This is a genomic window from Pseudomonas sp. EB271-G4-1 (genome assembly GCF_058791355.1).
In genome coordinates this window covers 1-55,715 of sequence record NZ_JBYTEO010000013.1, presented here as the reverse complement: position 1 = coordinate 55,715, position 55,715 = coordinate 1, and the positions used below count along the sequence as shown (strand labels likewise).

The following is a 55,715-nucleotide window of genomic DNA, read 5'->3' as shown; positions in this document are numbered from 1 at the left end:
GGGAGACCTTCATGAAACTGCTGGATCTGTTATTCGAACGCTCCTCGCGCCGTGTTGCCGACACGACTTCGCGCCGCAAACTGCTGGCTCGCATGGGCTCGCTGATCGTCGCCGGTGCCGCCCTTCCCGTGCTGCTGCCGCTGGATCGCACCAGCAAGGCGCTGGCCGCCACTGACCCGAAAGCCGGTGACCCGGGTGATCCAAACAGCTGTGACTACTGGCGCTACTGCTCCATCGACGGCTTTCTGTGCAGCTGCTGCGGCGGTTCGGTGACTTCCTGCCCACCGGGCACCGAGGCCTCGCAAGTGACCTGGATCGGCACCTGCCGCAACCCGGCCGACGGCAAGGACTACATCATTTCGTACAACGACTGCTGCGGTAAACAAAGCTGCGCCCAGTGCGCCTGCACCCGTAACGACAGTGAAGAACCGGCCTACCGCCCGTTCAACAACAACGATGTGAACTGGTGCCTGGCCGCCAAGTCGCACATCTATCACTGCACCGTTTCGATCATCCGTGGCGTGGCGGTCTGACACGCACCACCGCCGGTTGCCCACGCGATCGGCGTTTTTTTTTAAAAGATCGCAGCCTGCGGCAGCTCCTGGATTGACCGCGTGCTCCTGCAGGAGCTGCCGCAGGCTGCGATCTTTTCAAGGCACAACAAATAAGGGGTTCGAAATGCGTCGTTTGCTAATCCTCGGCCTGGCCTGCGCCCTGACCACCCCGCTCGCCCAGGCCCGGGCCATCCCCGACCCTACGCAGCGCCACGCGCCGGGCAACGAGGAACTGCAAAAGCCCATCGCCGAAGCTGGCTACAGCGTGGGCGTTAACTATCAGTTGCAATGTGCCGGTTGCCATCTGGGCAACGGCATGGGCTCAGCGGCCAATGACACCCCGAGAATGACGGGATTTGTCGGCAACTTCCTGAAAGTCCCGGGCGGCCGTGAATTCCTGGTGCGCGTGCCAGGCATGTCGCAATCGGCGTTGAACAACGCGCAGTTGGCCGACCTGCTCAACTGGCTGATGCGCGAGGACGGCATGGCCGGTAAAAGCCGACCCGCCGATTACCAGCCCTACAGTGCCGACGAAGTGGCGGCGCTGCGTGCCAAAACCATGCTCAACCTGCCAGGCACCCGCGCCGAACTGATCGACAAAATGCGCGCCCAAGGCATCGCCATCGAAGACGGCATGAGCAACTGATAACGCTGCTTGTTCGCAGCCGACGTCCCAGGTCCTCCCGCCCATCCAGGCAGACAATCCAGTTTCTACCGATGGTCGTCCAGTCACTCCAAAAGCAGGCCGCCCGGTGCCTGCGTGCATGCCGCAGACTAAACTTCGTCCATTGCGTGAATGAATCCACACTGCTGCTAAAGTGATAGCACGGGATGCCGCGTTCTCCCCAGCTTTGCGAATTTCGGTGGAAGGAGGATTTCTCGACTATAAGTAGCTTGCCGTTGAGGCTAAAGCTCTGAAACGAAGGTGGTTTTGACCTGGATCGCGTTCGGGTTGGGCGCGAGGGGGCAGCAAAAATGGGATCTGATCATGATTTTTGAGCCGAGCAGTAGCCGTTCCGTACTCCAGCGAAGAAGCAGTACCAGTATCTTTATCCAGGCAGGCCTCGATAGCCTCGCTGTCACCGGTGTCGCGTGGTACCTGATTGTTTATCACATAGGTTTCATCACCCAGGCTTATGTGATCATGGTCCTGTTGCTACTGGGGGCGCTTGCCGTCGTCTACGACCACTACGCAATTTATCGAAGCAATGTCGTGTTTGCCGTCAAGGCCTTCAAACTGTTCAAGGCGTGGACCGCCGCTTTTTGTTTTCTCGTCGCCATGGCCTTTCTTACGAAACAAAGCGAACAGTACTCACGCTTGCTGGTCGGTGAGTTGTTCGTCATCGGTTATTTCGCCCAGCTGCTTTTGCACCTCGCGACCCGTGAATTGCAAAAGAAGTTCCTGGCGCACCCCACCCAACGGGACAACGCACTGATCATCGGCTCGGGAGAGCTGGCGGACTTCCTGCACCAGAAAATCAGCAACAATCCCTGGTTGGGTGAACGGGTAGTCGGCTCCGTGTTGATCGGGGCGGCCGATGACCGGGGCAAGGATGGTTCGGAAAACCCCAACCGCCTGGCGATACTCGGTCATATTTGCGATCTTGACGACCTGGTCGTCCAGCATTCGATCCGCACCGTTTACTTCGTCACGCCACTGGACGGCTCCCAGGTGATCAAGGATGTTTATCTGAAGCTGTTCGACAAGCACATCTCGGTCAACTGGGTGCCAGACATCTTTTCCCTGCGCTTGATCAACCACAGCGTTCGGGAAATCGCCGGCATTCCGGTGCTGACCTTGTCCGAGACGCCACTGATGGGCATGCGCCTGCTGCTCAAGAACCTTGAAGACCGCGTGCTGGCGTTTCTGCTGTTGCTGATTGCGGCGCCAGTGCTGGCCATCGTGGCCATTGCCATCAAGCTCGACAGCCCGGGGCCGGTGTTCTTTCGCCAGCAACGGATGGGCTGGAGTGGCGGACCGTTTCGCATCTGGAAGTTCAGGAGCATGGTGGTTCATCAGCCTGAAGACGGTGTAGTCAAGCAAGCACAAAAGAATGATCCGCGCATGACCCGGGTCGGCGCCTTCATTCGACGCACCAGCCTGGATGAGCTGCCGCAGTTGTTCAATGTGCTGATGGGTGAAATGTCCCTGGTCGGGCCGCGTCCGCATGCCATCCAGCACGACGCGCAGTATTCACCCGACATTGCCGACTACTTTGCCCGCCACAACATCAAGCCAGGCATTACTGGCCTGGCTCAAGTGCGTGGCTATCGCGGTGAAACCAAAGACATCGAACAGATGATTCGCCGGGTGGATTCGGACATCGAATACATCAACAACTGGTCGCTGTGGCTCGACTTCGTCATCCTTGCCCGGACAGTGACAGCCTTCTCCGGCAAACATGCCTACTAGTCGTATCTTGATTGCATGAGCCGCCCGGTAACGCTGACGACCAGCGTTACCGGGTTAAGCACGAGGCCGCAAAAGCGTCAGGCCGGGAACAGGTCGAGGGTGCGCTCAACCTCATCGGGATCGATCCGGAAACCTTCGCCGTCCGGGGTGCCCACCACAAAACCGAAGTTTTGCTGATCACGATCCGTCAGGTACTTGAAGAAGCAGACGAAACGATCAGGGGGTTGCAGGACCAGCAGCGAACCACCGGGCGCAAGGACATTGACGCCGTGTATGAGTTGACTGCCTTCGATGCCGATCACGGTCCTGGCGCCGGCACAAGCCGCGACGATGGTCGCCACATCGGATTTCGAGGGGTCGATGATGCGAAAACCGCGGCGCTCGCGCAGGCGTTCAGCCAATTCCAGTTCATTGCGCAGCAACCGCAACTCACCCTTGTTGCCCCGCAGCACGAACACCCCTGGGTGCGAATTGACGTTGACATGGGACAACAACTTGTCCGTCATTGCGCGAAAGCGCATGTGCTTGTGGCGGTTCTGGCTGATGTCGTCAAAAATCACCAGTTCACGAAAAAATGCGTTGCGCATACGCAGCGGATTCATGCCCAGCCACTTTTCATAACCGGGGGCGTGAAGTATCCCGTGCCGGGTTACGCTGACTTCGGTTTCAGCGAGTTCCGTGGTCACCGGAACGCCGAGCTGGCTCGCCATGGGATAGGTGATGCAATCATCCACCATCCACGATCCAAACCACTTATTGCCGCCCACAGTGCAATACATCGCTGCGCGATCGATTTCGTGTTCTATGCGAATCTTCGGCAACCAACCGGCCCTGGGCGATAACCAGGATTTGGCATCACCTTTGTAAAGCGCGCCGTCGATCAGCCAGGCGTCCTTGAGCAGAAAGGCGCGAGTGGGGCCGTGCTGCACGAGCCCGTTGCCCTCCATGGTGCGACGGGGATGCTCGAAGGGATAAAACTGCCATCCCGTCACGCGTTCAAGCTGGTTGGGCAGGTAAAAAGCAGGGGGTGCAATCGATTCATCAGGGGGAGCCACATCCCAGGTTTTTACCGCGACACTTTGCAGGTCCAGCGGCGCTTTCCTGGCAACTTTCTCCTTGAACATGTGTTTATACGCAGCAAAACTCCATTTCGCCCCAGCGCCGCTCACCAACATATTCGATTGCGACATAAGGATTACCACTCTAATGCGTTTAAATACAATTAGCGCTTGTCGTCCTTGTGCGCACTATCAAACTCCAGTCAATTGCAAATAATACTTTCCATGACAGGTGGTACCTTCAGATGACCGTATCGAGCGCGTAAAGTCTCGAGCAGTTGTTCCGGTGGCGCCTTGGCGCAATGAAGATAGACCTTGCTCAGCCCGCCAAATCCCATTTCGCGATAGCGCTCGGCAATATCCTCATCACTTTGCCCGTCCGGCAAACCCAGATGCAGGGTGAGTTTTTTACCCTCTACGGCAAACAAGGGTGTTTCCCAAAGAAATTGCGCGACGCCCACCTTGGGCAGCCGGACAAACAGATAGCCGTGGTTATTCAGGGTATCGACATCGCCGCCACGCCTTCTTTTCCATTCCAGCAAGCCGTCGTCCGGGCGCGCCAGGCAAGTGCCGATATCGTAATAATCAAAGCCGTTTTCCAGCGCCCATTCCAGCGCCATGAAGGTGGTGATCGAATTGATTTCCCTAAGCTTTTTCGCATTCGAATAGACTGTTTCGGGGTAGCCAAAACGGATCGTGCTCCAGTAGCGCTTGCCCGCGCGGGTAATCACGCAGCCAAGGTGACAGGCGACCACCTCGTCTTCCAGCAGCACCAGGTCCAGGCGGCCGGCGGTTTTGGCCACCCTTCGCACCTCCTGCTGCTCAATTTGCGAAGCAGACGTGCCATGCCTTGCGCTGGCATAGGGTTGCAGCATGCCTTGGTCGGCGCTTTCGATTTCATCGTCGTTCAACGCCTGTTTAAGGCGATAGCGCAAACGGTTCTTGCGAAGATTGCGCCGCAGCTCAGAGTTATATCTTGCGGTGATGTCCTCGATCGAGCGGCCCAGAGGAACTACGGCGCTGAGATATTGGGGCACACAGAGTGCGCCCGGCGTCGGTATTTCACTGACGAACACCGTTATGCCTGGTTTATTCGCCCTAAGTTGCTGATTGGCAACCTGAGGTTCAGCACCCATGAGAACTTTCACAAATTCACGCTGTGCCTTACGCCCCATATAGAGAATGTCGTAAGGACTCTCTTCGCGCAGCTTGAACCTGACAAATTCCCAGCGCCAAAAACAGGCTCGGCCGGCAATATCGCGCAGCCAGGCATGGGCTTTCCGCAGTTCAAAGCGTACCGACGGCGTAATCAACTGACGCAACAGTCCCTTTACATATTCTTTCATTTGGTATTAACACTAAATGATTAAGGAAGATTATTCGAAAGTTCGAATCAAGGAATAACGAACTGAAAATCAGGCTTTAACACGATGATGGCCGGCGTCAAACTTTCGTCGCCATTCGCACCAAAGGCGAAACAAATTATTACCGCGTCAGCAAGTCGTCGCTTACATGAGCAGTAAAGATGCTACGCCGGAGTTTTGCAAGATATTACGCTGCCGAGCCTGTTCTTACGGCACGCACCTCACCCCCGGGTCGGTACCGGGCAGGCAAGCGTTCTCAATATGAACAGAGGGTTACCGACCACATAACGACTGAACAGCCGCTTGGGTTCACTGAGCAGCCTGAATACCCACTCGCAACCCAGGCCTCGCACCCATTGCGGAGCGCGACTCACCTTGCCGCCGAGAAAGTCCAGGATCGCCCCGCCACACACGATCAGGCAGGGCACGCCGCTGGCCGCCAGCCGGGCGGCAACGATTTCCTGCTTGGGCATGCCCATGCCCAACACCACCAGTTCCGGCTGATGTTGCCGGGCAAGTTCGAGGTAGGTCTGCACATCGTCGAAACCATGGTGGACAGACACGACATTGACTGCCAATGCCGTTTGGCAATGCTTTGCCGCATGGGCCAGGAAAGGCTCTTGCGTGCCCCATAACGCAACGCGCCGTCCTTTATAGGCCGACAGTAACTTGGGGATGAAGTCCGTGCCGTTCATGTTCAACCCCGGCTCCCTGCCCATTCGGCGAAACAGGATCGACATGCCGGAGCCATCGCGCAGCAATACGTCGGCGGCCGACAGTGCCTGGTAGTAGGCATCGTCCCTGGCAACCAGGTTCATCGCATGGGCGTTGACGAACCCGAGCACCGTTGCCCGCTGCGGCCAGGCCAATGCCTCGATCAAGCGCTGCTCTTGATCGCTATCGCCGATGACCTTGAGTGACTGGATGATCGTTTGCCAGTTGTGCTGCCAGGCCAATGCGCGCATCAGGAGTCATCTCGCTTGGAGCGCACCCATTCAACCTGGCGTTTAACCAGGAAGCCCAGGTACAGGGGGATTTTCTTCAGTGCGTAGAACGGTGCGTACAGCAACGCGGAAAACGCGATGATGGCGCGACCGAACTGACTCCACGCCAGCAAGATGGTCATCATCAACATGACCACCCCCACCGATGCGATCAATGCCGGCAGCCATGCACCGAACAGCAGCAACACCAACCAGGACAGGACAAACGCCGCGCCCAACAACAACGTCAGCAACGCCAGTGGCGGCACCAATAGATCCAGGGTCATGGCCAGCAGGTTGAAGTTGCGTCGGGCAAGCGACTCCACCAGTAATTTTGGCGCGTCGCCCAGGATCACGCCCAGGTGACCATGCTCCCAACGCGTACGCTGGGTCGTGAGGCCTTCGTCACTGCGCGGGAAATAGCTGGTCACCAGGGCATCAGGGCAAAACATCGGTGGCTTGCCGCTGCGACAGAAATCCAGGCCCATTTTCAGGTCTTCGACGATGTGACCACTGGCAAGCGTGATCAAGGGCAGGTCCCGCCAGACGAACGCCATGCCCGTGCCCATCAACTGACAGGGCAACCCCAGCCGAGCCCAGCCTTGCGGTCGCACCCGATTTTTGACGCACCAGGCAAACTCGGCGATCTGCACTTTCAGCCCCGAACCCGCTGGCGCACGCATCAGGTCAAGCGCCTGGGTCGGCCGCCCCGAGTCGATGCACTGTATGGCCAGGCGTTCGATGAAGCCCTCGTTCACCTGGCAATCGGCATCGACAATGATCAGCACGTCCGGCGCATCACCAGCCAGGTGACGCGCGCCAAAATCCAGTGCATAGCCCTTGCCACGCTGCTGGGCATTGCTGCGTTCCACTACCTCCGCGCCGGCCGCACGCGCCATCACGGCGGTGTCGTCCGAGCAGTTGTCGGCGACCACCAACAGACGATCGCCCTCCTGCAGTTGCGGGCGCAGGCAATTCAAGGTGGCCTGGATAATCGAGGACTCATTGTGGGCCGGCACCAGCACCGCGACCCGAGGTCGCGGGCGTTGTGCGAGTGCTTGCGCACGCACCGGCAAGCCAGCCAGCAGCACCTGCACGAACAGCACCAGTACCGGCAGGAGGATGATCGCCAGCGGTACGCCGAGTAGCCAATTGAGGAATGTGATCATGCTTGCGCCTTGAACAGGTGAGCCAACTTGGTCGCTTCGGTATCGATATCATGGCGCTCCAGCACACGCTGATAAGCCGCTTCGCCCATGCGCTGCAACTGCTCGACCGGCTGCGCCAGGCAGTCCGCCAGCGCCACCGCCAACTCTTCCACCGCGCCCGCGGGAAACAGCCAGCCGTTCTCGCCCTGGCGCACCAGCTCGGGAATGCCCGCTACATAAGTGGTCAGCACCGGCCGGCGCAACGCCATGGCTTCCATGATGACCACCGGCAAGCCTTCGGCGAAGCTGGGCAGTACCAGGGCCCGCGCGGCGAGAATTTCCATGCGCACCTGTTCGCTGCTGATCCAGCCGGTGATTCGCACACGCGATTGCAGGCCGTGCCGGGCAATCAATTCTTCGATCTGCGGGCGCATTTCGCCGTCGCCAGCCAGGACCAGTTCGAATGCCACGCCTTGTTCGGCCAAGCGGCGAGCGGCCTCCAGCAACAGCAATTGGCCCTTCTGCTCACACAGGCGCCCCACGCAAACCAACCGCGGCGCAGACGGCACCGCCACTGCGGGCACATCGTGAAAGGCCCGCTCCAGGCCACAATGCACAACCTTGACCCGAGCCCAATGCGCCGGGTCGACCCAGCGATACAACTGGCTGCGCCCATAGGCACTGATGGCCGCGACAAACGCCGAGCGCCGGACTTTCTCGCCCAGGTGAATGAACTGCGGTTTGTCGAACTCTTCCGGACCATGCACGGTAAAACTGTACGTCGGCCCGCCAAGTGCGTTGGCCAGCATCACCACTTCGGTCGAGTTGGTGCCGAAGTGGGCATGCACGTGCCGGGCACCGAACGCCTGCATCCAGGACAGCACGCGGCAAGCTTCGAGCAAATAGACCAGATGGTACGGCCAGGAACGATCGGCGCGCCGCCCCATGCGCAGCGCCAACCACAGCGTCGAAAAGAACCGCCGCGGTTGGGTACGCAGCACCTGCAGCGCAGGTCGCAGCAGCGCTTTGACGCCGTCCGCCAGCACGTATTGGGTCTTGCTGCGTTCAGACTCGTCCTCGGTGTCCACCAATTCGGCATCCCAGCCTCGCAACGCGATGCGTTGGACCTCAAAGCCCTGGCGCTCCAGCGCCAGGATCTCGCGACGAATGAAGCTATGGCTGACCTTCGGGTATTGATTGATGAAATAAGCGATACGCATGGGCACCCGGCTTGAATGTCGTCGAAGTTGTTACTGCAGGTACCCCCACAGTAGTCCAGTAACCGGTCACGTCAATTCACTGCGTAGCTGCCTTTCAGCACCTGGTCGATCCTGGTGAAGGTATCGTCCAGCAGCTCATAGCGCCGGCGATACATGGCGCGTTTTTTTGAAGCAATGGTTTCCAGCGGCTTTCTGGACGAAGCCATGGGGATTTCAAAAAAGTCTTCGCGCGCAGACGGTGTCGCCCCGTGCTCAAGCCAGATCGAATCATAATTGGCGGCCAGCTCCTGGGCTTTGTGCGCACCAAAATACGGGTGGCGATGATGACGATAGACATCCCCTACCGCGTAGATTTTTCCGACGCCGATATGGCTGGCGATGTACTTGATCACTTCAATCAGAAAGCTCCTGGGTCGCAGGCCTTCGAAGTCCTTGGTGACATCCCGGTAGATGGCCAGCGATCTTTCGCTCTCGATGCCTTTATGGATGCCCTGCACGGCACCGATGAAGATGCACAGCTCACCCTCCGTGCAGCACAAGGTGAAGGCGATCGAGGCAATGCGCAGATCGCCCTGGAACAGATTCAGCACCAACTCGCCTTCACGCATGAACCAGAACGGGCGGTCCAGTACCAACGTGCAACCATCGGACCACGCCGTCAGGTCGCTCAGGACCAGGCTGTCGTCGCGCCCGAACAGCAGTAATTGCGGGCAGCTTTTCGTGACCACCTCGTAATGCGAGGCCATCACGCCCAGTTTGTCCTGGGAGTTCCAGCTTTTGCTGATGTAGGGCCAGTGGATAACGCCCAGGCAATCGCCGCCGAGTCTCTCGATGCCGGTATCGCCCAGCGCGTTGGACATGCGCCCGAAAAACAGATTCAACTCGGTCCAGTTCTTGCCCACCAATAGCACAAACTTGAGTTTGTTCTTCAATGCCCTCAGGGAATAGCCAGCGTGCACGGAGAAGACGCTTTTGACGATCATCCAATAGTCCATCGAAGTCTCACTTGTATTCGATCAATGCGGATTTGCCGGCACCGAACCTGTTCAAAAGAAACTTGACCTGCCCGAACATCTCGGGAAATTTGCCCAGCACGAGGAAGAACGCCAGTAGCCAGTTTTGCCGCGCAGGGCCAGCGCCCCGCCGGGCCAGGCGCGCGACCTGCAGCGGATAGATCAACAGCAGCAACAACCCGGGCCAGCCCAGCAGCAGCGTGGCAATGACCGTCGCCAGCGGCACGCCCAAGCCCCAGAACCAGGCGCGGCGCGACTCGCGGCGCCAATGGCGCTCCGGTGCGCCACCGTGTAGAAACGCGCCCTCGGCGAAGGCATAGCCGCCGCGTAAGGTGCGCCGCCACCATTGGCCGAAGCGGGTCATGCTCGCATCGTGCAAAGTCATTTCCGCAGGCAAGCGCCAGACCTTCCACCCCTTGGCTCGCAGCCGCACGCAGAGCTCCGGTTCTTCCCCGGCAATCAGGTCCGGGCGATACCCGCCCGCAGTGGCGAAGGCGTCCGCGCGCATCAGTGCATCGCCACCGCAGGCGCTGGTCGCACCGGTTGGCGTATCCCATTCGAGGTCGCACATCAGGTTATAAATGGAGCGCTGCGGAAAACGTTCGCGGCGCCGCCCGCAAACCACCGCCACCTCAGGCCGGGCCTCAAGAAAGGCCTGTGCATGGGGTAGCCAGCTGGCAACCACCTCGCAATCACCGTCGACGAACTGCACATGACGCATCGATGGCAACAGCCGTTGCAGCCGGGCGAAACCTTCATTGCGTGCACGTGCGGCCGTGAAGGCAATGCTCATGTCCAGTTCAACCACCTCGACACCAAGCCTTCGGGCCATCTGTACTGAACCGTCGGTGGAGCCCGAGTCGACATAGACGATCTGCTGCGCCGCACCGACCAGCGAAGCCAGGCAACGCTCGAGTCGCTGGCCTTCATTGCGACCGATGACAACGACCCCAACCCCCGTCGTCACCGTGTTCATGAGAATTGCTCGGCATCGGCAAGCTTGCGCTGCTTGATGGTCGCCGGCACGCCGACCGCCACCGAGTTGTCAGGCACATCGGTCAACACCACGGCATTGGCGCCGATCACCACATTGTTGCCGATGCGGATATTGCCCAGCACCTTGGCGCCGGTACCGATATCGACGTTGTTGCCCATCACCGGGGCGATCGGCTCCTTCACGTTCTTGAGCCCGACGACTACGCCGTTGCGGATACGGCAGTCATCGCCGAACTGCGCATAACCACTGATCACGATGCCGCCGAAATGATCGATGACGAAGTTGCGCCCGACCACCACCTCGCACGGCAGCTCGATGCCCGTTACGATCTGCACCAGCTTGAACAGCACTTTGTAGATAAAGGACAGCAATTTGCGCAGCAGCGCCGGGCGCACGCCGTAGCGCCAGCGCCCGAAGCGATACACCAGCATCACCCAGAAACCCTGGGCGCCCCAATCACCCTCGTATGCTCGCAAGTCCGCACGTATGTTTTCGAACATGGACTGACCTACCGTGTGGGTTGGCTACCGAGTTTGGTTTTACGCAACAGTGCCCAGGTCACACGTGTGTGTTGCCAACACGCCTTGATGGCGGCCCGACCGCGACCTTTCAACAAAGCCTTGAGCCCCAGGATCAGGTCGCACAGGCATACCAGCAGCATGTGCAAGGCCAACCCCGGCAAACCGTGATGCTTGCGGAAGTACAACAGCTCGCTTTCGATTTGCAGGGTCTGCAGCTGTCGGCCGTCCATGTTCAGTTTGTCGACCGACTTGGCACTCTCGCCACCGATATGCACCACCGACGTGTGGGGGTAGTAGACTACCTTCCAGCCCGCCTCCTTGACGCGCCGGCAGTGATCCACTTCCTCGTAGTAGAGGAAATAGCGCGGATCGAACAGGCCGACCTTGTCGATCACTTCACGGCGGATCAGGTAATAGCAACCGGGTACCCAGTCACACTCGCGCACCGAGGCATGATCCCAGTCCAGGTCGTCGACCAGTTTCACCCACGGGAAGAAGCGTTCAAGGCCGGCCGTCACGAGGAAGACATTCAGCGGCGTCGGAAAATAACGGCAGGACGGTTGCATCTCGCCGTCCCGACCGACCAGGCGTACACCGAGGATCCCACAATCGGGATGAGCCTCCATGTACTCCAGGGTCTTGGCCAGGGTGTCGTCGGACACAAACGCGTCGGTGTTGAGCAGCAACGCGTACTTGCCCTGCAGGTGTTCAACCAGCTGATTATTGGCCCGGCCAAAGCCGACATTGTCTTTATTGGCCAGCAACACGGCCTCTGGACAAATATCGCCCAGGCAATCCAGCGAGTTGTCCGCCGAAGCGTTGTCCACCACCAGGTAGCGTGCGTGGTCGGTACTCTTGGACTGGCGCAGCGCATTGAACATGGGCTGCAACAGACCCGCCGTGTTGTAGTTGACGACGAGCACATCCAGCGGCGCGCTACTCATTGGCTTTCTCGCCAAAGAAGTACTGCGCCCTCATGGCCTTGAGCTTGGGCTCGTAATCCGGGTCGAAGTGCGTGCCGCGCTGGCGGATGAGTTCCATCCAGGGATAGGCTTCGCAACGCTCTTCGATTTTCTTGATCAGGTCTTCAACGGTGCAGAGCACCTTCGCCGGGTTCCCGCCCACCACGACACCGGGCGGAACATCCCGGGTGACCACGGCACCGGCGGCAACGATTGAATTCGGACCGATTTTGCGGCCCGGCATGACGATGGCCTGGTAACCGATGAAACAGTTGTCGAATATATCGACCGCACCGACGGAGTCGAGCTGTTTACCCGCGCTGATTTCGAACACGCCAATCAGCCCGTCATGCCCGAATATCGTGCAATCGGACAAGCCGACGTTGTTGCCGATGCGTAATAGCGAAGGGTCGGGGATGTTGCAGCCGGGATTGATCCATACTCCCTTTCCGACCGAATGAATGCCTCCCCAGCGCGCCAGGTAGTTTGCCCATTCGAAGCCTGTGGGATGGCAAAATTTCTTGAATAAACCCTTCCCCCGACCCGTTTTATTGACGTAGTAACGTATTGCACGCTTTGCTAGCCCAATCATCCTGTCAGCCTCACAAATGTCAGCGTTTCACATCGGTACCAAGACCAGATGCACCATGGTTGTTGTTCTAGTGGCACCCTGCTTTGGTGGCTCTCCCTAAGACTGTTTCACTCAAGAATACCTGCCTGCCGCAGGGCCCATTTGATGGTTGAGGTAATCCGCCAACCGCAGCGTCAGCTGCAACAGCGGCATGGTTGGATTGCTCGCGCCGGCCGTTGCAAACACACTGCTGCCAGCGACGTACAGGTTATTGGTGCCGAACACTTTGCTGTTCTCATCGACCACCCCGAATTCAGGGGAGCTGGCCATCCGCGTAGTGCCCATGTGATGGGCATGCGGCACGACTTTGAGCGGCAGGGAAACGTCATACACCGCTTCCTCCAACTTGACATAGCCAAGCCCTTCTTCGGCAAAACACTTTGCCACCTCCAGGCCGATGCTTTTTATGGTCTCCCTGTCTTCAGGGGCGAGCTCCCAATGGACGTTGACCATTCTCATCCCCAGGTCATCGTGTTCTTGCGTCAACGAGACGCGACTGTTGCGGTTGGGAAACTGCTCGATCATCGTTCCGAGCTCCCCGTCACCGGGACAGTTGAACTTGGCAATGAACTCGATCTTGTGCGCCATGCCTGCCTTGCAGGCCAGGTTCTCGAAAAAACCCTTGATTGCCGCCAAGCGTCCATAGGTTTCCACCGCCGACACCAAGGACGCGGTGACATTGCCTTTACCGGAATGATGCTCGACCACAAACGCATCCTTGGTGAAGAACTGCCTGGCCTCCCGGCTTTCACCTTCGTTGAGGATGAAGGTACCGAGGGCGATGTTCAGGTGTTCCATGAAGCATCGACCGACCAGGCCATCCTCGGTGATAACGCCGGCAGCGGCCAATGACTTGCTGTTGAGCAACTGCCTGGCATTTTCGATCGCACCGGTGGCCAGGATGAATTGCTTGGCCGAGACACGCTCTTGCTGGCGTTCGTAATCGGACACCACGACGGCGGTGATGCGGCCGGTGTTGCTGTCGAAATCGAGGTCGACGCAATTGCAATTGATGAAGACATCCAGGCCCTCGGTCTCCTCGAGTTCCTTGGCATACTTTTGTGCAAATCGGGTCGGTGGACTGAGCAGGAAACGGTCGGCTTCGAATTCATCGCTTTTAAAGGCCGCGTTGACGGTCTTGAATCCCGAGTCCAGCGGCAAGTCCAGAATGGCCATGGCCGCTGGCAGATTGCGCTCCATCTCGGAAAACGCGATGGGCCAACCGGGCAAGTTCACCGGTGGGGACAGGGCAAAGTCGGAAGGCTCGAAGGGGCGGCAACGACCTGCCCAATGATTGGAGGTGCCACCCAGATAGCGCAGGCGGGTTTCTTCAGCGAAGACATCCAGCCCCGTCGAAGGACACTTGTAGAGGTTCTGCGAATACGCGGCATACTCGCGCCCCCCGCCCTCCAGAAGCACTACACGCCAGCCATTGCCAGCCAAACGCAAGGCCAGCGTAATGCCGGCCGGGCCTGCACCAACGATGCAGAAATCATAGTGATCGCGCAGGTCTTTCTGCGTTTGGTAGTCTTTGATCATATTTGCAGTTACCGGAAATGCGCGGCAGGTAATACCCACCCGTTGATCACGACAAACTCCGATTTTCCTGCAGTAGACCGAGCCCCAACCCCGGTAAATTTCATCGCCAGCCCCCCCAGGCTTAACAGGGCAAATGCCCGAATGAGTCCCCTGCGACTGATGACAGAGGTATTCAACACGCGTTCACTCATCACTCACGACTCCACTGGATCGAGATTTGCGTCCGAGATTCAAAGGGTGCTTCAACGTCAAGAAAAACCGGTCAAGCGCTTAAATCGAAAAGCCACTTGAAAACGACCAGCACCAGCTCCCCGCACAACGCCCCTACCACCAGCATAGGCAACACAATCAGCTCGCGCTTGATATCGAGAATACCCACGCGACGATTGACATACACAACCAACACCAAGGTCGGCAACGTATGCAGCGCGACGCCCCAGATCGCCCAATCGACCCCACCGAAAGCCAGTAACAACGGGACCAGCACCCATAACGACACCACACGGATGATGTTATCGATGGCCTGGTACTTGGTAAGCCCCAGGGCGATCCAGATTTGATTGGCCACGATGTAGCGCATCACGAAAAACGACGTCGAGAGCACGGCCATCATGTGGCCGGCCTGGGCGTAACGGTCGTCGTACAACACTTTGATGATGAGTGGACTGGTGACCCAGAGGAACCCGCAAAGAAATAGCAACGCAACGTCGACCATCATCTTGAAGCGGTAATACAAACTGCGCAGGCGCTCGAAGTCGTTGGTTCTCGCGGCTTCGCCGAAGGCTGGCAGGGCCACGGCCCCGACCACTTTCAATACGCCGGTCTGCAAAGCGCCAAGAATCAGCACGGCAATCGAATACACGCCCATTTCGAAGACTGTCATGCTGCCGCCGAAAATGATCCGGTCACCCTGCATGGACAGTACGCCCACGGCCGAAGACAACAGGATCCAGCGACCGAAGACCATCAGTTCGTGGAGTGCGGCGCGTTCCCAGCGCAGACTGTTGGACGGCCCCTCGAACCAGAAATGCCCAAGCAACGTGCTGACCAGGGCCGTGACCAGGCCGGCCGCCACCAGCGACCAGATGGAATGGGTGAAGTAACCGATGACCAGCATCACCAACAGGCCTACGACCTGGGAGACGAACTCGGCGATCACCACTTTCTTTTGCTGGAAAGCGCGGACGGCCAGGTCGACTTTCGTCGACTGGAACCCGTAGATGATCGCGGTAACACCGGTCCAGGCCAACACCATCGGCAACTCAGGGGCGGCGTAGGTGGAGTTGTGCGACCAGAAATCGATGACTTGCGAATACCAGGCAGCGGCTGCCAGCAACAGCGTAAAGGCGAACAGCACGAAGCCGCGCACGATCTGCACGGTCCAGAGGGTATTGAGGAATACCGGGTCGTCGCCGCGTGGACTCTGGAGGATGTTCTGGCGCAACCCCACATCGGAGAGCAGGTGCAGGACGAACAAAACGGTGGTAGCAATGGCGATGATGCCGAACATTTCCGGCATCAGCAGACGGGTCATCACCAGGTTGCCGCCCAGGCGTATCACTTGTGAAGTGACCAGCGCCCCCAGGTTCCATGCCCCAGCAGATATCGCTCGACGACGAAGGCTGAACGTTGGCGATATGTTAACTGACGGCATAACATCAATCCCCGTATTGAACGACTCGAAAGGTACTATAGTCGCTATTAGGCAAACCACTAGCCATTAGCCATCGCTCTCTCATCAAATAAGTCGGTAGCCCATGCCTGAGCACTTTCGCGCGTTAGTCGTCATCCTGGTCCTTGCCGGTATCGTCTTCGCTTTTGCACGGCGACCGGCGGCCGATCTGATCCCACTGAGTGATTTCACCCGCCGGCGCAACCTTTGGTTCGGATTGACGCTGCTAGCCTTTTTTTCCCATAGCTTCTGGGTGTACGCGGGCGTTACCGCAATCATTCTGGCGGTGACGCGACAGCGTGAGCGCAATCCCCTCGCATTGTTTTTCATGCTGTTGTTTCTCATTCCACCCGCCAATGCGCAGGTCCCCGGCTTCGGCCTGGTCAACTATCTTTTTGACCTGAACCATGTACGACTACTGGCACTGTGCGTGTTGCTCCCGGCTTTTCTGGCGTTGCGCAAGCGGCCGGACACACTGCCCTTCGGGCGCACACTGCCGGACAAACTGCTGCTGGCCTACCTGCTGCTGACGTCTGCGCTTTTCCTGCGCCAGACCACGCCCACCGACACCTTGCGTCAATCGCTCTATCTGTTCGTCGATGTTTTTTTGCCTTACTACGTTGCCAGTCGATCCATGAAGAATGTCAGCGACTTCAAGGATGCGCTGTTGGCCTTTTTACTCGCCGCCATGCTGCTGTCGCTGATCGGTCTCTTCGAATATACCCGCCGATGGCTGCTGTACAACGGGCTGACCTACGCCATGGGCGTGCAATGGGAAATCGCCACCTATCTCAGCCGTGGCGGCTCGCTGCGCGCCAGCGTCACCACTGGCCAGGCCATTGCGCTGGGCTATGTCATCGCCGTGGCCATCGGCTTTTACCTGTTCCTGCAGGAGGGTGTGCGCAGCAAACTGCAGCGACGACTCGGTGCCCTGCTGCTCGCTGGAGGACTGTTTGCGCCGCTGTCGCGCGGCCCGTGGATCGGTGCCGCCGTCATGATCGTCATGTTCATCGGCACCGGCCGTTATGCGGTCAGGCGCCTGGTGCTGCTCGGGGGCGCCGCCTTGCTCGCCCTGCCCCTGTTGGCCATCTTGCCCGGCGGACAGAAAATCCTTGATCTGCTGCCCTTCATCGGCTCTGTAGAAGTCGAGAACATCACCTACCGCCAGCGCTTGATCGATAACTCGTTGATCGTCATCCAGCGCAATCCATGGCTGGGTTCCTTCGATTACCGCAGCACCCCTGAAATGCAGTCAATGATCCAGGGCCAGGGCATCATCGACATCGTCAACACCTATATCGGCATCGCCCTGCAAATGGGCTTTATCGGGCTGACGCTGTTCGTGGCTTTTTTCGCCACCATTGCGCTTGGTATTCGCAAGGCGATGCGTTCGTTCCCCAAGCAGGAGGATGAGTCGCGGCGACTTGGACGTGCCTTGCTGGCGACACTGGCCGGAATACTGGTGACCATCATCACCGTCAGCAGCATTACGGTCATCCCCGTGGTGTATTGGTCGGTAGCCGGGCTGGGCGTGTCCTATGCTCAGATGGCGCGCAGGCTCAAGCGCGCAGAGACAGCAAGCAGCAAGAGTACCCTCCTACAGACCTGGTAACGCTCATGACGTGTTTTTTTTACCGCATGCCTTTGCTGTCAGTCTTTCTCCTGACCGTTGCCATTTGGCCATTGAGTACCCGGGCGGCGGAGTGGGTCGCCAGCGTGGATGAACGCAGCGGCCTGCCCCAGGTCACGCGTGGTGGCAGCCCTGCCATGGCCTCTCAATTCGTCTTTTGGGGTGGCAACTGGGACTGGGCGGATTTCACCCCCTCGCTCAAGGTGATCTCGCCCTTTGTCTACGCCATGGAGGGCAAGAGCCAGAAGCTCGATTTCGATGCGACCGGGCAGATACGCAAGCAAGACGAGCAGACGTTGAGCATCAACCTTGTGCTGGATGCCCGCAGCCTCAAGACGAACGTGATGGGCGGGGGTATCGTCTTCAACTTCGACCCGGCCCTTGCCGAAGCAATGGGTGAGCCGGTGTTGCTGCCTGGCAACCGTGGCTGGACCTGGGGCAATGCCCAGGGGCGGCGCATCGAGATGCGCTTCGAACCCGCGCTGGCGAGGGTGTATTTCGAACCGGGTGATCGATCCCAGGTGCGGGCGTTTCTCTACAAGGACCGGATCAAGCCCGGTCGCGAAAACTTCAAAGCCACGTTCAGCGTATCTGGCGATGTGGTGCTGGGGCCGACCGCCGCCGAGCGCCTTGGAATTGCGGATCCGAAAAGCTGGCCGAGCGATCGACTGGACTGGAAAACCGCACCGGTCGACCTGTCCTTTCTCAATGCCCCGGAAAAACCTGCAGGCAAGCGTGGTTTCGTCAAGGCTGTGGGCGAGCAACTGCTGTTTGCCGACAACACCCCGGCGCGCTTCTGGGGCACCAACCTGTCGGCCTATACGTTATTTCAAACACCCGACGATGCGATCAAGCTGCAGGCCAAGCGTCTCTCGGCCCTGGGTTTCAATCTGGTGCGACTGCACCACCATGATTCGTGGTGGGTCCTTCCCAACATCTTCGGTGACGGCAGGAAAGTGCATGATACCCAGCGCCTGAGCGAAGAATCGCTGAAGAAGCTCGACTTGTGGATCAAGAGCCTCAAGGATGAGGGCATCTATGTATGGCTCGACATGCACGTTCAACGAGCCCTCTGGGCTAACGACAACATCTTTGCCTTCGATGAATTGCCGAAGAACGAGTATGGCATCGCCGACCTCAAGGGCTATGCGTACGTAAACGAGACGATCCAGCGGGCCATGAAACGCTTTGCCAAGGATTATCTGAGCCACGTGAACAGCTACACGGGCCTGGCCTACAAGGATGACCCGGCGGTTGCCGCCGTGCTGATCACCAACGAAAACGACATCACCCAACACTATGGCAACGCCCTGTTGCCCGACAAGTCCGTGCCCAAGCACAACGAACTGTACATGAAGGCTGCCAAAGCCTTCGCCAAACAGCACAACCTGCCTGAAGACCAGACCTGGCGATCCTGGGAGCCTGGCCCCGCCAAGCTGTTCCTCAACGACCTGGAACGGCGCTTCAACGTAGACATGATCGAGTCGTTGCGCGAGACCGGCGTGAAAGTGCCGATTGCCACGACCAGCAGTTGGGGCGGCAATGGCCTGAGCGCCCTGCCCGCCCTGACCGCCGGTGACGTGGTCGACGTGCATATCTACGGTGGCCCGGGGACCCTTGAGAAAAACCCGCTGACCAGCGCCAGCCTGGTGGACTGGATTGGCGCCGGCCAGGTCGTCGGCAAACCCCTGACCGTCACCGAATGGAACAACGAACCCTTCCCGATAGCCGACCGCCACTCGCTGCCTCTGTACATGGCCGGCACGGCCAGCCATCAGGGCTGGGATGCGCTGATGCAATATGCCTATAGCCAGGAACCACTCACCGAGCAATCGGAGTCAGCCGGCAACTGGCACGCCTACAACGACCCGGCCATGTTGGCCACCCTGCCCGCCGCCGCCCTGCTTTATCGTCGCGGCGACGTTCACGAAGCCAAGACCACCTATGTCTTCGCGCCGACACCAGAAACCCTGTTCAACCAACGCATTACACCCGACAGCTCGGCCCTGCTGCGCACCGCCATGGAGAAAGGCAAGCTGCAAATCGCCATGCCACAGACGCCGCAACTGCCCTGGTTGCAACCGGGCATCATCGCCAGGAACGCACAGGTGTTCCACGACCCGGCACAGTCTCTATTGGACGCCACGGCCAGCGAATCCACCACGGACACCGGTGAACTCAAGCGCAACTGGAAACAAGGCCTCTACACCATCGATACGCCTCGCACCCAGGCGGCCACCGGCTGGATCGGCGGCAATTCGATCCAGTTGGGCAATATCCAGGTGCAACTCAAGACCGCCTACGCCAGCGTCGTGGTGCAAAGCCTGGACGGCGTGCCCGTCGGCAAGTCCGCAGACCTGCTGATTTCCCTGGGCACCCGGGCTGTCCCCAAGGACAACGACAAGACGCCTTTCCATGTCGAGCCTCTGGAGGGCACGCTGTCCATCCAGGCCCCCCCGGGCTTGACGCTGTTCACCCAGGGCGGCCCCCTTGGGCAACTGGGGAAACTGCCTGCCACCTACCTGGATGGCCGCTACACCATCAAATTTGACGGCCTGCAGGCGTCCAATTGGTTATTCCTGAAAAAAGCATCGCAAGCGAGTGAAAATCTGAAGTGACGGCAAAGACCTTTTAAAGGACGGGTCAGCCGCCTTGCGCTGACACCGCAACAATATCAAGGAGAGGCGGCATGAAATTCCTGGTGATTGGCGGCGCAGGCTACATCGGTTCACACATGGTCAAGCAGTTGCTTGGCGCGGGGCACGAACTGGTGGTGGCGGACAACTTTTCCACGGGCTATCGCAGCGCGTTGCTGGGCGGAACACTGGTCGAGCTCGACATCGCCGACGCCCAGGCGCTGGACGCCTTGTTCGCCAGCCACCACTTCGATGCCGTGTTCCACTTCGCCTCCTTCATACAGGTGGGCGAATCCGTCACCGAACCGGCCAAGTACTACCAGAACAACCTGGCGGCCACCCTGACGCTGCTCAAGGCCATGGTTCGCGCCGGGGTCAAACGCTTCATTTTCTCCTCGACCGCCGCCGTTTATGGCGACCCGCAATACGTGCCCATCGATGAAGCGCACCCCAAGGCCGCGATCAACCCCTATGGTCGCACCAAGTGGATGGTGGAGCAGATGCTGGAAGATTTCGACCGCGCCTACGGGCTCAAGTCGGTCTGCCTGCGCTACTTCAACGCCGCCGGCGCGGACCCTGACGGGCAGTTGGGTGAACGCCATGAACCGGAAACCCATCTGCTGCCGCTGATCCTGCAGGCCGCTTCCGGACGGCGCAAAACCATCACCGTCTATGGCTTTGACTACGACACGCCGGACGGCACCTGTATCCGCGACTACATCCACGTTTGTGACCTGGTGGCCGCGCACGCCCTGGCCGTGGACTATTTATTCAAGGGTGGCAGCAGCACGGCGTTCAACCTGGGCAATGGCCAGGGCTTCTCGGTGCAACAAGTGATCGACACCGCGCGCCGCGTGACCGGCCGGGACATCTACATCGGCGAAGCTTCACGCCGCGCTGGCGACCCGCCACGGTTGGTGGCGGATGCGTCCAGGGCCAAGACACTGCTGGGCTGGCGACCGCAATACGCCCGGTTGGAACAGATCGTGGCGCATGCCTGGGAGTGGGAGAGGAAGTATCCCTGGCATTGAAGGCACTACTGTAGGAGCGAGCGGGCAGCGATCCGACTTCCCGGCGAAGAACGATAATGCGGACTACCAGATACACCGTAGCGCCTGGTGCGCGGGCAAGTCGGATCGCTGCCCGCTCGCTCCTACAGTAGATCAAGCACATCCGCGAGCGACAGGTCGGCTGTTAGGCCGCCTTCGCTGGCAAACCAGCTCCTACAGAAAAGCAGAATGGCGTACACCCGCTTTTCACCACTCATCAGGCCGAGCGTTAGCTCGCCTTCAGCTCTTGATCTTGATCTGCCGGCCCCTTCGGCAGGCTGAGTGGAGGTGTTCATCCGGGGGGCGGGCGCGTAGCGCCGTGCGGCGAAGCCGCACACATCGAGAGGAGGTCGAAGCGAAGCCGACCGGAGGCGATGCCCCTGGATGGACACCGGAGCGAAGGAACCCCGAGCCTTAGCGAGGGGCCGGACGCTGGGGCAAGACTTTTTGGTTCCTTTTGTGGCGTTTGACAAAAGGGACTCGCCGTAAGGGCGAAACCATAAGTGGCCGTTACCGCAGGAATGGATATGTACACCTGTAAGACAAACACCAGCGATCAAAAAGTCAGTCGGTATAACTCAGTCCCGAGGCCCTACCCTGCTGAACCCGCCCACGCGTAGCCAGGCAGTAATAGAGCGGACACGTCACCACCAACCCCACCAACCAGGATAAATCCGCACCCTCGACCAGATTGGCATAAGGCCCCACATACAACGACGTGTTGGCAAACGGCAACTGCACAATGATCCCGATGAAATACGCCACGATCGCATGCAGATTGAAGCGCCCATACATCCCGCCATCCGCACGGAAAATCGAGGCAATGTCATACCGCCCACGCTTGATCACATAGAAGTCGATCAGATTGATCGAAGCCCATGGCACCAGCACCAACAGCAATGCCAGGATCAGCCCGATGAACTGCGAGATGAAATCCGCCGAAGCGCCCAATGCCACCACACAGCAACCCGCCAGCACACCGCTCGACAACATCACGCGCACCTTGATGCTCGGCGTCCACTGACTGGCGAACGTCTGGATCGAGGTGATGATCGACAGCACCGCGCCATACAGATTCAAGGCGTTGTGGCTGATGATATTGAGCAGGAACAGCACCATCAGGATCGGTCCCAGCCAACCGGTGGATTGCTTCACCGCGGCCATCGCTTCAGTACCTTCCGGCGTCGCCAACACAGCCACCGCACCGAAGGTGAAGGACAGGATCGTGCCCAGGGTTGCCCCCAGGTAGGTGGCCCAGAACGGCTTGGCAATCCCGATATCCGCCGGCAGGTAACGCGAATAGTCCGACACGTAAGGCGAAAAGCTTATCTGCCAGATGATCCCCAGGGACACGGTGGCCAGCCAGCCGGACAGGTTAAAACCACCCCGGGTGAAAAAGTCCGCCGGCAGGTCATGGGCGAAGATGTAGAGGAACCCGGCGAGCAAGGCGCTGCCCATGACCCAGGTGCCGATGCGGTTGAGCGAATGGATGAAGCGGTAACCGATCACGCCGATCGCCGTGGCGCTGAGCGCTCCGATCAGGATGCTCGCCGGCACCGGTACCGAGGGCGCGATGCCGACAATCGACTTGCCCGCCAGGACGATGTTGGAGATGAAGAAGCCGACGTAGATCAGTGCGGCGAAGAACACGATCAGCAACGCGCCATAGCGGCCGAACTGGCCACGGCTCTGGACCATTTGTGGAATGCCCATGCGCGGCCCCTGCGCCGAGGCCAAGGCAATCACCAGCCCGCCCACCATGTGCCCGAGGGCAATCGCCAGCAGCCCCCAAAACAGGTCGAGATGGAACACCTGGACCACCATGGCACCGGTAACGATGGGCAGCGGCGCGATGTTGGTGCTGAACCACAGGGTGAAGAGATCGCGGGCCTTCCCATGGCGCTCTGCGAGTGGAACGTAATCGACCGTGTGATTTTCAATCAACGGGTCTTGCCGGGACATCTGGGACATATGCATGAACTCGAGTTTGTCTGTTCTTATCTTTGTATGAAGCCAAACCGGGGGGACTCTCTGGCCGCCCCTCAGATGCGCACCATATTATGGTATTCCAACATTTGCACAAGACTGATTCGGTCTTTAAGCGCCCATCTGATCCGGCATCCTCCGGCCAATCTGCACCTATTGCCTAGCTGAAAGCCCCGCAAACACTGACTTAAAGACCAAAGGCATACGTTTATCGGACGACCAAAAAAGCCCTTGCAAAAGTTGTATTACGGTATACCATCAGACCTACAAACTCATAAAAACCACGTTCCACTCCCGAGGACAGTCCAATGATCGATGCCGCCATCTACAAACAAGTCATGGGCTCGTTCCCGTCCGGCGTCTGCGTGATCACCACACTCGATGACGATGGGCAGGTCGTCGGCCTGACCGCCAGCGCCTTCAGCTCGCTGTCGATGGACCCGGCCCTGGTGCTGTTCTGCCCTAACTACAGCTCGGACTCCTACCCGGTCCTGATCAGGAACAAACGTTTCGCCATTCATGTGCTATCCGGCGGCCAGCAGAGCGAAGCCTATGCCTTCGCACGCAAGGGCAAGGACAAGGCGCAAGGCATCGAGTGGACGTTGAGCGAACTCGGCAACCCGATCCTGGCCAACGCCACGGCGGTTATCGAATGCGAACTGTGGCGCGAGTATGAAGGGGGCGACCACGCGATCATGGTCGGCGCAGTGAAGAACCTGATCGTGCCCCAACACAATGCCAGGCCACTGGTGTATTGCCACGGCAAGATGGGTGCCTTGCCCGTTCTGGCCTGACACAGCAAAAGATCGCAGCCTTCGGCAGCTCCTACAGGGAGTATGTGAGCTTTTGTAGGAGCTGCCGAAGGCTGCGATCTTTTGATCTGATAGATTTTGCAGTATAACCGTATTATGGTATACCAATAATCAACAGCCCCGCAGTCGACGGGTCGACCACAAGAGATTCGAGGTAGCGTCATGAAATTTTCCCTGTTCGTACACATGGAACGTTGGGACGAAAGCGTCAGCCACCGCCAGTTGTTCGAAGACCTGACCGAATTGACGCTGATGGCCGAAGCCGGTGGTTTCAGCACCGTATGGATCGGTGAACACCACGCCATGGAATACACCATTTCGCCAAGCCCGATGCCACTGCTGGCGTACCTGGCTGGCAAGACCACCACCATTCATCTTGGCGCCGGCACCATCATCGCGCCGTTCTGGCACCCCATCCGGGTCGCCGGCGAATGCGCACTGCTCGATGTCATCAGCAACGGTCGCATGGAAGTGGGCCTGGCCCGTGGTGCTTACCAGGTTGAATTCGACCGTATGGCCGGCGGCATGCCAGCTTCCTCTGGTGGCCAGGCATTGCGCGAAATGGTCCCGGTGGTTCGAGCCCTGTGGCAAGGCGACTACGCCCATGACGGCGACATCTGGAAGTTCCCGACTTCCACCAGCGTGCCCAAGCCGATCCAGAAACCGAACCCGCCGATGTGGATCGCCGCCCGTGACCCGGACTCGCACAACTTCGCCGTCGCCAACGGCTGCAACGTGATGGTCACGCCGCTGATGAAAGGCGACGAAGAAGTCCTGGACCTGAAGAACAAATTCCAGACCGCCCTGGACAACAACCCGGACGTGCCGCGCCCACAATTGATGGTGCTGCGCCATACCCACGTGCATTCGGTCGACAATCCCGAAGGCTGGAAGGTCGGGGCCAAGGCGATCGCCAAGTTCTACCGCACATTCGATGCCTGGTTCGGCAACAAGGAAACCCCGGTCAACGGCTTCCTGGCACCGAGTCCGGAAGAGAAATTCGCCGGCCGTCCAGAGTTCGAACTGGAGAGCTTGCACAAGACCGCGATGATCGGCACCCCGGAAGAAATCATCCCGCGCATCAAGTACTACCAGGAGCTGGGCGTCGACGAGTTCAGCTTCTGGTGCGACAACAGCCTGCCGCATGCCGAGAAGAAGAAATCCCTGGAACTGTTTATCAAGCACGTAGTGCCAGCGTTCCGCTGAGCCCACCCCCTGTGGGAGCGAGCCTGCTCGCGAAGCGATCTGACAGTCGACATTGATGTTGGATGTGAAACCCTCTTCGCGAGCAGGCTCGCTCCCACAAGGATTGTTGAATGATGTCCAGGTTCGATTTCCATGCTCAATAATGGTCATCTCCGGTCACTCCCCCTTCCCTCCGGCGCCGCGCAGGCTTACCTGCGCGGCGAATGGACCGCTTCGCATATCCATTTGAAGCGCCTGCCCGCCAGTGTTTCCGCCAAGCAGAACGGCTTCTGGCAACCCGTTTACTGAGCCTGCCCAAATAGAAAGTCACGCACGCCATACCGCTTCATTGCGCGGTATGCACCGTGCATTGTGCTTCGGCTCATGATCAGGTTTGCCCCATGAACAATAACAACGCTCTGTTGATCATCGACATGCAACAGGAGGACGGTTTCGTCCTCGAACACTTCGACAAGGTGGTGGCCAATACGGCCTATCTTCTCGATACCGCCCGCCAGCAGCGGGTCCCGATCCTCTACACCCGCCACATCAATCAAGCCGATGGCAACGACTTGCCACGCGGCGAACCCCGTGCGTGCGATGGCGGTCCGAGCGGCTACCGCGCTGGCACCCGCCAGGTAGAGATCATCGAGCGCCTGGCCCCGCGGCCTGATGAAGCCATTATCGACAAAGGCCGCTACAGCGCCTTCCACCGTACCGACCTGGATGCCCGGCTCAAGGCGCTGGACGTCGACACCCTGATCATCAGCGGCGTGCTCACCGATGTCTGCGTGCTGACCACGGTGTTCGATGCGTTCGCCCTGGGTTATCACACTCGCCTGGTCAGCGACGCCTGCACCACGACCACCTTGGCCGGGCACTACTCGGCCCTGTTGATCATGGTCAACTGGGTCTACTCCCTGGAAATCCTCACCAGCAGTGAATGCCGGCGCGCCCTGCAAAACCTCGACTACTTGAGCCTCAATCCCGAGCACCCGGACCTGTTCGCCCACCAGCCCCATGAGCTGCCAGGCACCATCGCCCGGCTGCAAAACCACCTCGTGCGGACTCAGGAGTAATCGCCATGCAAGTCGAAAAAAGAAGCATCGATTTCATTCCCGAAGCCGAACGCCATGGCCGGCCAGGGTCGCTGTTCTTCATCTGGTTCGGCGCCAACATGAACATCACCACCATCGCCTCCGGGGTACTGCCGGTAGTGATGGGGCTCAACCTGTTCTGGAGCGCCCTGGCAATCGTCGTCGGCTCGCTGCTGGGGGCGATTTTCATGGCCTCCCATTCCGCCCAGGGGCCAAAGCTGGGCATCCCGCAGATGATCCAGAGCCGTGCGCAGTTCGGCGTACTCGGGGCGGTGTTGCCGCTGCTGTTCGTGATGCTGATCTACCTGGGGTTCTTCGTCAGCAACACCCTGCTTGCGGCGCAGGCGCTTGAGTCGGCCAGCCCGTTGCCGGCAAGCGGCAACATCTACCTGATCGGCGCCTTGTGTTTCGTGGTTGCGCTGTATGGCTATCGATTGATTCACCGTTTGCAGAAGCTGCTGTCGATCCTCTCGCTGCTAGTGTTCGCCGCCGCCACGTTGCTCGCCTTGCAACTGACGATCCCGGCCGAACAATGGCTGCCGACGGGCTTCTCGCTGTCGAAGTTCCTGGTGGCGGTGAGCATTGCCGTGACCTGGCAGCTGTCCTACGCGCCTTACGTCGCCGACTATTCTCGCTACCTGCCAAGCCGCGCGAGCGCCGCACAGGTGTTCTGGTACAGCTACGCCGGCACGGTCAGCGGCGGTGCCTGGATGATGATTCTCGGGGCGATCCTGAGCGTCGGGATCGGCGACTTCTCCAGTAATGTCGGAGGCCATGTTGCCGGGCTGTTTGGCAGCGGCGCGATCCTGCTATTCGCCTTCATCGTCTATGGCCAGGTGTCGATCAACGTGTTCAACCTGTACGGGGCGTTCATGTCGACCATCACGGTGATCGAACCCTTCGCGCGCTTGAAGGTGACGCCACGGGTACGCGGCCTGTTCATGCTGGTGATCAGCGTCATAGCGACCGGACTGTGCACCATCAGTCAGGACGACTTCATCACCTTCTTCCTCAACTTCATTTTCTTCATGAGCTACTTCCTGATTCCTTGGACGGCGATCAATCTGGTGGACTTCTATTGCCTGCGCAAGGGTGAGTACCGGATCGATGACATCTTCGACCTCAACGGGATTTATGGACGGGTCAACTGGATCGCCTGCGGCAGTTTCGTCCTGGCGATTGCCTTGGAGATTCCGTTCATGAATACCACCCTTTACGTCGGTCCGGTCGCCACAGCCCTCGACGGTGTCGACCTGGCCTGGCTGGTGGGCTTGCTGGTGCCGGCCTTGAGTTATTACTGGCTGATGAAACTCGGCAAGCGGGCCGAGCGAATCGGCGAACTGTCCTGACCCATCCCTGAAGACCACGACGCCGGATGCCATGCCCGGCGTCGTGCCCTGGCCCCGGACATTGGTCAGCACACTGAATCCTGCGGTGTACGGGTGGTGCATGGCTGCCATCAACTGGTAGCCTGAGCATCCTTGCCTGCACGTCCCTGATCAATCATCGGGGCGCGACGACACCTTGATGATCGCTATACCTTCACTCAATCCAGACAACGGTGACCTACCTTGACCAGCACCAACCCCGCACTGGCCCGCGATATCGACGGCAAAGCAATCTCTGCCAAGGTTCTCGACGAGGTTCGAGAAGAGGTTCAGGTCCTGGCCCGCCAACAGATCTACCCCGCCCTGGCCGTATTGCTTGTCGGTGAAGACCCGGCCAGCGAGGTGTATGTGCGCAACAAACTGCTGCGGGCCAAGGAAGTCGGCATCCGTTCACTGGAGTACCGCCTGCCGGAAATCGCCAGCCAGAACGACGTGCTGCAACTGATCGCGCAGTTGAACGCCGACGTCACGGTGAACGGCATCCTGGTGCAATTACCCCTGCCGGCCCACATCGATGAAGCGGCGGTGATTCATGCCATTGACCCGATCAAGGACGTGGATGGTTTTCATCGGGAAAACGTCGGTGGACTGGTTCAAGGGATCGAAGTATTGACACCCTGCACACCCAGCGGCTGCATGCGGCTGCTGCAGGAAACCTGCGGTGACTTGAGTGGCCTGCATGCAGTCGTCATCGGCCGTTCGAACATTGTCGGCAAACCCATGGCGACGCTGTTGTTGCAGGCCGATTGCTCGGTCAGCGTGGTGCACTCGCGCAGCGTCGATGCGCCGACATTGTGCCGGATGGCGGACATCGTGGTGGTCGCGGTGGGTCGCCCACAGATGATTGACGCCAGCTGGCTCAAGCCCGGGGCGGTGGTGATTGATGTGGGGATTAATCGCATCACCACCGCATCGGGCACTCGACTGGTCGGCGATGTCGATTACGCCAGTGCGCGCACTGTCGCCAGCGCAATCACGCCGGTGCCGGGTGGTGTCGGGCCGATGACCATTGCTTATCTGCTGAAAAACACCCTGGTTGCCAGCCAGTTGCAGCGTGGGGTCCGTACTCGCCACTCGATGCCACTGTAGGAGCGAGCCTGCTCGCGATGGTCTCAAGGGCGCCGCGTGTACCCAGACAACACGCGTTATCGTTAACGACCATCGCGAGCAGGCTCGCTCCTACAGGAAGAGGTAGATCACTGTCGATCAGTGGTTGTAGGCCCGCTCATTGTGCTCGCCCAGATCCAGGCCCAACTCCTCCACCGACTCATCGGCTCGCAGGCCGACCACGACATTCACCACTTTAAGAATGATCCAGCTGATGACGAAGCAATACACCGTCGTCAGCGCTACACCCTTGATCTGCGCCAGCACCTGCCCGCCCATGCTCACGCCTTCCACCAGCCCGCCCAGGGACGGCACGCAAAACACACCGGTCAACACTGCGCCGATCATCCCGCCGATGCCGTGAAGGCCGAACACGTCGAGGCTGTCGTCATAACCGAAGCGGCGCTTGAGCACGGTGACGCTCAAGTAGCAAAACACCCCGCATAACAAACCGATGGCCAGGGCGCCGCCCACGCCCACATAGGCACACGCCGGCGTAATCCCCACCAGACCGGCCAGGGCACCACTGGCCAGGCCCAGTGCACTCGGCTTGCCGACCTTGAACCACTCGGTGAACATCCAGCCAAGAATCCCGGCGCACGCTCCCAGCTGGGTATTGAGCATGACGATGCCGGACGTACCACTGAGGCCGCCACCGGAACCGATGTTAAAGCCAAACCAGCCGACCCAGAGCATCGCTGCACCGGCCATGGTCAGGCTCAGGTTGTGCGCAGGCATCGGGGTATTTTCATAGCCCTTGCGCTTACCCAGGATCAGGCAGGCGGCCAGCGCGGCGACACCGGCATTGATGTGCACCGCGGTGCCACCGGCAAAATCGAGGACTCCCCAGTTATGCATCAAGGCCCCCGCACCACCCCAGACCATGTGCGCCACCGGGGCGTACACCAGGGTGAACCACAGCGCCATGAACAACAGCGCCGCGGAGAATTTCATGCGTTCGGCGAAGGCACCGGCAATCAGCGCCGGGGTGATGATGGCAAAGGTCATCTGGAAGGTCACGAACACCCCTTCCGGAATCTCCCCGACCAGGCTTTGCGGAGTCATTCCGGAAAGGAAGGCACGGCTCATGCCGCCGACAAAACTGTTGAAGGACACCTCGCCCTCGACCATGCCCGTGGTGTCGACCACCATGCTGTAGCCATAAATCACCCACAACACGCCCACCAGCCCTGCGATGCCGAAACACTGGGTGAACAACGACAACATGTTTTTCGCCCGCACCAGGCCGCCATAGAACAGGGCGAGACCGGGCAAGCACATGAACAGCACCAATACCGCCGCCATCACCATCCAGGCCGTGCTGCCGGTGTTCAACGTGGGCGCATCGGCAGCTTGCGCCAAGGGCACCAGCGCACCACTCGCCAATAAGCCAACAAGGGATTTGCCGAGAAGACGATTGACCATGTTCAAAGCTCCTGCAATGGAAATGGGAAGTGTCGGCAGCGAGCAAGTGTTGGCGCGTGAGCCTCTTGGCGGGCCCCCTAATCTGATCGTTCCCACGCTCCTGCGTGGGAACGATCCAAATCAACCTCAGAAACCGGAACCCGGGATCCAGCTTGTCCCCGCCAGCGGCACCCGCGCCATGGCCGCCGACTCCACCGTCAACGCCACCAGATCCTCCGGGTCCAGGTTATGCAGGTGCGACTTGCCGCACGCCCGGGCCATGGTCTGGGCTTCCAGCACCAGCACCCGCAGGTAATTGGCCAGGCGGCGACCACCTTCCACCGGGTCCAGGCGCTTGGACAGCTCCGGGTCCTGAGTGGTGATCCCTGCCGGGTCACGGCCGTTCTGCCAGTCGTCATAAAAGCCTGCGGCTGAACCAATCTTGTGCAGTTCTTCATCCAGCCGCGGGTGGTTGTCGCCCAGCGCAATCAGGGCCGCCGTGCCAATGGCCACCGCGTCCGCGCCCAGCGCCATGGCCTTGGCCACGTCGGCACCGTTGCGAATCCCTCCCGAAACGATCAGTTGGACCTTGCGATGCATGCCCATCTCTTGCAAAGCCTGTACCGCTTGCGGGATGGCCGGCAAAATCGGAATCCCAACGTGCTCGATGAACACTTCCTGGGTCGCCGCCGTGCCGCCCTGCATGCCGTCGAGCACGATCACGTCGGCCCCGGCCTTCACCGCCAGCTTGACGTCGTAGTACGGGCGACTGGCGCCGATCTTGACGTAGATCGGCTTCTCCCAATCGGTGATTTCGCGGATCTCGGCGATCTTGATCGCCAGGTCATCCGGGCCGGTCCAGTCCGGATGACGGCAGGCGCTGCGCTGGTCGACACCGATCGGCAAGGTGCGCATGCCGGCCACGCGCTCGGTGACTTTCATGCCCAGCAACATGCCGCCGCCACCGGGTTTGGCACCCTGCCCCAGGACGATTTCGATGGCGTCCGCCTTGCGCAGGTCATCCGGGTTCATGCCGTAGCGCGATGGCAGGTACTGATAGACCAGATGCTGCGACTGCCCGCGCTCCTCCGGGGTCATGCCGCCATCACCGGTAGTGGTGCTGGTACCAGCGATGGTCGCACCACGGCCCAGGGCTTCCTTGGCATTGGCCGACAGCGCACCGAAGCTCATGCCGGCGATGGTCACCGGGATCTTCAGGTGGATCGGTTTCTTGGCGAAGCGGTTGCCGAGGATCACATCGGTGCCGCACTTTTCCCGATAGCCTTCCAGCGGGTAGCGCGACACGCTGGCGCCGAGCAGGAGCAAGTCATCGAAGTGCGGGACCTTGCGCTTGGTACCACCGCCGCGAATGTCATAGATGCCGGTCTCGGCGGCGCGCTGGATTTCCTGGATGGTCAGGCGGTCGAAAGTCGCGGACTCGCGCAGCACTGGAGGGGTTTTCTCATTCATATCTGTTTTCCTCGCGTGGATCAGTACGCGGACGCGTTATCGACTTTGAAGTTGTACAACTGACGGGCCGAGCCATAGCGCTTGAAGTCGGCTGCCTTGTGCTCGAAACCGGCGCGCTTGAGCAGCACTTGCAGTTCTTCCAGGTGTTCGGCACGCATCTCTTTCTCGATGCAGTCCGACCCCAGCGACGCGACCTTGCCCTTCACGTAAATGTGCGTTTCATACAGCGAATCGCCCAGCGCATCACCGGCATCGCCGCAGACGACCAAACGCCCGGCCTGTCCCATGAAACAGCTCATGTGGCCAATGCTGCCGCCGACCACGATGTCGATGCCTTTCATGGAAATCCCGCAGCGGGCCCCGGCATCGCCTTCGATCACCAGCAACCCGCCATGGGCGGTGGCGCCGGCGGCCTGCGACGCGCTGCCCTTGATCCGCACCACGCCTGACATCATGTTTTCCGCGACACCCACACCGGCGTTGCCGTGCACGGTGATGCTCGCTTGCTGGTTCATGCCCGCGCAGTAATAACCGGCGTGTCCCTGGATATCGATGGACACGGCCTGGTTCACCCCGACGGCGAGGTTGTGCTTACCGTTGGCATGGGTCACCACCCACTCAAGGTCTTCTACGTTGTGCACCTGGTCATGCAACGCCTGATTGAGGTCGCGCACGCTGGCAATGGAAAGATCGATGGTTTTCATGTGTGCGCTCCTTAAGCTGACTCGCGTTCCCAGATGTACAAGGTGGCCGGTGCCGGCTCCCAGATCCTGGCGTTCTCAATGCCCGGAAGGCTCGACAACGCCTGGTATTCCGAGGCCATGGCGACGTAGTCGTCGGTCTCGGCGAGGATCGCCGGCTTGCAGGCAATCGGGTCGCGGATCACCGCAAAGCCGTTGCGAGTACCAATGGCGAAGGTGAAGAAACCGTCGAGGTCCTCCAGTGCATGGTCCAGTGCCTCTTTCAACGAATCGCCCTGCTGCAGGCGCCAGGTCAGATAACCGGCGGCCACTTCGGTGTCGTTGTCGGTTTCGAACTGGATGCCTTCACGCTTGAGTTCCTGGCGCAGGCGGAAGTGGTTGGACAGCGAGCCGTTGTGCACCAGGCACAGGTCGGCACCGGTGGAAAACGGGTGGCTGCCTTCCAGGGTCACCGCGCTTTCGGTGGCCATGCGGGTGTGGCCGATGATGTGGCTACCCTGCATGCCGGCCAGGCCAAAGCGCTGGGAAATCTCTTGGGGCAAGCCCATGCCCTTGAGGATCTCGATGCTCTGCCCGGCGCTCATGATGCGCACGCCCGGCGCCAGTTCGGCGAGGGCCAGACGCACCGGAGTTTCTTCTGCGTGGATTTTCAATACCGCGGCGCTGGCGTTCTGGAACCAGTCCAGCGAGCAGCCGAGACGACCTTCCAGATCGCCCATCAGGGCCGGCCAATCGAAGCTTTCGTGGGTTGCCTGCAGGGTCAGCTTGACCCAGCCAGCCGCCACTTCATCGCCATAAATGGCGAAGCCGGCGCTGTCCGGGCCACGGTCGGTCATAGCCTGCAACATCGGCTCGAACAGTTGGCCCAGCCGGGATTCCAGCTGCGGGTTTTTCAGGTAAAGACCTACGATTCCACACATGACAACAGTCCTCACTACGTTCGGCAGCCGCAAGTTTCAAGCTGCGAGATGGTTCGTTTTTGCGCGTCTGCTAGCGCTTAGAAAAATTCGGTGTAGCGCGCGACTTCCCAGTCACTCACATGGCGGCTGTACTCCACCCACTCCATGCGCTTGAGCTTGATGAACTCGCCCACGATCTGCGGGCCCAGCACTTCGGCGAACAACGGGTCGGCCTCCAGCGCATCGCAGGCTTCCTTGAGCGATTGCGGCAAGGTCTTGATGCCGCGCGCGGCGATCTGCGCAAGGCTCAGGCTGTAGAGGTTTTCGTTGCAGACGTGGTCGATTTCCAATTGGCGGTCGATGCCGTCCAGGCCCGCCGCGATGATCGCGGCGCTGACCAGATAGGGGTTGCAGCCGGCATCCGGCAAGCGAAATTCCAGGCGGCCGTAAGGCACCCGGACCATTGCCGAACGGTTATTGGCGCCGAAGGCAATGAACGCCGGCGCCCAGGTAGCGCCGGACAACGAATTGCCCACCACCAGACGCTTGTAGGAGTTGACCGTGGGCGCGGCGAAGGCACACAGCGCCGGGCCATGGGCAAGTAGACCGGCAGCGAAGTGATAGGCCATTTTCGACAGGCCCATGCCGCTCGGGTCGCTGGCGTCGTGGAACAGATTCCTGTTCTCGGCGCTGCTGATCGACAGGTGAAAGTGCATGCCGTTGCCGGCGCGCTTCGGGTCGGGCTTGGGCATGAATGAACAGATCATGCCCAGGTCATTGGCGATCTCGCCGGCGGCCATGCGAAAGAAGGTGAAGCGATCCGCCGAGGTCATGGCATCGCTGTAGGTGTAGTTGATCTCGAACTGGCCGTTGGCGTCTTCGTGATCGATTTGATAGACCTCGAAATCCACTGCCTGCAAGGCCTCGGTCAAGCGTTCAAGGAACACTCGGGAGCGCGACAGGCCCTTGTAGTCGTAGCAAGGCTTGTCCAGGTTGTCGCTCAGGTCGACCAGCTGCAACTTGCCCTGTTCGTCGCGGCGCATCAGGTTGAACTCCGGCTCCAGACCGGTGTTGAGGGTCCAGCCCTTGTCCTCCAGCCGCCGGATCTGCTGCTGCAATACATAACGGCTGTCATAGGGATGCGGTTTGCCATCGACATGCCCGACGCACACTACCCGGCCATACCCCGGCTGCCAGGGCACGGGCGTCAGTGTGGCCAGGTCGCCGCGGGCCATGAAGTCCGGACCGTGGGGCTCCATGCCCATGCCACTGATCGCGAACCCGGCAAAACCGGCGCCCTCTTCGGCCACCGTCTTGAGCCCACAGATCGGCACCGACTTGGTCTTGGCCGCACCATGGATATCGACAAACTGCGCAAGCACGTACTTGATGCCGTGCTTGTCGATGATGCGCTGGGTTTCTGCTGGCAACATTGCTCGTCACTCCTCGCGAAAGGCAAATCTCTAGTGGGTTGGCCCTGACTTTCCATTTATTCCTGAAAAGAAAGTTTGTTTCCCAATAGGAATGCAAGGCCCTTGCCAGATTCGCGACGGGTGCGTGATAAACCCTGTTGTGCTGTTTATATGGGAAAAATCTTTTCCCCATGGGAATATTGGCTGATGGATGTGTTGCGGACGACGCAACTTGCACTTTCTCAGTGCGAAACTAATATTACTGAACGGAAAGTGTGCAGACGACTATGCCAACCGAAACCGCCCCTCGCCTCAAGCTCGAGCAATACCTGGGCTTGCAGATCAAGCGCCAGCGCCAGGCCCAGGACCTGAAATTGTCCGATGTGGCGAAAATCGCCGATATCAGCCAGGGCATGCTGAGCAAGATCGAAAACGCCCAGGTCTCCACCAGCCTCGACACCCTCAGCCGCCTGTGTGACGTGCTGGGCTTGCCGCTATCGAAATTGTTCAGTGAGTACGACCAGCAGGACGGCAGCGCACTCTTGGTCAAGGCCGACCAGGGCATGGAGGTGGTGCGCCGGGGAACAGAGAAAGGCCACACCTACCATTTGCTTAACCACACTCGTGGGCCCAAGAAGAGTTTCGAGGCCTACATGGTGAGCATGGATGACGCCAGCGAAGAATTTCCAACCTTCTCCCACCCCGGCACCGAGTTTTTGCATTTGCTTGAAGGCGAGCTGATTTATCGCCACGGCAATCAGCTGTATCGCATGGAGGCTGGGGACAGCCTGACCTTCGAGGGCGAAATTCCCCATGGCCCTGAGGCGTTGGTGCAGGTGCCGATCCGGATGTTGTCGATCATGAACTACGGCAGCGACAAAGAGTGATTTAAGCCACATCCAAAATCAAACCGGTCACCCGCCTCGCTTTGGCTGTTGCTGTTGCTGTTGCTGTTGCTGTTGCTGTTGCTTTGGCTCTAGATCCACCCGCCCCTTCACGCCCTGAGCCTGTCCGTCAACCTGAGACTACCTCCATCGGCGCCTCTACCAACGTGGATCCACGCCCCGTCAAAGCCTGCAAGTAAGCCTTTTCGTCATAGTAGGTGCTGGTTTTCCAGCACCTATAGACGATTCTGATCCACTTGAAAGCGAGTGCTCTCAGGCCGCCTTCGCTGCGATGCGGCGGCCCGACAGGCCAGCTCCCACAGTGGATCGAATACAGCCGCGCCGGCAAGGCGGATCGCCGCACCGCTGGCGCCTACAAGTCTTAACATGTGCGACTGCAAAAAAATCCCGCCCGGAATGCTCCGGGCAGGATTTATTGAATCGCACAACCTCACACCATTCAGGCAATCGGAATCAACGGATCCGCCGCCGCCCAAGCGCTTTTTCGATCAGCCGCCGGCGGATAAATCCACACCGTGTTGATCTGCGTCTTCAACGACTTGCCTTCTTGGCGCGTCAGCTTGACCTGACGATCCCAACCTTCGGTGTAGACCGCCCCCCAAGCCCCCAAGTCCAGGCAAGTCACATATTTGGGCTGGCTGTACGGCGTCGGGTCCACACCGAGGATCTGCGCGGCAACGTTATTGCCGGCATGACGGCCCAGCACAATGGCGTGCTGGCAGGTCATCAGCGCATGGTTGCCGATGTCATCGCTGGCCGCATAGGCCACGTCGCCGGTGGCGAAGATGTCTGGCTGACCAATGACTTGCAGGTGCGCGTCGACGTGCAGGCGGCCAAGGTGGTCGCGTTCGGCAGGGATCTGCTCGGTCAGCGAGCTGGCACGCACGCCGGTGGTCCAGATGACCGTTTTGGCGTCGATGCGCCGGCCGTCGGACAAGGTCACGCCGTTTTCATCGACAGCGACAACCGAAGCCTTGAGCTGCCATTTCACCCCGGTTTCCTCGCTGGCTTCGGCAATTTTCTCGGCGATTTCCGGGCCCATGGAGCCGCCTACCTTGTCACCGCGATCGACGATGATCACGTTGATGTCCGCACCCTCACCCAGGATGTCGCGCAAACGGGTCGGCATTTCAGTGGCCGTTTCGATGCCGGTGAAGCCACCGCCAGCCACCACGACCGTGTTGCGTGCCTGACTCTGCGGCTGGTTGACCAGGGATTTGAGGTGGGCTTCCAGGCGTATGGCCTGTTCGATCTGATCGACGTCGAACGCATATTCGGCCACACCCGGGGTGTCAGGCAGTGCGAGACGGCTGCCAGTGGCCAGAACGAGTTTGTCGTAGATGCAGACCTGTTTTTCGCCCTGGGCATCGATGTAGCCCACGCGCTTTTGCTCGACGTCGATGGTCTCGGCAGCCCCCTTGATGAACTTGACGCCCACCGCATCGAACAGCTCGCCGATGGGAGCCGCCAGCTGGTGGGCGTTCGGCTCGTAGAAGCGTGGACGTACGCGCAGTTCGGCCTGGGGCGCCAGCACCGTTACGTCAACGTCATTGTGACCGTGGATATCGAACAGGCGGGTGGCGCTCAAGGCGCTCCACATGCCACCGAAACCTGCGCCAATTACCAGGATGCGTTGTTTCATTTTTAACTCCAGGGGAAAAAACCAGGCAGTGAATTGGGTTAAGGGGTCTGGAGGTCGGCACCCGCTCCCTGCTGAAAGCGTCTTCCGCTCCCGACCTCACAACTACGACTTTATTGATCGTAGTTAATTCGAGCAAGCTGTTTTTCTCAATGGTTCGAATCGATGCCATCGATAGACTTGTCACACCACGCCAAATCCGCGTTCTTGAGGGGCTTTCCAGGACCTGGAGAAAAATTCCAGATCGTTGCCTCGCTCAGGGTCAACTGCTAATATTTACGACAACATTAGTCGGAGATCGCTATGTCTCTTTACAGCGCGGGCGTCGAGTACGGCATTCATTGCCTGATATTCCTGGTGGGCAATGGTGGTGAGACCCGCGAGGCGAGCGTGCGTGACCTGGCAGAGCTGCAAGGGGTGCCACTGGACTACCTGGCGAAAATCTTCACCAAACTGGCCAAGGCAAAACTGGTGGTCGCCACCGAAGGCGTGCGTGGGGGATTCAAGCTGGCGCGGCCGGCCGATGAGATCAGCCTGCTGGACATCGTCAATGCGATCGACGGGCGCAAGGCCATTTTCGAATGCCGGGAAATTCGCGGTCGCTGCGCGTTGTTCGAGGGCGAGGTTCCCGCGTGGGCGCTGGACGGCCCTTGCTCAGTGCATGGCGCCATGCTGATTGCGCAGAAGCGCATGGAGGAAGCCCTCGCCCAGCAGACCATCCTGGACATCGCCAGAAAGGTCGGGCGTAAGGCGCCTGCGCAGTTCAATGCGCAGGTCGACAGCTGGATGAGTGAGCGCAGGGAAAAGAAAGGCACCGCCGGTGCCCAGGCCAATCAACTGATCCAGGTCACCGAGATCAAAGGCTGATCCCTACAGGCAGTCGCGCACAGCCTGGCGCATCGCGCCTGACTTTGCCCAGGGCGGCCCCTGGTACAGCGAGACCCGGCTGCCGTCCTTGTACTTCACGATATCCAGCACTTCATCGGCCGTTATGATGCTCGGTGCGGTGATCCTGTAGCCGTTGGATATCGATGTCTGGGTTGTCTTGGGGATCTCCTTTTGCCAGGCCGGCAATACGCACGCCGCTAACTCCTTGGGTATCTTATCGCTCGGCTTGTTGTAGTTCGGCTCTCCCGGCACCAGGGATGCAGGCAACGAACATCCCGCCAACAACGCCATCACCACTCCCCCCATCAACATTCGACTCATGAAGCGTCCTTAACCTGAAAAAATAAAATGTAGCCTGTTGCCGCGCTAACAGCCATTTTGTTGCATCGAGCCTCAGGGGCTGATGCTGTGATTGCCGCTGTCCGGGTAGGAGCGCTCGTTCAAAAAGCTTGTCCATCGTTCGAAGGCTTCGTGTTGCCATTGACTGACCCGCTCCCATTCCGGCCCGCTGAACTGGTGCTCGGAGATGAGTTTCATCATTTCACTGGTGGCCGCATCCAAGTCGGCTTTCAGTTCCCGGGCATGCGCCCTGAAGTCATCGGTTGTCGTCATTTTGAACGGACCCTGCCCTGGTAAAATGTCGGCACTTCACTACGACAGCGGATTTTGCGAAACGCGCAAATTTCCCGACCAATGGAAGCCCTTTGGCATCAGACGAACACAACGCCGCTCCGCGCGAATGGGTCTAAAATTTCGTAGCACAACGTTACGGGAGATCATCATGTGGCTCAACGAACATGAACAAGCGCTTCGGCGTGACCTGCAAGGGCTTGCATCGGACCTGAGATGGTCGGCGGTGGAGCTGTTGCGCATCGCCGAACAATTGCGCCTGACGGGGAACGATGTCGATGCGGAAGCCGTGAAGCGGCTGTGCGATCTGTTCCAGGGCGATGAACAACGCCTGTCAGGCTATGCCGAAGAAGTGAAAGCCAAGATCATCAGTCGAAACAAGGCTGTTTAGCGGGAGTCAGGCCGTGAACAGGTCCGTCTACACGCTTGCCACACTGATCACGGTGCTGGCGGGCTGCAGCACCGATTCCCATGTCTATCGGGATCAGCCGCTGGTGGCGAAGGTCGAGACAGGCATGAGCAAGGAGCAAGTCGAGCAAATCGGCGGCCCACCCCTGTCGATCTCCGACCGTACGGTCGAGCCCGGCACCTGTTTCGACTACAACCTGAGCCAGCCAGGTCATCAGCAACGGTACAACGTCAGCTTCGATGGCCAGGGCAAGGTCGATCATAAAAGCTTCATGACCTGTGCCGAATGGAGCCATGCGCAGCAAAAGGCCAGGGAACCGTCCCGCAGCAGCGGCGGTGGAGGCTATTGAGCCGCTAACAATTGCACAGTGACTCGATCAGCCACTTCCCCCGGTACCCAACCCTTCCAGATCTGCGGCTGGTCACGCAGGAAAGCTTCTGCCACCTGACGCGGTTGCAGGCGCTTTTCGCTCATCTGGCCCAGGGTATGGTTGAGCAGATCAACTGGCAGGTCGACCTTCTCGAAGAACGCCACCAGGTCCGGATACTGCGCCTTGAAAGGCGCGGACACACCAATCGCCAGGCTGGCCGGCATCGACCGTGTGCCCTTTGGATGCGGGTTGTTGGCGTCGGCCAGGGTCTTCCAGGCTTCGGCGTCGAACGCCGGCTCGTCGAGTTTCACCAGCTTGAAACGCCCCAACAGCGGCGTCGGCGACCAGTAGTAGAACAGCACCGGTTTGCCCCGACGGATCGAGGAAGCCACCTCGGCATCCAGTGCCGCACCCGACCCTGTGCGGAAGTTGACGAAGCTGTCGGCCAAGTCATAGGCCTTGAGTTTCTGACTGTTGACGATCTCCGATGTCCAGCCGGTTGGGCTGTTGAGGAAGCGTCCACGACTGGGGTCTTCCGGGTCGCGGAACACGTCCTTGTAGCGGGCCAGGTCGGCGACGGATTTCAGTTCCGGGGCCAGGGGCTTGATACCCCGTTCTGGGTCGCCCTTGATCACGTATTCCGGTACCCACCAACCTTCGGTGGCGCCCTTGACCGTGTCGCCCAGGCCGAACACTTTGCCTTCGGACGCGGCCTTGACCCACGCCGGACTGCGCCCGGCCCACTCTTCGCCGATCACCTGGATATCGTTCCTGGCCAAGGCCGCTTCGAGGCTGACAGTGCTGCCCGGCAAGGTATCTGTCGGGTAGCCGTAACCTTTCTCGACGATCACTCGAAGGATTTCGGTGATGAGGCTGCCGCTTTCCCAGGTGATGTCACCAAAGTGAATCGGGACGTTTTTGTCCGCCGCGGGAACCTGGGCCGAGATAAGGCTCAGGGCCAGCAGTGAACTGCCGAGCAGGGTTTTGAACGATCTCATGCGGACCTCCGGGTCAGGGCATTCAAGGGTTGGTTGGCGCTGTGCCGGTTACACTGGGCTTGGGAGCGAGTCATGTAGTCGCTGACCGAGCGTTGGGAAATGCCCAGGCGGGCGGCAATTTGCGGGTAGGTCAGGCCGTCGATCCGCGACATCAGGAAGGTGGCCCGAACCTTGCCCGGCAAGCGTTCAAGCGTGCGCTCGATGCCCTGTAACGCCTGGATCAATTGCACCTGCCCTTCGGGCGAGAGTGCTTCTTGTTGCTGATCCACGTGTTGCACCTGTTCTAGGTGCTGGCGTTCCAGATCGCGACGGCGCCAGAGCTGAAAGATCAACCGATGGGCAATGGTGGTGAGCAAGGCGCGAGGTTCGCGGATCGGGGTCAGTCCCGGCGATTCGAGTAGCTGTAGAAAGGACTCGGCAGCGATGTCTTCGACGCTGGGGCTGGCCCCCAGATACCGGCGCAGCCGTGCGCAGAGCCAAGCGTAATGCGCGCGGAATAATCCGCCCACGTGGTCAAGATGGGAAAGGTCGGTGCCGGACATAGAGGCTCCAAAGGTCAGGGGTCGCTGAATGTCCGGTGATCCGGTGCGGCGATCCTAACAAGGAGCCTTATTCATTAATAATACTTAAAAAGAATTTTTATATTCCATAAAGGAATTTCACCGCAATCGTCCGAATCCCAGATCCTCGGCCTCTCTCTGGTAGTCGAGAACGATTTGATAGTCGCTATCGGTAGCGGGCAGGATCGCTTGCAAACCAAGGATTTCAGCGACGCCAGGCTCCTGCAACGCCTGGTTCATCACCTGCCGAATGTGCCCAGCCTGTTGTTCGGTGACGGTGGTCGCGGTGATGAACGGCAATGTCGGACTGAATGCACTGCGATCGACGATCCGCAGGCCGGCCACTTCTTCTTTGGCATGTCGCGCCAGGTAGGCAAAGGTCACGCTGTCGATGGCCGCCAGGTCCGCTTTACCCTCACGCAACCATCGCAGGCTTTCGCGGTGGCTGCCGCTGATACCGACATCTGCAAAAAAACGCCCGTCTTGATGCAGCGGCGCCAGTCGGTGACGCAGCAGGTTCATGCCGCTGTTGGAGTCTTCGCCATTGATCACACCGCGGCTGTCACGAAAGGCCGGCAAGCTGCGCCGTGGATCATCGGCGCGACCCAGCAACAGGCTGCAATGATTGCCGCCACTGGCGTCCGGCAGCTCATAACGAGGACGCCCGATGATTCGCACCCGACCGCGCAATGCCGTCATCAACGGATAGCCGCAGGTCTGCGTCAGCAGCAAGTGCGGGGACAGCCACAGGTCCATCAGCGAAAGCCCTTCGGCACTGCGGCGCGTGGCCCCCAATCGCTCGAGGATGCGGCTCAGCCAACGCTCGTTGGCCTGGCGCACCGGTTCGGGGGCGACGTACATCAGTAATTCAGCGAGTTGCCGTGTCATCGAAAAACTTCCCATGCATCGTAATTCCAATAGTGGGAGCGAGCCTGCTCGCGAAGAGGCCAGCACACTCAACACTGATGTTGCCTGACGCAGCGCTTTCGCGAACAGGCGCGCTCCCACAGGGTACCTCATTCGCAATCAGTGGAACGGATGCCGCGGGCTATCGATGGCCTTTACCCCGTGCCGACGCCATAACTGGCCATAACCCTGCACCAGGAACCCGCCGCTGCGCGCCAGCCATTGCTCGCGACGCGCGTGGTAAGCGCGGGGCAAGTCGTACCAGGCCAGCCCCGGCAAGTCGTGATGCACCAGGTGCAGGTTGAGGTTCAGGAACAGCCAGCGCCACGGCCAGGCGGCCTCATTGATGACTGTCCTTTGCTCGGGCTCGGCATGGGGTCGGTGTTCATAGTAGGAGCGGATCATCGCAATCGATAGCGCCGGCACGCTGACCAGCAACAGGTAATGCCAGACCGGCAGCACACTGTAGCGGCCAATAAACGACAGCATCAGCAGGGTCACCGTGCCGTGGCTGAGCCACATCGACCAGGCCTGGTGCTCACCGGTCTTCAGGCGCTGCACCTCCTCCCGTGCCAACGCCAATAAGGCCAATGGAGCCCCAAGGACAAAACGACCCAACACGGTTTTGTTCAGCCAGTGCAGGCCTCGTTCGAACAGTGAACTGCCCTGCCATTGCGCAGCGCTCAGGTAACGGCTTTCAGGATCGCGGCCAGGCAGGGTCAGGTCTTCGTCGCGGTGATGCAACAAATGGCTGTCGCGATACAGGGTGTAGGGGTACCAGACGGCGAACGGCGCGTAGCCGAGGATCTTGTTCAGCGCTGCCCAGCGGGTGGGATGGCCATGAAGCAATTCGTGCTGCACCGACAACCAGAGCACCAGTAACGGGATCAACAACAATGTGCTCCACCACAGGCCCAACCCACCACTGCCCAGTACGATGGCGAACCAGCCAGCGTACACGCCGAACAGCAGCAACCACGTCGGCCACTCGGTGCGAGCGATCAGGCGTTGGCGCAAGGTTTCGATTTCTACACGGTGGGCGCTATCGAAGTAATGGGGCATGGCGTTGCTCAGATCGGGGACCAATCCCCTTCTGTGCAACGGCGTCGGGTTTTCTTGCAGATTATTTTGATTGTCGAACCGACCGTAGGAGCGATGGGCCAACGCGCTTGTGATCGTTCCCACGCTCTGCGTGGGAATGCATCCTGTGACGCTCCGCGTCACCGTTGCGCAGGGCTCAAGTTACGCGTCGTCAGTGGAACGCGGAGCGTCCTTGGCGGCATTCCCACGCAGAGCGTGGGAACGATCACACAGGGGCAATCACGTGGCTTGCTGATTACGCGGCTTGCCTGGACGCGCCTTGTAGCCAGGCAGCGCCGCCGCAAAGGCCAGCGCCTCTTCGCGACTGGCAAATGAGCCAAGCCGGTCACCTTGGGTGCAGACCCGCCACGGGCCGTTGTTCACACTGAGTACGTCGTAGCCGTTCATGTGCATCTTGTTCAACATCGGAACGCTCATAGTCACCTCCATCTTGGCAGTGATCACAGGGTTGACTTCCCTACCTTACACCCCCCTGCCGCGAAGATGCCGACCGGACGTCGAGTCAGCACACGGCAGTGCGATTGCACTTTTAGACACGCCTGCCGCTCAAAATATCCAGGAAACATGCAATGGGTTGCGGCCCAAATATTGCATTTTTGTTACTGTTTTATGACATTCCGGATTGAAAGAGCCCATGAAAGTACGTGCAACCGTCATTTGCGAGCAGGACCGGCACATACTCCTGGTGCGCAAACCCAGGAGTCGCTGGATGTTGCCCGGGGGCAAAGTGGAGCGCGGCGAGACCGCGCAGGATGCCGCGGCGCGCGAATTGCTGGAGGAAACCGGGCTGGGTGCCGACGATATGCTGTACCTGATGGAACTGGAAACAGGCGGCACCCGTCACCATGTCTACGAAGCATCGTTGCCGAATCCGGACCAGGCACGGCCGCAAAACGAAATTTTCGATTGCCTCTGGTACCCGCTGAATGCGGTGCACAACCTGAACCCAAGCGACGCCACGCTGCGGATCATCAAAGCGTTTCAACGTCGCCTGTAGTTCACGCGCTTCAGCCTTGGTCGCCGCCGCCCACTGGCATGATCATGCCGGTGATGTAGGACGCTTCATCGCTGGCCAGGAACAGAATGGCTGCTGCCTGTTCATCCAGCGTGCCGTAGCGCTTCATCAAGCTGCTGTCGAGGGTCTGATCGACGATCTGTTGGTACCAGACCTTCTCTTGCTCACTCTGCTCGGCACTGTTACGCGGGATAACCCGTGGCGGGGCTTCGGTGCCGCCCGGCGCAGTGGCGTTGACTCGCACCCCGCGTCCAGCGGTTTCGAACGCCAGGCAGGCGGTCAGCGCATTCACCCCGCCCTTCGCTGCGCCGTAGGGCACACGGTTGACGCTGCGGGTGGCGATCGACGATACGTTGACGATCGCGCCACTGCCCTGCTGCAACATGTACGGCAATGCCGCATGACAGCACCACAGGGTTGGAAACAGCGAACGGCGAACCTCGGCCTCGATCTGCGACGCCTCGTAATGCTCGAATGGCTTGGCCCAGATGGTCCCGCCGACGTTATTGACCAGCACATCGAGTCGACCGAAACGCTCGACGGCGCTTTGCATGACCCGGTTGCATTCCTCGTATTGCTCAAGGTCGGCGGTCAGGGCCAGGACCTGGCTGTCCTTCGCCAACTGCTGCTGAACCTCGAACACCAGCTCGGAGCGATCGACCAGGATCAGCTTCGCGCCTTCAGCGGCCATGCGTTCGGCCACGCGCCGACCGATGCCCTGGGCGGCGCCGGTGATCAGCGCGACTTTTTCGTGGAATCTGTTCATGGAGGGAAACCTCACGCCGCGCTGGCAGCGAATTTTTCGTAGTAGAAATTCGCTGGATTGATGCCTTGCTCGCCGATGTACTTGCTCACCGCTTCAACCATCGGCGGTGGGCCGCACAGGTACACGTCGACGTCGCCATCGTTCAAATGCCTGGGTTCGATGTGCTGGGTCACGTAGCCCTTGAGCGGGTGCTGGCTGTCGGGACTGGCCACGCAGGCACTGTAGGTGAAGTTGGGGATGCGCGCGGCGAAGGCTTCCAGGCGATCGAGTTCCACCAGGTCGAAATCGTTGGTCACACCGTAGATCAGGTGCAACGGGTGTTCGCTGCCCTGCTCGGCGATCTTCTCCAGCATCGCGGTGAACGGCGCCAACCCGGTGCCGCCCGCCAGCAGCAACAAGGGTCGACGGATATCACGCAGGTAAAAACTGCCCAGGGGGCCTGCCAGGCTCATGCTGTCGCCAGCCTTGGCCATGCCGGTGAGGAAGCTGCTCATCAGGCCGCCAGGCACGTTGCGGATCAGGAAGCTGACTTCGCCGTCGCGCTGCAACGAGCTGAACGAATAGGCGCGGGTCTGCTCGCTGCCGGGAATGCCCAGGTTCACATACTGGCCTGGCAGGAACGCCAGTTTGCTCAAGGACTCGCCCTTGATCGACAACGCGATGGTGCTGTCGGACAACTGGCGCACCGCACTGATGGTTGCGTCGTAGCTGGCCTGGCGGGTGCGGCAGACTTCCGAGGACGTCGGCACCCGCACCACGCAATCGCTCTTGGCGCGCATCTGGCAGGTCAGGACAAAGCCTTGCGCGGCCTCATCAGGGCTGAGGGCGTCTTCGATGTATTCCTCACCCAGATCGTAGCTGCCCGCCTCGGCAAAGCACTTGCAGGTGCCGCAGGCGCCGTCGCGGCAGTCCAGCGGGATATTGATGCCCTGGCGGTACGCGGCATCGGCCACGGTCTCGCCGGCGTTGGCGTCGATGAAACGAGTGACGCCGTCTTCGAAATTGAACGCAATGGAATGGGTCATGACGGCTGCCTCACAAGTGGTAAACATCGATGACCTGACGAACGTAGTCGTTCTTCAGGATCACTTTCTTGGCCTTGATCAAGGGGTTTTCACCGCGCACATCAAGGGTGTAGAAACTGCTGCCGAAATAGCTGTCGACGGTCTTGTAGCGAAAGCTCAGGGTGTGCCAGTTGAAGCGCACCTTGCACATTCCGTCGGCTTGCTCGAGCAGTTCGATGTTGCTGATGTTGTGGGACGTGCGGGTGTCCGGCACGCTGGCGCTGGAGCGCTCGGTCTTGATGCGGAAGATGCGGTCTTCAAGGCCGGTGCGGTTGCCGTACCAGATCAGCGAGATTTCCCGCTGTGGGTCTTCGGTCAGCTCATCGTTGTCGTCCCAGGACGGCATCCAGTACGTCGCGTCGGGGGCGTACAGTTCCAGCCACTCATCCCACTGGCGGTCGTCGAGGTAGCGTGCTTCGCGGTAGAGGAAATCACGTACCGCTTCATAGGAAATGGTCATTGCACGTCCTCCACGGCGATCAGTTTCGACTGCTCGGCAGCCAGGGCCTTGAGCATGGTCTGCTGCCAGTACTTGTGTTGCAGCACGAACAGGCCTTCGTCTTCGGTACGCACGCCGCTGAGCAGCGGATGCAGGTCAATTTCCTTGGCCGCCTCGTCGGCACCTTCGATCCAGTGCTCGGCGCCACGGGACATGTCGTTCCAGGTGGTGACGCTGCCCTGGTAGCTGGTCTGGCAGGAACGGAACTCTTCCAGATCGTCCGGCGTGGCCATGCCGCTGACGTTGAAGAAGTCTTCGTACTGACGAATCCGGCTCGAACGCGCGTGGTCGCTTTCGCCTTTGGGGGCGATGCAATAGATGGTGATTTCCGTGCGGTTGACCGAGATCGGCCGGGCGATACGGATCTGCGAGCTGAACTGGTCCATCAGGTACACGTTGGGGTACAGGCACAGGTTGCGCGAGTTCTCGATCATCCAGTCGGCGCGGGCCTTGCCGAAGTCCTGGGCGAGTTCGTCGCGACGTTCGTACAGTGGACGATCCTCGGGGTTGGCCCAGCGGGTCCAGAGCAACATGTGGCCCTTGTCGAAGGAATAGAAACCACCGCCCTGCTTGGCCCAGCTCCCGGCGCTCATGGTCGGGTTCTCGTCACCGGCCTCGCGCTGTTTGCGCTGGTTCTGGGTGGCGGCGTAGTTCCAGTGCACGGAGCTGACGTGGTAACCGTCGGCACCGTTTTCGGCGGTGAGTTTCCAGTTGCCTTCGTAGATATAAGTGGACGAACCGCGCAGCACTTCCAGGCCGTCGGTGGACTGGTCGACGATCATGTCGATGATCTTCGCCGACTCGCCCAGGTGCTCGACCAGCGGCACCACATCGGCCTTGAGGCTGCCGAACAGGAAACCGCGATAGGACTCGAAGCGCGCGACTTTGGTCAGGTCATGGGAGCCTTCGCAGTTGAAGCTGCTCGGGTAGCCCGCGTTAGCCGGGTCCTTGACCTTGAGCAGCTTGCCGGAGTTGTTGAACGTCCAGCCGTGGAACGGGCAGGTGTAGGAGCTTTTGTTGCCGGACTTGTGCCGGCACAGGGTCGCGCCGCGATGACTGCAGGCGTTGATGAAGGCGTTGAGCACACCGTCCTTGTTGCGCGCGATGAAGATCGACTGGCGCCCCATGGTGGTGGTGTAGAAATCGTTGACGTTGGGGATCTGGCTTTCGTGCGCCAGATACAGCCAGTTGCCTTCGAAGATGTGTTCCATCTCCAGATCGAACAGGCGCGGATCGGTAAACATCTCGCGCTTGCAGCGATAGATACCCTGCTCTGGATCGTCTTCAAGCAGGGACTCAAGGTATTCAGGTCGCAGGGTCATGGCCGCCGCCTCCATTGTTATTGTTCAGGCAAGGCTCATGCTAGGACGGGGCAATGGGGGGGACTATCCGCGGGGTGCAGACCTTTATCCGTTTTTTGCAGGGGGCTGGTGTTGTGTCAGCGCCACCAATGTTGACAGTACCGCCCTCTTCGCGAGCAGGCTCGCTCCCACAGGAACAACGCGATCCAATGTGGGAGCGAGCCTGCTCGCGATGGCGTCAGGGCAGGCAACATCAATGTGTCGGGATCAGTGGCGGCGCTTGAGGGTATCCGATGGCAGCTCGCCGAACTGCTTGCGGTAGCTGTCGGAGAAGCGTCCCAGGTGCAGGAAGCCGTAGTCCATCGCGACCTCGGTAACGTTGCGCACGTTGCAGGTCGGGTCGCGCAGGCAGGCATTGATGCGTTCCAGGCGTTTCTGGCGGATGTAGTTTTTTGGCGTGGTGCACGCGTTGCGTTCGAACAGGCCATACAACGAGCGCAGGCTCATGCTGGCATGGCGCGCCAGCTCTTCGCTGTCGATGTCCTGCTTGAGATTTTTGGCAATGTAGTCGGCAATCGCTTCGAACGAGGCAGCCTGGGAGCCGATTTCGAGGCGGCTGACGTTGGTCTTCATCAGGCTGAGCATCTTGCTGACGATGATTTGCGCGTAATGTTCCTGCACCCGGGGAATCTGCTCGGTGGACTCGGCCTCCTGGCAAATCATCGCCAGCAGGTTGACGAAGCCTTCCAGCTCATTGAGCTGGTAACGGTTCTCGAGAAACCGCACGCCTTGGCCCGGATAGCGCCAGCGCTGCTCGTTGCAGACGGACTCGAACAGGGACGTGGGAACCTTGAGGATGAATTTTTCGCAATCGTCAGAGTAGGTCAAATCGACCGGATCGTCGGGATTGATCAGCAGCAACTCGCCGGGAGCAAAGTAGTGTTCCTGGCCATGGCCGCGCCACAGGCAATTGCCGCGCAACAGCACTTGCAGGTGGTAGATGGTTTCCAGCGCGCCCGAAGTGACGCGAACGCTGCCGCCATAGCTGATACGGCACAGGTCCAGGCTGGCGAATTTGCGGTGATTGAGACTGGCCAGGGGGTGCCCGGCACGAGGCATCAGGATGCAATGATTACCGACATGCTGATTGACATAGCCTGACACCGCGTACGGGTCGGCATGGTCGAATATGGTGCTGCGCTGACTCAGCAGTTGCGCTTGCATCATCGGGTCACTCTCGTTGTTGTTATAGGGTGTATCTAGTCATTCTAGGGCAGTACTGGCAGCAGTGTGTCATTGGACTGACCTGTGGGCCGTTTCAAAATATAACCTGTAGGAGCGAGCATGCTCGCGATGGGCTTGAGGACGCCGCAGGGCATCAGGGCCCCAGCGTCATCGTCAGCGACCATCGCGAGCAGGCTCGCTCCTACAGTGAATCAGGACAATCAGTCCTCGAGTGCGCGAACCCGCTCGTGGCGCTGCTGCTCTTCTGGCTGGGCGGACGACTGCAGGGTGAAATCGAATTCGATTTCGGCAAAGCGACCGCTGACACCGTACTGCGCTGCACGCGCCTGGTCATCGCTGAAGGTGATCTTGGCGATCAGCTCGTCACGGGTGGCGTAGGCGAAATCGTCGTGCAGGTATTTTTCGCCGTCCAGGTTGATCTGGGTGGTCAGGTGACGATGGTCCGGTGCGGAGATGAAGAAGTGCACGTGCGCCGGACGCTGGCCGTGACGGCCCAGTTGATCGAGCAGTTGCTGGGTCGGACCGTCCGGTGGGCAGCCGTAGCCCGACGGCACGATGCTGCGGAAACGGTAGCGGCCTTCGGCGTCAGTGACGATGCGGCGACGCAGGTTGAATTCCGACTGTGAAGCATCGAAGTACGAGTAGGTGCCGCCAGTGTTGGCGTGCCACACATCAACAATGGCGCCAGCCAGGGGTTCGCCAGCGGTGTTGAACACCCGGCCTTGCATGAACAGGGTCACACCCGGATCGACGCCGTCATCCAGACGCGCTTCGCCTTGCGAAAGCGGTGCACCGGCGACGTACAGCGGGCCTTCGATGGTGCGTGGCGTGCCACCGGATTTACCGGCCTGCTCGTCTTCGGCGTCCATCAGCAGGTCGAGGTAGTGCTCCAGGCCCAGGCCAGCCACCACCAGTCCGGCTTCCTGGCGCGCGCCCAGCACGTTGAGGTAGTTGACCGCTTTCCAGAACTCTTCCGGGGTCACGGCGAGGTCTTCGATGATGTTCACCGAATCGCGCAGGATGCGGTAGATCAGGGCTTTGGTCCGTGGATCGCCGGCATCGTTGTGCAGGCCGCTGGCTTCTTCGAGAAATTTCTGGACTTCGGCAGTGTGGGAAATCTTGACGTTCATTTTATAGGTTCCTCATCTTGTAATTATTGGCATGGCGAGCTGAACGGGCTGGGTTCAGCGGTCATCCTCGCGAATCGACGAAGGATGCCGGCACATCGCGGTGACTTCGATCGCCATGTACGGATACAGCGGCAGTTGCATGAGCAAATCGTGCAGTTCCTGGACGCTGTCGACATCGAACACGCTGTAATTGGCGTAGAGCCCGGCGATGCGCCACAGGTGACGCCACTTGCCTTGGTCCTGCAGGCGCTGGGCCAGGGCTTTTTCGTCGGCCTTGAGCTGCGCGGCGCGTTCGGGGTTCATGTCGACCGGCAAATTCACGGTCATCTTTACGTGGAACAGCATAATGCTCTCCTCAGGCTTGATGAATGGTGGATGTTTTGTCGCGGCGGAAAAACGCCAGGCGTTCTTCGTCCAGGTTCAGGCCCAGACCCGGGGTCTTGGGCACATGCAGCTCGAAATCGCGATAAACCAGCGGTTCGCTGAGAATGTCTTCGGTCAGCAGCAGCGGGCCGAACAGCTCGGTGTCCCACGCCAGTTTGTTCAGGGTGACAAAGGCTTGGGCCGAAGCCATGGTGCCAATTCCGCCTTCGAGCATGGTGCCGCCGTACAGGGCGATACCGGCCGCTTCGGCAATGGACGCGGTGCGCAGCACGGCGCGCGGGCCACCATTCTTGGCGATCTTCAGGGCAAACACCGAGGCTGCGCCTTCGCGGGCCAGGTTGAACGCGTCTTCCACGCACTCGATGGACTCGTCGGCCATGATTGGCGCCGGGCTCATGGCATTCAGGCGGGTCATGCCAGCGCGGTTGTTGCGCGAAATCGGCTGTTCGATCAGGTCGATGCCATTGGTGCCGAGGATGCGGCAGGCACGCAACGCGACGGCTTCGTCCCACGCCTGATTGACGTCGACCCGCACGCTGGCGCGATCGCCGAGGGCTTTCTTGATCGCAATCACGTGGGCCAGGTCGCGATTGACCTCGCCAGCACCGATTTTCAGCTTGAAGATGCGGTGGCGGCGCAGGTCGAGCATTTTTTCCGCTTCGGCGATGTCCTTTTCGGTGTCGCCGCTGGCCAGGGTCCAGGCCACGGGCAGCGAGTCACGCACGCGGCCGCCCAGCAACTCGCTGACCGGCAGGCCAAGGCGCTTGCCCTGGGCGTCGAGCAGTGCGGTTTCGATACCGGACTTGGCGAAGGTATTGCCACGGATACTGCGCTCCAGGCGCAACATCGCGGCATTGACATTGCCGCTGTCCTGGCCGATCAACAGCGGGGCGAAATGCTTGTCGATGTTGGTCTTGATGCTGTCAGGGCTTTCGTTGCCATAGGCCAGGCCACCGATGGTGGTAGCTTCGCCGATGCCTTCGATGCCATCGGCGCAGCGCACGCGAATGACCACCAGGGTCTGGTTCTGCATGGTGTGCATCGCCAGCTTGTGCGGGCGGATGGTCGGCAGATCGACGATGATCGTCTCGATCGATTCAATGGCTGTAGCAAGCATTTCGATACCCGTCAGGTTCTTGAAGTTCTGGAGCTGATTCTCATACGGCTTTTTCCGGGCGGCCAATATAGAATTGGTCTGGCTTGATACCCTGAAGGTATACAAGCGCTCGACATCCGGAGGCTCCATGGAACTGCGTCACCTGCGTTACTTTCAGGTGTTGGCTCAAACCCTTAATTTCACCCGCGCCGCCGAACGCCTGCACATCGCCCAGCCGCCCTTGAGCCGGCAGATCCAGCAGTTGGAAGATGAACTGGGGGTGATGCTGCTCGAGCGTGGCCGACCGTTGAAGCTGACCGACGCCGGGCGTTTTTTCCATGAGCATTCCACCGCCCTCCTCGACCAGTTGCACAAGGTCTGCGACAACACCCGACGCATCGGCCTGGGGGAAAAGACCTGGCTGGGCATCGGCTTTGCGCCTTCGACGCTGTACGGCGTGCTGCCGGAACTGATTCGCCGCTTGCGCAGCGGCGATCCGCTGGAACTGGAACTCGGGCTGTCGGAGATGACCACACTGCAGCAGGTACAGGCGCTCAAGGCCGGGCGCATCGACGTCGGCTTCGGCCGCATCCGCATCGACGACCCGGCCATCGTCCAGACCGTGCTCACCGAAGACCGACTGGTGGCCGCCCTGCCCGCCGGTCACCCGCTGCTGGCCGGGCCCGTCAGCCTGCGCGACCTGGCCAAAGAGCCGTTCGTGCTGTACCCCGGCAACCCCCGCCCCAGCTATGCCGACCACGTGATCGCGCTGTTCGAATCCTATGGGGTGAGCATCCATATTGCGCAATGGACCAACGAGCTGCAGACGGCGATCGGGTTGGTGGGTGCCGGGATAGGGATCACGCTGGTGCCGGCCTCGGTGCAATTGCTGCACCGCGACGACATCGGTTTCACCCCGCTGCTGGAAGACAACGCCACCTCACCGATCATTCTCAGTCGGCGGGTGGGCGACGTTTCACCGGGGTTGAACCATTGCTTGCGGATGATCGACGAGTTGCTGCCACAAACAATCACGCCCCTGTAGGAGCTGCCGCAGGCTGCGATCTTTTGACTTTTTCAAGAGCAAGATCAAAAGATCGCAGCCTGCGGCAGCTCCTACAGAGGCTCGGGAGTATTCAGCCAGCGAATGCCCGGCGCCCGGCTTCCATCTCGGTGCGCAATTCACCGATGAAGTCAGAGATGGTACGCACGCTGGTCAACTGCTCGGTCGATACACCGGCGATCAGCAGCTTGACTTCCCCGCTGGCGGGATCAAAAACCTCGATGCGCAGCAGCCCGCCGCTCTCCGTGCATTCGCAGGCCAGGGGCTCGAAACCGGACTCTACAATGTTGCAAAGGACTGAAATGGGTATCACGGCCGATGCCTCCGTGGCAGTTGAACGGGGCGGACCCAATGAGGATAGATGCAATTTGCCGATTCCGCGCCAGTCGATACTGTTAACTGCCCCGCATTTTCGGCCTTTGCTCAATGGCTATTGTCTTTCCAGATCCAGTTCCAGATCCCCGGCAACTGCGCCGGCTGTGAACTGTCGCGCAACGTACGCGCCATGGCGGCCCGTTGCAGCGCGGCGGTATCGTCATAAAACGCTATTGGGGCAGTCCTGACCCCCGTCACCCGGGCACTGTCGAGAAGGATCTGCAGGTATTCACGGGTATGCCGTGCGGTGTAGCGATTGAGGTCGTGGAACGTCACCACCACCGGAATCACCCCGTCTACCATCGGCAGCTCGCCCCGGGCAATGCGCTCGCGAACCTCGGACATCGAACGCAGCATATGCGCGCGGCGCCGGGGGCTGGCGTTGAAGCCCCAGATCTTGCCGTCATTGGCGCTCAGGTCGGTCAGCAGCACATGCAGGCCATGCTGCTGGTAAGCGGCGAAGGTGCGTTTGTCGTAGCTCCAGAATGGCGGGCGCAGCAGGGTCGGCGGCGCACCGGTGATCGCGGCGATGTCGGCGCACCCATCTGTGAGCGCCTGCTCCAGCTCTTGCGCGTTGAGCGAGCGATGATTGGTGTGCGAGGGCGTGGCCGTGTGGAAGGCCAGGATGTGCCCGGCATCGCGCTCGCGGTGCATGACCGCCCGCCCGATGTCACTGGCGCCAGCCCGCGAGGCACGGGTCTGCACGAAAAACACCGCCTTGATGCCGGGTTGCACAGGATTGATCGCCAGGCTGTCGAGCACGGTCTCGGTCGGGTTCCAGAAACTCGAGGCGCTGGGGCCATCGTCGAAGGTCAGCAAAAAGCGGATCGGTGGTTGCGTGCGCAACGCCTGTTCGGTTTGCGGCGTCATTTCAATGGGTGCGGCGATACAGCCCAGCAGACTGGCTGCCATGGCGAGCACCGATAGAACCTTGATCAACTGTTTCATGTTTTGCCTTGAGCCAGACCCCACGACGGTGGGACGAGGTTGGATAAGGTACACAGTGTTTGGTTCCGCCGCTCCCCACACCTCTGTAGGAGCGAGCAGGGGTTGGGTCAACGCAAAGGGTTTAGACATCTATGCTGAACACACCAGCCGGAGGGTTTAATCGATGTGTGGACGCTTGTCGCAATACCGGGGCATACACGACTTCGTGGCGGTGCTGAGCATTCCCGACGCCTTGATCAACCACGTTGGCGATCAACCACTGGCTCGCTACAACGCTGCGCCCACCACCCAGCTGGCGCTGTTGCATCTGGAGAACGATGGCTTGCATGCCGATTCGCAGCGCTGGGGCTGGCGGCCGCACTGGGCGAAGGATCGTGCGGCGCCGATCAATGCGCGCGTCGAGAAAGTCGCCCACGGCCCGTTCTTTCGAGCCATCTGGCCCCATCGCGCTATCTGCCCGGTCGACAACTGGTTCGAATGGGTCGATGCCGGGGACGGCACGCGGCAACCCTGGCTGATTCGCCGACGTGACCAAGGGCCGGTCTTCTGTGCGGCAATCGGGCAGTTTCCGCAGGGTGGTGCAGCCCCCAGGGATGACGACGGCTTTGTCATCATCACGGCCGATAGCGCCGGCGGCATGCTGGACGTTCATGATCGCCGTCCGGTGGTGTTCAGCCCGGAACTGGCCCGCGAATGGCTGGACCCGGCGACGCCCAGGGAGCGGGCCGAACAGATGGTGCTGCTACAGGGGGAAGGCAGTGATGCTTTTGAGTGGTACCGGGTCGATAAGGCTGTGGGCAACGTCAGGAATCAGGGGGCCGGGTTGATTGACGAATTGAAGGTATGAACACCCCTAAAACATGGCACTTTGATGCTCCTCACCGCTTGTCAGACAACGTCAGGGGCTTACATACATTTGCCAGAGCTGCGGCTAGGATTCGCGCCGTATTTCCAGTGGTATACCAAGTTGACCAAAGAGTCAGCAACAAAGGAAATTCCTTACATCAAGCCCTTGCAGAGAACTCAATTGCGCGACGATTTCACCAATAATCAAGTCGCGAGTCTGGCGTGCATTTATCTAACAAAGACAGAGCACTACCAACTCGACCATTTCATCGGGCAGTACATTCAGACCCGTAGCCTGCTTTCAATTCCCAATATCAAGCAAGTCCTGGGTTCAATCCTCGAACGCTATCCGGGTAAATCCCCGGTCATGGTCAACGAGTTGAATGCGTGGATCGACAGGAAGCTGGGTTATCGGGCCACTCATCCCGACTTTTCGCAGTTGCTGGAATAAGCTCGAAGCCCCCGCTCGATGCGTAATGCTGTTCACTTAGGCATGGGGGTTGAATAGGGATTGGGGGGGGGGGGCATATCCATTGCTGCGGTAACGGCCACCTAGGGTTCCGCTTTTACAGCGGGTCACTTTGAAAAGCGGAACGCCGCCCGGCGCAAAGTAACCAAACGCTCTTGCCCCACCACTCGGTGCCTCGCCTAGGCTCGGCATGCCAGAACGAAGGCATTGCTCCGTGGGTCGCCGCGATGGGCCGTCCCTGGCCCAGCGCGGCTAAA

Annotated in this window: 56 protein-coding genes and 1 pseudogene; 20 read left to right on the top strand and 37 right to left on the bottom strand. The window is 59.8% G+C overall.

Features of this window, described 5'->3' with window-relative positions; translation table 11 throughout:
* The first annotated feature begins 11 nt into the window (after positions 1-11).
* The 3 genes from AC3WWR_RS09080 to AC3WWR_RS09070 all read left to right on the top strand — a co-directional run bounded on the left by AC3WWR_RS09080 (position 12) and on the right by AC3WWR_RS09070 (position 2,967).
* On the top strand, positions 12-533 hold the full coding sequence (locus AC3WWR_RS09080) for a methylamine dehydrogenase light chain (RefSeq protein ID WP_008062110.1): 522 nt from the start codon (positions 12-14) through the stop codon (positions 531-533).
* Between the two features lie 145 nt (positions 534-678).
* Complete coding sequence (locus AC3WWR_RS09075) at positions 679-1,200, top strand: hypothetical protein (protein ID WP_020799615.1); 522 nt, start codon at positions 679-681, stop codon at positions 1,198-1,200.
* Positions 1,201-1,542: 342 nt separating this feature from the next.
* On the top strand, positions 1,543-2,967 hold the full coding sequence (locus AC3WWR_RS09070; RefSeq protein ID WP_033039829.1) for an undecaprenyl-phosphate glucose phosphotransferase: 1,425 nt from the start codon (positions 1,543-1,545) through the stop codon (positions 2,965-2,967).
* Between the two features lie 77 nt (positions 2,968-3,044).
* Here the strand turns inward: AC3WWR_RS09070 and AC3WWR_RS09065 are convergent, their stop codons facing one another.
* The 12 genes from AC3WWR_RS09065 to AC3WWR_RS09010 form a co-directional block, all read right to left on the bottom strand.
* Positions 3,045-4,157, bottom strand: a complete 1,113-nt coding sequence (locus AC3WWR_RS09065) for a glycosyltransferase 61 family protein (RefSeq protein ID WP_033039812.1) — start codon at positions 4,155-4,157, stop codon at positions 3,045-3,047.
* Between the two features lie 71 nt (positions 4,158-4,228).
* Complete coding sequence (locus AC3WWR_RS09060; RefSeq protein WP_033039814.1) at positions 4,229-5,371, bottom strand: hypothetical protein; 1,143 nt, start codon at positions 5,369-5,371, stop codon at positions 4,229-4,231.
* 239 nt (positions 5,372-5,610) lie between these two features.
* Positions 5,611-6,354 (bottom strand): WecB/TagA/CpsF family glycosyltransferase, encoded by a 744-nt coding sequence (locus AC3WWR_RS09055; RefSeq protein WP_020799620.1) that lies wholly within the window; start codon positions 6,352-6,354, stop codon positions 5,611-5,613.
* The gene (locus AC3WWR_RS09050; protein ID WP_033039818.1) at positions 6,354-7,541 is read right to left on the bottom strand and encodes a glycosyltransferase family 2 protein; all 1,188 of its coding nucleotides are present in this window, start codon (positions 7,539-7,541) and stop codon (positions 6,354-6,356) included. Before AC3WWR_RS09050 ends, AC3WWR_RS09055 begins: the two co-directional genes overlap by 1 nt.
* Positions 7,538-8,740 carry a glycosyltransferase gene (locus tag AC3WWR_RS09045; RefSeq protein WP_033039820.1) on the bottom strand — a complete coding sequence of 401 codons (1,203 nt, stop codon included), beginning with the start codon at positions 8,738-8,740 and terminating at the stop codon, positions 7,538-7,540. The genes AC3WWR_RS09050 and AC3WWR_RS09045 overlap by 4 nt, the downstream gene beginning before the upstream one ends.
* A 71-nt stretch (positions 8,741-8,811) precedes the next feature.
* Positions 8,812-9,723 carry a DUF535 family protein gene (locus AC3WWR_RS09040; RefSeq protein ID WP_020799623.1) on the bottom strand — a complete coding sequence of 304 codons (912 nt, stop codon included), beginning with the start codon at positions 9,721-9,723 and terminating at the stop codon, positions 8,812-8,814.
* Between the two features lie 19 nt (positions 9,724-9,742).
* A complete protein-coding gene (locus tag AC3WWR_RS09035; protein ID WP_033039832.1) occupies positions 9,743-10,720 on the bottom strand; it encodes a glycosyltransferase family 2 protein in 978 nt (325 codons plus the stop codon).
* Positions 10,721-10,725: 5 nt separating this feature from the next.
* Positions 10,726-11,250 (bottom strand): serine O-acetyltransferase, encoded by a 525-nt coding sequence (locus tag AC3WWR_RS09030; RefSeq protein ID WP_020799625.1) that lies wholly within the window; start codon positions 11,248-11,250, stop codon positions 10,726-10,728.
* An 8-nt stretch (positions 11,251-11,258) separates the two neighbouring features.
* On the bottom strand, positions 11,259-12,215 hold the full coding sequence (locus tag AC3WWR_RS09025) for a glycosyltransferase family 2 protein (RefSeq protein WP_168758357.1): 957 nt from the start codon (positions 12,213-12,215) through the stop codon (positions 11,259-11,261).
* Positions 12,208-12,825: an acyltransferase gene (locus AC3WWR_RS09020; protein WP_020799627.1), complete on the bottom strand. Its 618-nt coding sequence runs from the start codon at positions 12,823-12,825 to the stop codon at positions 12,208-12,210. Before AC3WWR_RS09020 ends, AC3WWR_RS09025 begins: the two co-directional genes overlap by 8 nt.
* A 111-nt stretch (positions 12,826-12,936) precedes the next feature.
* On the bottom strand, positions 12,937-14,403 hold the full coding sequence (locus AC3WWR_RS09015) for an FAD-dependent oxidoreductase (RefSeq protein WP_489325468.1): 1,467 nt from the start codon (positions 14,401-14,403) through the stop codon (positions 12,937-12,939).
* Positions 14,404-14,665: 262 nt separating this feature from the next.
* Positions 14,666-16,057, bottom strand: a complete 1,392-nt coding sequence (locus AC3WWR_RS09010; protein ID WP_033039089.1) for an oligosaccharide flippase family protein — start codon at positions 16,055-16,057, stop codon at positions 14,666-14,668.
* Between the two features lie 103 nt (positions 16,058-16,160).
* On the opposite strand from AC3WWR_RS09010, the gene AC3WWR_RS09005 reads away from it, so the two are divergent.
* From AC3WWR_RS09005 to galE, 3 genes are all read left to right on the top strand, one after another.
* A complete protein-coding gene (locus AC3WWR_RS09005) occupies positions 16,161-17,687 on the top strand; it encodes an O-antigen ligase family protein (RefSeq protein WP_020799630.1) in 1,527 nt (508 codons plus the stop codon).
* 5 nt (positions 17,688-17,692) lie between these two features.
* Positions 17,693-20,323: a glycoside hydrolase 5 family protein gene (locus tag AC3WWR_RS09000; RefSeq protein ID WP_050511540.1), complete on the top strand. Its 2,631-nt coding sequence runs from the start codon at positions 17,693-17,695 to the stop codon at positions 20,321-20,323.
* A gap of 71 nt (positions 20,324-20,394) precedes the next feature.
* Complete coding sequence (galE, locus tag AC3WWR_RS08995; protein WP_492598651.1) at positions 20,395-21,372, top strand: UDP-glucose 4-epimerase GalE; 978 nt, start codon at positions 20,395-20,397, stop codon at positions 21,370-21,372.
* Between the two features lie 582 nt (positions 21,373-21,954).
* Here the strand turns inward: galE and AC3WWR_RS08990 are convergent.
* Positions 21,955-23,361: a purine-cytosine permease family protein gene (locus AC3WWR_RS08990; protein ID WP_033044482.1), complete on the bottom strand. Its 1,407-nt coding sequence runs from the start codon at positions 23,359-23,361 to the stop codon at positions 21,955-21,957.
* Positions 23,362-23,684: 323 nt separating this feature from the next.
* On the opposite strand from AC3WWR_RS08990, the gene AC3WWR_RS08985 reads away from it, so the two are divergent.
* The 6 genes from AC3WWR_RS08985 (at position 23,685) to folD (ending at position 28,947) form a co-directional block, all read left to right on the top strand.
* The gene (locus tag AC3WWR_RS08985) at positions 23,685-24,170 is read left to right on the top strand and encodes a flavin reductase family protein (protein ID WP_033044483.1); all 486 of its coding nucleotides are present in this window, start codon (positions 23,685-23,687) and stop codon (positions 24,168-24,170) included.
* A 180-nt stretch (positions 24,171-24,350) separates the two neighbouring features.
* Positions 24,351-25,394, top strand: a complete 1,044-nt coding sequence (locus tag AC3WWR_RS08980; protein ID WP_020801142.1) for an LLM class flavin-dependent oxidoreductase — start codon at positions 24,351-24,353, stop codon at positions 25,392-25,394.
* Positions 25,395-25,526: 132 nt separating this feature from the next.
* Positions 25,527-25,682, top strand: a complete 156-nt coding sequence (locus AC3WWR_RS08975; protein WP_020801141.1) for a hypothetical protein — start codon at positions 25,527-25,529, stop codon at positions 25,680-25,682.
* Between the two features lie 92 nt (positions 25,683-25,774).
* A complete protein-coding gene (locus AC3WWR_RS08970) occupies positions 25,775-26,452 on the top strand; it encodes a cysteine hydrolase family protein (RefSeq protein WP_020801140.1) in 678 nt (225 codons plus the stop codon).
* A gap of 5 nt (positions 26,453-26,457) precedes the next feature.
* A complete protein-coding gene (locus tag AC3WWR_RS08965) occupies positions 26,458-27,819 on the top strand; it encodes a purine-cytosine permease family protein (RefSeq protein WP_033044484.1) in 1,362 nt (453 codons plus the stop codon).
* Between the two features lie 222 nt (positions 27,820-28,041).
* Entirely contained in the window at positions 28,042-28,947 is a 906-nt protein-coding gene (gene folD / locus AC3WWR_RS08960; RefSeq protein WP_020801138.1) for a bifunctional methylenetetrahydrofolate dehydrogenase/methenyltetrahydrofolate cyclohydrolase FolD, read from the top strand.
* Positions 28,948-29,064: 117 nt separating this feature from the next.
* Here the strand turns inward: folD and AC3WWR_RS08955 are convergent, their stop codons facing one another.
* The 5 genes from AC3WWR_RS08955 to glnT form a co-directional block, all read right to left on the bottom strand.
* The gene (locus AC3WWR_RS08955; RefSeq protein WP_020801137.1) at positions 29,065-30,390 is read right to left on the bottom strand and encodes an ammonium transporter; all 1,326 of its coding nucleotides are present in this window, start codon (positions 30,388-30,390) and stop codon (positions 29,065-29,067) included.
* Between the two features lie 126 nt (positions 30,391-30,516).
* Positions 30,517-31,839, bottom strand: a complete 1,323-nt coding sequence (locus AC3WWR_RS08950) for an FMN-binding glutamate synthase family protein (protein ID WP_020801136.1) — start codon at positions 31,837-31,839, stop codon at positions 30,517-30,519.
* A 20-nt stretch (positions 31,840-31,859) separates the two neighbouring features.
* Positions 31,860-32,543, bottom strand: coding sequence for a GltB/FmdC/FwdC-like GXGXG domain-containing protein (locus tag AC3WWR_RS08945; RefSeq protein WP_020801135.1), 684 nt, complete (start codon positions 32,541-32,543; stop codon positions 31,860-31,862).
* Between the two features lie 11 nt (positions 32,544-32,554).
* A complete protein-coding gene (locus tag AC3WWR_RS08940; RefSeq protein WP_020801134.1) occupies positions 32,555-33,460 on the bottom strand; it encodes a class II glutamine amidotransferase in 906 nt (301 codons plus the stop codon).
* A 77-nt stretch (positions 33,461-33,537) separates the two neighbouring features.
* Positions 33,538-34,872 carry a type III glutamate--ammonia ligase gene (gene glnT, locus AC3WWR_RS08935; RefSeq protein ID WP_020801133.1) on the bottom strand — a complete coding sequence of 445 codons (1,335 nt, stop codon included), beginning with the start codon at positions 34,870-34,872 and terminating at the stop codon, positions 33,538-33,540.
* A 266-nt stretch (positions 34,873-35,138) separates the two neighbouring features.
* Here glnT and AC3WWR_RS08930 point away from each other — a divergent pair, with 266 nt between their 5' ends.
* Complete coding sequence (locus AC3WWR_RS08930; protein ID WP_020801132.1) at positions 35,139-35,738, top strand: helix-turn-helix domain-containing protein; 600 nt, start codon at positions 35,139-35,141, stop codon at positions 35,736-35,738.
* A 127-nt stretch (positions 35,739-35,865) separates the two neighbouring features.
* On the opposite strand, the pseudogene AC3WWR_RS08925 reads toward AC3WWR_RS08930, so the two are convergent.
* Positions 35,866-36,009, bottom strand: a pseudogene (locus tag AC3WWR_RS08925) (IS110 family transposase); the annotation flags it as partial.
* Positions 36,010-36,195: 186 nt separating this feature from the next.
* Positions 36,196-37,398: an NAD(P)/FAD-dependent oxidoreductase gene (locus AC3WWR_RS08920; RefSeq protein WP_151142668.1), complete on the bottom strand. Its 1,203-nt coding sequence runs from the start codon at positions 37,396-37,398 to the stop codon at positions 36,196-36,198.
* Positions 37,399-37,698: 300 nt separating this feature from the next.
* Between AC3WWR_RS08920 and AC3WWR_RS08915 the strand changes: the two genes are divergently transcribed.
* On the top strand, positions 37,699-38,262 hold the full coding sequence (locus tag AC3WWR_RS08915) for an RrF2 family transcriptional regulator (protein WP_033044451.1): 564 nt from the start codon (positions 37,699-37,701) through the stop codon (positions 38,260-38,262).
* A gap of 3 nt (positions 38,263-38,265) precedes the next feature.
* Here AC3WWR_RS08915 and AC3WWR_RS08910 read toward each other — a convergent pair whose 3' ends face one another.
* Together AC3WWR_RS08910 and AC3WWR_RS08905 are read right to left on the bottom strand one after the other, a co-directional pair.
* Positions 38,266-38,604, bottom strand: a complete 339-nt coding sequence (locus AC3WWR_RS08910; RefSeq protein ID WP_033044452.1) for a hypothetical protein — start codon at positions 38,602-38,604, stop codon at positions 38,266-38,268.
* 72 nt (positions 38,605-38,676) lie between these two features.
* A complete protein-coding gene (locus tag AC3WWR_RS08905; RefSeq protein WP_033044453.1) occupies positions 38,677-38,895 on the bottom strand; it encodes a hypothetical protein in 219 nt (72 codons plus the stop codon).
* A gap of 169 nt (positions 38,896-39,064) precedes the next feature.
* Here AC3WWR_RS08905 and AC3WWR_RS08900 point away from each other — a divergent pair, with 169 nt between their 5' ends.
* The gene (locus tag AC3WWR_RS08900) at positions 39,065-39,304 is read left to right on the top strand and encodes a hypothetical protein (protein WP_033044454.1); all 240 of its coding nucleotides are present in this window, start codon (positions 39,065-39,067) and stop codon (positions 39,302-39,304) included.
* A gap of 13 nt (positions 39,305-39,317) precedes the next feature.
* Positions 39,318-39,671, top strand: a complete 354-nt coding sequence (gene osmE, locus AC3WWR_RS08895; RefSeq protein ID WP_020801380.1) for an osmotically-inducible lipoprotein OsmE — start codon at positions 39,318-39,320, stop codon at positions 39,669-39,671.
* Here osmE and AC3WWR_RS08890 read toward each other — a convergent pair.
* From AC3WWR_RS08890 to AC3WWR_RS08870, 5 genes are all read right to left on the bottom strand, one after another.
* Positions 39,665-40,690: an ABC transporter substrate-binding protein gene (locus AC3WWR_RS08890; RefSeq protein ID WP_033044455.1), complete on the bottom strand. Its 1,026-nt coding sequence runs from the start codon at positions 40,688-40,690 to the stop codon at positions 39,665-39,667. The genes osmE and AC3WWR_RS08890 overlap by 7 nt on opposite strands.
* Positions 40,687-41,232, bottom strand: coding sequence for a sigma-70 family RNA polymerase sigma factor (locus tag AC3WWR_RS08885; RefSeq protein WP_033044456.1), 546 nt, complete (start codon positions 41,230-41,232; stop codon positions 40,687-40,689). Before AC3WWR_RS08885 ends, AC3WWR_RS08890 begins: the two co-directional genes overlap by 4 nt.
* Before the next feature lie 117 nt (positions 41,233-41,349).
* Positions 41,350-42,138 carry a phosphate/phosphite/phosphonate ABC transporter substrate-binding protein gene (locus AC3WWR_RS08880; RefSeq protein ID WP_033044457.1) on the bottom strand — a complete coding sequence of 263 codons (789 nt, stop codon included), beginning with the start codon at positions 42,136-42,138 and terminating at the stop codon, positions 41,350-41,352.
* 138 nt (positions 42,139-42,276) lie between these two features.
* Entirely contained in the window at positions 42,277-43,218 is a 942-nt protein-coding gene (locus AC3WWR_RS08875; protein ID WP_033044458.1) for a fatty acid desaturase, read from the bottom strand.
* 258 nt (positions 43,219-43,476) lie between these two features.
* Positions 43,477-43,674, bottom strand: a complete 198-nt coding sequence (locus AC3WWR_RS08870; protein WP_020800178.1) for a hypothetical protein — start codon at positions 43,672-43,674, stop codon at positions 43,477-43,479.
* 217 nt (positions 43,675-43,891) lie between these two features.
* Here AC3WWR_RS08870 and AC3WWR_RS08865 point away from each other — a divergent pair, with 217 nt between their 5' ends.
* A complete protein-coding gene (locus AC3WWR_RS08865; protein WP_042955771.1) occupies positions 43,892-44,254 on the top strand; it encodes an NUDIX hydrolase in 363 nt (120 codons plus the stop codon).
* 10 nt (positions 44,255-44,264) lie between these two features.
* Here the strand turns inward: AC3WWR_RS08865 and AC3WWR_RS08860 are convergent, their stop codons facing one another.
* From AC3WWR_RS08860 to AC3WWR_RS08825, 8 genes are all read right to left on the bottom strand, one after another.
* Complete coding sequence (locus AC3WWR_RS08860) at positions 44,265-45,038, bottom strand: 1,6-dihydroxycyclohexa-2,4-diene-1-carboxylate dehydrogenase (RefSeq protein ID WP_020800180.1); 774 nt, start codon at positions 45,036-45,038, stop codon at positions 44,265-44,267.
* 11 nt (positions 45,039-45,049) lie between these two features.
* Positions 45,050-46,063: a benzoate 1,2-dioxygenase electron transfer component BenC gene (benC, locus tag AC3WWR_RS08855; protein WP_020800181.1), complete on the bottom strand. Its 1,014-nt coding sequence runs from the start codon at positions 46,061-46,063 to the stop codon at positions 45,050-45,052.
* A 10-nt stretch (positions 46,064-46,073) separates the two neighbouring features.
* A complete protein-coding gene (gene benB / locus AC3WWR_RS08850) occupies positions 46,074-46,562 on the bottom strand; it encodes a benzoate 1,2-dioxygenase small subunit (protein WP_033042204.1) in 489 nt (162 codons plus the stop codon).
* A complete protein-coding gene (gene benA, locus AC3WWR_RS08845; protein WP_020800183.1) occupies positions 46,559-47,923 on the bottom strand; it encodes a benzoate 1,2-dioxygenase large subunit in 1,365 nt (454 codons plus the stop codon). Before benA ends, benB begins: the two co-directional genes overlap by 4 nt.
* Positions 47,924-48,169: 246 nt before the next feature.
* Positions 48,170-49,129: an AraC family transcriptional regulator gene (locus AC3WWR_RS08840; protein ID WP_168758367.1), complete on the bottom strand. Its 960-nt coding sequence runs from the start codon at positions 49,127-49,129 to the stop codon at positions 48,170-48,172.
* Positions 49,130-49,347: 218 nt separating this feature from the next.
* Positions 49,348-50,277 carry a catechol 1,2-dioxygenase gene (catA, locus tag AC3WWR_RS08835; RefSeq protein WP_020800186.1) on the bottom strand — a complete coding sequence of 310 codons (930 nt, stop codon included), beginning with the start codon at positions 50,275-50,277 and terminating at the stop codon, positions 49,348-49,350.
* A 54-nt stretch (positions 50,278-50,331) separates the two neighbouring features.
* Positions 50,332-50,622, bottom strand: coding sequence for a muconolactone Delta-isomerase (gene catC / locus AC3WWR_RS08830; protein ID WP_008029082.1), 291 nt, complete (start codon positions 50,620-50,622; stop codon positions 50,332-50,334).
* Between the two features lie 10 nt (positions 50,623-50,632).
* Positions 50,633-51,778, bottom strand: coding sequence for a muconate cycloisomerase family protein (locus AC3WWR_RS08825; protein WP_162276366.1), 1,146 nt, complete (start codon positions 51,776-51,778; stop codon positions 50,633-50,635).
* A gap of 127 nt (positions 51,779-51,905) precedes the next feature.
* Between AC3WWR_RS08825 and AC3WWR_RS08820 the strand changes: the two genes are divergently transcribed.
* Positions 51,906-52,802: a LysR family transcriptional regulator gene (locus tag AC3WWR_RS08820; protein WP_489325486.1), complete on the top strand. Its 897-nt coding sequence runs from the start codon at positions 51,906-51,908 to the stop codon at positions 52,800-52,802.
* A 91-nt stretch (positions 52,803-52,893) separates the two neighbouring features.
* Here AC3WWR_RS08820 and AC3WWR_RS08815 read toward each other — a convergent pair whose 3' ends face one another.
* Both AC3WWR_RS08815 and AC3WWR_RS08810 read right to left on the bottom strand, forming a co-directional pair.
* Positions 52,894-53,133, bottom strand: coding sequence for a DUF1652 domain-containing protein (locus tag AC3WWR_RS08815; protein ID WP_020801369.1), 240 nt, complete (start codon positions 53,131-53,133; stop codon positions 52,894-52,896).
* A gap of 110 nt (positions 53,134-53,243) precedes the next feature.
* On the bottom strand, positions 53,244-54,143 hold the full coding sequence (locus tag AC3WWR_RS08810; protein ID WP_492598650.1) for a polysaccharide deacetylase family protein: 900 nt from the start codon (positions 54,141-54,143) through the stop codon (positions 53,244-53,246).
* 163 nt (positions 54,144-54,306) lie between these two features.
* Between AC3WWR_RS08810 and AC3WWR_RS08805 the strand changes: the two genes are divergently transcribed.
* Entirely contained in the window at positions 54,307-54,990 is a 684-nt protein-coding gene (locus AC3WWR_RS08805; protein ID WP_168758370.1) for an SOS response-associated peptidase, read from the top strand.
* Positions 54,991-55,170: 180 nt separating this feature from the next.
* Positions 55,171-55,440: a hypothetical protein gene (locus AC3WWR_RS08800; RefSeq protein WP_033044701.1), complete on the top strand. Its 270-nt coding sequence runs from the start codon at positions 55,171-55,173 to the stop codon at positions 55,438-55,440.
* Positions 55,441-55,715: the final 275 nt, after the last annotated feature.

What these genes read in the sequence shown, in the direction of transcription:
- AC3WWR_RS08875 (WP_033044458.1), bottom strand. Translation starts at nt 43,218, where the DNA reads ATGCCCCATTACTTCGATAGCGCCCACCGTGTAGAAATCGAAACCTTG.
- AC3WWR_RS08880 (WP_033044457.1), bottom strand. Translation starts at nt 42,138, where the DNA reads ATGACACGGCAACTCGCTGAATTACTGATGTACGTCGCCCCCGAACCG.
- AC3WWR_RS08975 (WP_020801141.1), top strand. Translation starts at nt 25,527, where the DNA reads ATGCTCAATAATGGTCATCTCCGGTCACTCCCCCTTCCCTCCGGCGCC.
- AC3WWR_RS09055 (WP_020799620.1), bottom strand. Translation starts at nt 6,354, where the DNA reads ATGCGCGCATTGGCCTGGCAGCACAACTGGCAAACGATCATCCAGTCA.
- AC3WWR_RS08930 (WP_020801132.1), top strand. Translation starts at nt 35,139, where the DNA reads ATGCCAACCGAAACCGCCCCTCGCCTCAAGCTCGAGCAATACCTGGGC.
- AC3WWR_RS09020 (WP_020799627.1), bottom strand. Translation starts at nt 12,825, where the DNA reads ATGATTGGGCTAGCAAAGCGTGCAATACGTTACTACGTCAATAAAACG.
- AC3WWR_RS09030 (WP_020799625.1), bottom strand. Translation starts at nt 11,250, where the DNA reads ATGTTCGAAAACATACGTGCGGACTTGCGAGCATACGAGGGTGATTGG.
- AC3WWR_RS08870 (WP_020800178.1), bottom strand. Translation starts at nt 43,674, where the DNA reads ATGAGCGTTCCGATGTTGAACAAGATGCACATGAACGGCTACGACGTA.
- AC3WWR_RS09015 (WP_489325468.1), bottom strand. Translation starts at nt 14,403, where the DNA reads ATGATCAAAGACTACCAAACGCAGAAAGACCTGCGCGATCACTATGAT.
- AC3WWR_RS08810 (WP_492598650.1), bottom strand. Translation starts at nt 54,143, where the DNA reads ATGAAACAGTTGATCAAGGTTCTATCGGTGCTCGCCATGGCAGCCAGT.
- AC3WWR_RS08920 (WP_151142668.1), bottom strand. Translation starts at nt 37,398, where the DNA reads ATGAAACAACGCATCCTGGTAATTGGCGCAGGTTTCGGTGGCATGTGG.
- AC3WWR_RS09010 (WP_033039089.1), bottom strand. Translation starts at nt 16,057, where the DNA reads ATGCCGTCAGTTAACATATCGCCAACGTTCAGCCTTCGTCGTCGAGCG.
- AC3WWR_RS09005 (WP_020799630.1), top strand. Translation starts at nt 16,161, where the DNA reads ATGCCTGAGCACTTTCGCGCGTTAGTCGTCATCCTGGTCCTTGCCGGT.
- AC3WWR_RS09050 (WP_033039818.1), bottom strand. Translation starts at nt 7,541, where the DNA reads ATGATCACATTCCTCAATTGGCTACTCGGCGTACCGCTGGCGATCATC.
- AC3WWR_RS08820 (WP_489325486.1), top strand. Translation starts at nt 51,906, where the DNA reads ATGGAACTGCGTCACCTGCGTTACTTTCAGGTGTTGGCTCAAACCCTT.
- AC3WWR_RS08825 (WP_162276366.1), bottom strand. Translation starts at nt 51,778, where the DNA reads ATGCTTGCTACAGCCATTGAATCGATCGAGACGATCATCGTCGATCTG.
- catA (WP_020800186.1), bottom strand. Translation starts at nt 50,277, where the DNA reads ATGAACGTCAAGATTTCCCACACTGCCGAAGTCCAGAAATTTCTCGAA.
- AC3WWR_RS08885 (WP_033044456.1), bottom strand. Translation starts at nt 41,232, where the DNA reads ATGTCCGGCACCGACCTTTCCCATCTTGACCACGTGGGCGGATTATTC.
- AC3WWR_RS08915 (WP_033044451.1), top strand. Translation starts at nt 37,699, where the DNA reads ATGTCTCTTTACAGCGCGGGCGTCGAGTACGGCATTCATTGCCTGATA.
- AC3WWR_RS08840 (WP_168758367.1), bottom strand. Translation starts at nt 49,129, where the DNA reads ATGATGCAAGCGCAACTGCTGAGTCAGCGCAGCACCATATTCGACCAT.
- glnT (WP_020801133.1), bottom strand. Translation starts at nt 34,872, where the DNA reads ATGTTGCCAGCAGAAACCCAGCGCATCATCGACAAGCACGGCATCAAG.
- AC3WWR_RS09060 (WP_033039814.1), bottom strand. Translation starts at nt 5,371, where the DNA reads ATGAAAGAATATGTAAAGGGACTGTTGCGTCAGTTGATTACGCCGTCG.
- AC3WWR_RS08865 (WP_042955771.1), top strand. Translation starts at nt 43,892, where the DNA reads ATGAAAGTACGTGCAACCGTCATTTGCGAGCAGGACCGGCACATACTC.
- AC3WWR_RS08970 (WP_020801140.1), top strand. Translation starts at nt 25,775, where the DNA reads ATGAACAATAACAACGCTCTGTTGATCATCGACATGCAACAGGAGGAC.
- AC3WWR_RS09075 (WP_020799615.1), top strand. Translation starts at nt 679, where the DNA reads ATGCGTCGTTTGCTAATCCTCGGCCTGGCCTGCGCCCTGACCACCCCG.
- AC3WWR_RS08860 (WP_020800180.1), bottom strand. Translation starts at nt 45,038, where the DNA reads ATGAACAGATTCCACGAAAAAGTCGCGCTGATCACCGGCGCCGCCCAG.
- AC3WWR_RS08955 (WP_020801137.1), bottom strand. Translation starts at nt 30,390, where the DNA reads ATGGTCAATCGTCTTCTCGGCAAATCCCTTGTTGGCTTATTGGCGAGT.
- AC3WWR_RS09025 (WP_168758357.1), bottom strand. Translation starts at nt 12,215, where the DNA reads ATGAGTAGCGCGCCGCTGGATGTGCTCGTCGTCAACTACAACACGGCG.
- AC3WWR_RS09045 (WP_033039820.1), bottom strand. Translation starts at nt 8,740, where the DNA reads ATGCGTATCGCTTATTTCATCAATCAATACCCGAAGGTCAGCCATAGC.
- catC (WP_008029082.1), bottom strand. Translation starts at nt 50,622, where the DNA reads ATGCTGTTCCACGTAAAGATGACCGTGAATTTGCCGGTCGACATGAAC.
- galE (WP_492598651.1), top strand. Translation starts at nt 20,395, where the DNA reads ATGAAATTCCTGGTGATTGGCGGCGCAGGCTACATCGGTTCACACATG.
- AC3WWR_RS08965 (WP_033044484.1), top strand. Translation starts at nt 26,458, where the DNA reads ATGCAAGTCGAAAAAAGAAGCATCGATTTCATTCCCGAAGCCGAACGC.
- benA (WP_020800183.1), bottom strand. Translation starts at nt 47,923, where the DNA reads ATGACCCTGCGACCTGAATACCTTGAGTCCCTGCTTGAAGACGATCCA.
- benC (WP_020800181.1), bottom strand. Translation starts at nt 46,063, where the DNA reads ATGACCCATTCCATTGCGTTCAATTTCGAAGACGGCGTCACTCGTTTC.
- AC3WWR_RS08910 (WP_033044452.1), bottom strand. Translation starts at nt 38,604, where the DNA reads ATGAGTCGAATGTTGATGGGGGGAGTGGTGATGGCGTTGTTGGCGGGA.
- AC3WWR_RS09070 (WP_033039829.1), top strand. Translation starts at nt 1,543, where the DNA reads ATGATTTTTGAGCCGAGCAGTAGCCGTTCCGTACTCCAGCGAAGAAGC.
- AC3WWR_RS08805 (WP_168758370.1), top strand. Translation starts at nt 54,307, where the DNA reads ATGTGTGGACGCTTGTCGCAATACCGGGGCATACACGACTTCGTGGCG.
- AC3WWR_RS08945 (WP_020801135.1), bottom strand. Translation starts at nt 32,543, where the DNA reads ATGAAAACCATCGATCTTTCCATTGCCAGCGTGCGCGACCTCAATCAG.
- AC3WWR_RS08990 (WP_033044482.1), bottom strand. Translation starts at nt 23,361, where the DNA reads ATGTCCCAGATGTCCCGGCAAGACCCGTTGATTGAAAATCACACGGTC.
- AC3WWR_RS08900 (WP_033044454.1), top strand. Translation starts at nt 39,065, where the DNA reads ATGTGGCTCAACGAACATGAACAAGCGCTTCGGCGTGACCTGCAAGGG.
- AC3WWR_RS08890 (WP_033044455.1), bottom strand. Translation starts at nt 40,690, where the DNA reads ATGAGATCGTTCAAAACCCTGCTCGGCAGTTCACTGCTGGCCCTGAGC.
- AC3WWR_RS09040 (WP_020799623.1), bottom strand. Translation starts at nt 9,723, where the DNA reads ATGATCGTCAAAAGCGTCTTCTCCGTGCACGCTGGCTATTCCCTGAGG.
- AC3WWR_RS09080 (WP_008062110.1), top strand. Translation starts at nt 12, where the DNA reads ATGAAACTGCTGGATCTGTTATTCGAACGCTCCTCGCGCCGTGTTGCC.
- AC3WWR_RS08940 (WP_020801134.1), bottom strand. Translation starts at nt 33,460, where the DNA reads ATGTGTGGAATCGTAGGTCTTTACCTGAAAAACCCGCAGCTGGAATCC.
- AC3WWR_RS08980 (WP_020801142.1), top strand. Translation starts at nt 24,351, where the DNA reads ATGAAATTTTCCCTGTTCGTACACATGGAACGTTGGGACGAAAGCGTC.
- AC3WWR_RS09065 (WP_033039812.1), bottom strand. Translation starts at nt 4,157, where the DNA reads ATGTCGCAATCGAATATGTTGGTGAGCGGCGCTGGGGCGAAATGGAGT.
- benB (WP_033042204.1), bottom strand. Translation starts at nt 46,562, where the DNA reads ATGACCATTTCCTATGAAGCGGTACGTGATTTCCTCTACCGCGAAGCA.
- AC3WWR_RS08985 (WP_033044483.1), top strand. Translation starts at nt 23,685, where the DNA reads ATGATCGATGCCGCCATCTACAAACAAGTCATGGGCTCGTTCCCGTCC.
- AC3WWR_RS09000 (WP_050511540.1), top strand. Translation starts at nt 17,693, where the DNA reads ATGACGTGTTTTTTTTACCGCATGCCTTTGCTGTCAGTCTTTCTCCTG.
- AC3WWR_RS08905 (WP_033044453.1), bottom strand. Translation starts at nt 38,895, where the DNA reads ATGACGACAACCGATGACTTCAGGGCGCATGCCCGGGAACTGAAAGCC.
- AC3WWR_RS08950 (WP_020801136.1), bottom strand. Translation starts at nt 31,839, where the DNA reads ATGAATGAGAAAACCCCTCCAGTGCTGCGCGAGTCCGCGACTTTCGAC.